Annotated in this window: 45 protein-coding genes and 1 pseudogene (1 of these 46 cut by a window edge); 20 read left to right on the forward strand and 26 right to left on the reverse strand. The window is 61.3% G+C overall.

The genetic code is table 11. From position 1 onward, the window contains the following. The 5 genes from ACP7CZ_RS12285 to ACP7CZ_RS12305 all read right to left on the reverse strand — a co-directional run. Nucleotides 1-129: the 5' end (the start) of a hypothetical protein gene (locus ACP7CZ_RS12285; RefSeq protein ID WP_236455184.1), read on the reverse strand. 156 nt of this gene lie to the left of the window's left edge; only the first 129 of its 285 coding nucleotides appear in the window; its start codon is at nt 127-129; its stop codon lies beyond the left edge, outside the window. Between the two features lie 44 nt (nt 130-173). Continuing rightward, complete coding sequence (locus tag ACP7CZ_RS12290) at nt 174-533, reverse strand: hypothetical protein (RefSeq protein WP_294173471.1); 360 nt, start codon at nt 531-533, stop codon at nt 174-176. A gap of 2 nt (nt 534-535) precedes the next feature. Next, a complete protein-coding gene (locus ACP7CZ_RS12295) occupies nt 536-5,281 on the reverse strand; it encodes an RHS repeat-associated core domain-containing protein (RefSeq protein WP_426174354.1) in 4,746 nt (1,581 codons plus the stop codon). 128 nt (nt 5,282-5,409) lie between these two features. Then, the gene (locus ACP7CZ_RS12300; RefSeq protein ID WP_294173475.1) at nt 5,410-8,484 is read right to left on the reverse strand and encodes an efflux RND transporter permease subunit; all 3,075 of its coding nucleotides are present in this window, start codon (nt 8,482-8,484) and stop codon (nt 5,410-5,412) included. Between the two features lie 2 nt (nt 8,485-8,486). Then, a complete protein-coding gene (locus ACP7CZ_RS12305; protein WP_072447886.1) occupies nt 8,487-9,593 on the reverse strand; it encodes an efflux RND transporter periplasmic adaptor subunit in 1,107 nt (368 codons plus the stop codon). Nucleotides 9,594-9,693: 100 nt separating this feature from the next. On the opposite strand from ACP7CZ_RS12305, the gene ACP7CZ_RS12310 reads away from it, so the two are divergent. From ACP7CZ_RS12310 to ACP7CZ_RS12325, 4 genes are all read left to right on the forward strand, one after another. Further along, the gene (locus ACP7CZ_RS12310) at nt 9,694-10,899 is read left to right on the forward strand and encodes a multidrug effflux MFS transporter (protein ID WP_054918624.1); all 1,206 of its coding nucleotides are present in this window, start codon (nt 9,694-9,696) and stop codon (nt 10,897-10,899) included. Nucleotides 10,900-10,975: 76 nt separating this feature from the next. Then, a complete protein-coding gene (locus tag ACP7CZ_RS12315; protein WP_054896578.1) occupies nt 10,976-11,842 on the forward strand; it encodes a pirin family protein in 867 nt (288 codons plus the stop codon). Between the two features lie 166 nt (nt 11,843-12,008). After that, nucleotides 12,009-13,454 carry a mechanosensitive ion channel family protein gene (locus ACP7CZ_RS12320; RefSeq protein WP_127881274.1) on the forward strand — a complete coding sequence of 482 codons (1,446 nt, stop codon included), beginning with the start codon at nt 12,009-12,011 and terminating at the stop codon, nt 13,452-13,454. A 93-nt stretch (nt 13,455-13,547) separates the two neighbouring features. After that, the gene (locus ACP7CZ_RS12325; RefSeq protein ID WP_034125784.1) at nt 13,548-13,985 is read left to right on the forward strand and encodes a carboxymuconolactone decarboxylase family protein; all 438 of its coding nucleotides are present in this window, start codon (nt 13,548-13,550) and stop codon (nt 13,983-13,985) included. Between the two features lie 128 nt (nt 13,986-14,113). Here ACP7CZ_RS12325 and ACP7CZ_RS12330 read toward each other — a convergent pair whose 3' ends face one another. Beyond that, entirely contained in the window at nt 14,114-16,276 is a 2,163-nt protein-coding gene (locus tag ACP7CZ_RS12330; RefSeq protein ID WP_294173485.1) for a TonB-dependent siderophore receptor, read from the reverse strand. A gap of 192 nt (nt 16,277-16,468) precedes the next feature. On the opposite strand from ACP7CZ_RS12330, the gene ACP7CZ_RS12335 reads away from it, so the two are divergent. Then, nucleotides 16,469-17,248 carry an acetoin reductase gene (locus tag ACP7CZ_RS12335; protein ID WP_003190660.1) on the forward strand — a complete coding sequence of 260 codons (780 nt, stop codon included), beginning with the start codon at nt 16,469-16,471 and terminating at the stop codon, nt 17,246-17,248. Between the two features lie 41 nt (nt 17,249-17,289). On the opposite strand, the gene ACP7CZ_RS12340 is transcribed toward ACP7CZ_RS12335, so the two are convergent. Further along, nucleotides 17,290-19,152 carry a sigma-54-dependent Fis family transcriptional regulator gene (locus ACP7CZ_RS12340; protein WP_294173487.1) on the reverse strand — a complete coding sequence of 621 codons (1,863 nt, stop codon included), beginning with the start codon at nt 19,150-19,152 and terminating at the stop codon, nt 17,290-17,292. 307 nt (nt 19,153-19,459) lie between these two features. Here ACP7CZ_RS12340 and ACP7CZ_RS12345 point away from each other — a divergent pair, with 307 nt between their 5' ends. From ACP7CZ_RS12345 to ACP7CZ_RS12355, 3 genes are read left to right on the forward strand one after another with little or no spacing between them, the layout of a single operon-like run. Beyond that, nucleotides 19,460-20,437: a thiamine pyrophosphate-dependent dehydrogenase E1 component subunit alpha gene (locus ACP7CZ_RS12345; RefSeq protein ID WP_034125780.1), complete on the forward strand. Its 978-nt coding sequence runs from the start codon at nt 19,460-19,462 to the stop codon at nt 20,435-20,437. Between the two features lie 37 nt (nt 20,438-20,474). After that, nucleotides 20,475-21,494 (forward strand): alpha-ketoacid dehydrogenase subunit beta, encoded by a 1,020-nt coding sequence (locus ACP7CZ_RS12350; protein WP_294173490.1) that lies wholly within the window; start codon nt 20,475-20,477, stop codon nt 21,492-21,494. Continuing rightward, nucleotides 21,491-22,594, forward strand: a complete 1,104-nt coding sequence (locus tag ACP7CZ_RS12355; protein ID WP_089042541.1) for an acetoin dehydrogenase dihydrolipoyllysine-residue acetyltransferase subunit — start codon at nt 21,491-21,493, stop codon at nt 22,592-22,594. The genes ACP7CZ_RS12350 and ACP7CZ_RS12355 overlap by 4 nt, the downstream gene beginning before the upstream one ends. 59 nt (nt 22,595-22,653) lie before the next feature. On the opposite strand, the gene ACP7CZ_RS12360 is transcribed toward ACP7CZ_RS12355, so the two are convergent. Next, entirely contained in the window at nt 22,654-23,550 is an 897-nt protein-coding gene (locus tag ACP7CZ_RS12360) for a helix-turn-helix domain-containing protein (protein ID WP_197901117.1), read from the reverse strand. A 137-nt stretch (nt 23,551-23,687) separates the two neighbouring features. Between ACP7CZ_RS12360 and ACP7CZ_RS12365 the strand changes: the two are divergent. The 3 genes and pseudogenes from ACP7CZ_RS12365 (at nt 23,688) to ACP7CZ_RS12375 (ending at nt 27,448) form a co-directional block, all read left to right on the forward strand. Continuing rightward, nucleotides 23,688-25,045 (forward strand): annotated as a pseudogene (locus ACP7CZ_RS12365) (glutamine synthetase family protein). A gap of 25 nt (nt 25,046-25,070) precedes the next feature. Further along, nucleotides 25,071-26,159 carry a polyamine ABC transporter substrate-binding protein gene (locus ACP7CZ_RS12370; RefSeq protein WP_034125776.1) on the forward strand — a complete coding sequence of 363 codons (1,089 nt, stop codon included), beginning with the start codon at nt 25,071-25,073 and terminating at the stop codon, nt 26,157-26,159. Further along, on the forward strand, nt 26,156-27,448 hold the full coding sequence (locus ACP7CZ_RS12375) for an NAD(P)/FAD-dependent oxidoreductase (RefSeq protein WP_197901116.1): 1,293 nt from the start codon (nt 26,156-26,158) through the stop codon (nt 27,446-27,448). Before ACP7CZ_RS12370 ends, ACP7CZ_RS12375 begins: the two co-directional genes overlap by 4 nt. Nucleotides 27,449-27,602: 154 nt before the next feature. Here ACP7CZ_RS12375 and ACP7CZ_RS12380 read toward each other — a convergent pair whose 3' ends face one another. Continuing rightward, nucleotides 27,603-28,499 carry a LysR substrate-binding domain-containing protein gene (locus ACP7CZ_RS12380; RefSeq protein WP_294143504.1) on the reverse strand — a complete coding sequence of 299 codons (897 nt, stop codon included), beginning with the start codon at nt 28,497-28,499 and terminating at the stop codon, nt 27,603-27,605. Nucleotides 28,500-28,611: 112 nt separating this feature from the next. Between ACP7CZ_RS12380 and ACP7CZ_RS12385 the strand changes: the two genes are divergently transcribed. The 3 genes from ACP7CZ_RS12385 to ACP7CZ_RS12395 are packed head-to-tail and all read left to right on the forward strand — an operon-like array spanning nt 28,612 to nt 30,867. Further along, nucleotides 28,612-29,622: an aldo/keto reductase gene (locus tag ACP7CZ_RS12385; protein WP_294143503.1), complete on the forward strand. Its 1,011-nt coding sequence runs from the start codon at nt 28,612-28,614 to the stop codon at nt 29,620-29,622. Between the two features lie 11 nt (nt 29,623-29,633). Continuing rightward, nucleotides 29,634-30,431, forward strand: coding sequence for an SDR family NAD(P)-dependent oxidoreductase (locus ACP7CZ_RS12390; RefSeq protein WP_096143378.1), 798 nt, complete (start codon nt 29,634-29,636; stop codon nt 30,429-30,431). A gap of 25 nt (nt 30,432-30,456) precedes the next feature. Next, nucleotides 30,457-30,867, forward strand: coding sequence for an SRPBCC family protein (locus tag ACP7CZ_RS12395; RefSeq protein ID WP_054918606.1), 411 nt, complete (start codon nt 30,457-30,459; stop codon nt 30,865-30,867). Between the two features lie 107 nt (nt 30,868-30,974). Here ACP7CZ_RS12395 and ACP7CZ_RS12400 read toward each other — a convergent pair whose 3' ends face one another. After that, complete coding sequence (locus ACP7CZ_RS12400) at nt 30,975-31,472, reverse strand: AAA family ATPase (RefSeq protein WP_034125769.1); 498 nt, start codon at nt 31,470-31,472, stop codon at nt 30,975-30,977. 160 nt (nt 31,473-31,632) lie between these two features. Here ACP7CZ_RS12400 and dapF point away from each other — a divergent pair, with 160 nt between their 5' ends. Next, complete coding sequence (gene dapF / locus ACP7CZ_RS12405) at nt 31,633-32,436, forward strand: diaminopimelate epimerase (RefSeq protein WP_198862798.1); 804 nt, start codon at nt 31,633-31,635, stop codon at nt 32,434-32,436. Here the strand turns inward: dapF and ACP7CZ_RS12410 are convergent. Then, the gene (locus ACP7CZ_RS12410) at nt 32,433-33,569 is read right to left on the reverse strand and encodes a PAS domain-containing sensor histidine kinase (protein WP_198791100.1); all 1,137 of its coding nucleotides are present in this window, start codon (nt 33,567-33,569) and stop codon (nt 32,433-32,435) included. The genes dapF and ACP7CZ_RS12410 overlap by 4 nt on opposite strands. Next, a complete protein-coding gene (locus ACP7CZ_RS12415; protein ID WP_054896561.1) occupies nt 33,559-34,374 on the reverse strand; it encodes an alpha/beta fold hydrolase in 816 nt (271 codons plus the stop codon). The genes ACP7CZ_RS12410 and ACP7CZ_RS12415 overlap by 11 nt, the downstream gene beginning before the upstream one ends. Nucleotides 34,375-34,505: 131 nt before the next feature. Between ACP7CZ_RS12415 and ACP7CZ_RS12420 the strand changes: the two genes are divergently transcribed. Further along, on the forward strand, nt 34,506-35,699 hold the full coding sequence (locus ACP7CZ_RS12420; RefSeq protein WP_197901111.1) for a TPM domain-containing protein: 1,194 nt from the start codon (nt 34,506-34,508) through the stop codon (nt 35,697-35,699). Between the two features lie 146 nt (nt 35,700-35,845). On the opposite strand, the gene ACP7CZ_RS12425 is transcribed toward ACP7CZ_RS12420, so the two are convergent. The 3 genes from ACP7CZ_RS12425 to ACP7CZ_RS12435 all read right to left on the reverse strand — a co-directional run bounded on the left by ACP7CZ_RS12425 (nt 35,846) and on the right by ACP7CZ_RS12435 (nt 38,867). Next, a complete protein-coding gene (locus ACP7CZ_RS12425; RefSeq protein WP_294143502.1) occupies nt 35,846-36,412 on the reverse strand; it encodes a hypothetical protein in 567 nt (188 codons plus the stop codon). 305 nt (nt 36,413-36,717) lie between these two features. Next, the gene (locus ACP7CZ_RS12430) at nt 36,718-37,230 is read right to left on the reverse strand and encodes a GNAT family N-acetyltransferase (protein ID WP_054896558.1); all 513 of its coding nucleotides are present in this window, start codon (nt 37,228-37,230) and stop codon (nt 36,718-36,720) included. A 221-nt stretch (nt 37,231-37,451) separates the two neighbouring features. Next, nucleotides 37,452-38,867 (reverse strand): purine-cytosine permease family protein, encoded by a 1,416-nt coding sequence (locus ACP7CZ_RS12435; RefSeq protein WP_054896557.1) that lies wholly within the window; start codon nt 38,865-38,867, stop codon nt 37,452-37,454. 250 nt (nt 38,868-39,117) lie between these two features. Between ACP7CZ_RS12435 and ACP7CZ_RS12440 the strand changes: the two genes are divergently transcribed. Beyond that, nucleotides 39,118-40,029 (forward strand): LysR family transcriptional regulator, encoded by a 912-nt coding sequence (locus ACP7CZ_RS12440; protein ID WP_034125760.1) that lies wholly within the window; start codon nt 39,118-39,120, stop codon nt 40,027-40,029. A 30-nt stretch (nt 40,030-40,059) separates the two neighbouring features. Here the strand turns inward: ACP7CZ_RS12440 and tkt are convergent, their stop codons facing one another. Continuing rightward, entirely contained in the window at nt 40,060-42,114 is a 2,055-nt protein-coding gene (tkt, locus tag ACP7CZ_RS12445) for a transketolase (protein WP_294143501.1), read from the reverse strand. A gap of 175 nt (nt 42,115-42,289) precedes the next feature. On the opposite strand from tkt, the gene ACP7CZ_RS12450 reads away from it, so the two are divergent. After that, nucleotides 42,290-42,514 carry a YdcH family protein gene (locus ACP7CZ_RS12450; protein WP_034125758.1) on the forward strand — a complete coding sequence of 75 codons (225 nt, stop codon included), beginning with the start codon at nt 42,290-42,292 and terminating at the stop codon, nt 42,512-42,514. A 797-nt stretch (nt 42,515-43,311) separates the two neighbouring features. Here the strand turns inward: ACP7CZ_RS12450 and hglS are convergent. Then, nucleotides 43,312-44,688 (reverse strand): 2-oxoadipate dioxygenase/decarboxylase HglS, encoded by a 1,377-nt coding sequence (gene hglS, locus ACP7CZ_RS12455; RefSeq protein WP_181125019.1) that lies wholly within the window; start codon nt 44,686-44,688, stop codon nt 43,312-43,314. A 198-nt stretch (nt 44,689-44,886) separates the two neighbouring features. Between hglS and ACP7CZ_RS12460 the strand changes: the two genes are divergently transcribed. Then, nucleotides 44,887-47,523 (forward strand): MGH1-like glycoside hydrolase domain-containing protein, encoded by a 2,637-nt coding sequence (locus ACP7CZ_RS12460; RefSeq protein ID WP_198833993.1) that lies wholly within the window; start codon nt 44,887-44,889, stop codon nt 47,521-47,523. A gap of 182 nt (nt 47,524-47,705) precedes the next feature. Here the strand turns inward: ACP7CZ_RS12460 and ACP7CZ_RS12465 are convergent, their stop codons facing one another. Both ACP7CZ_RS12465 and ACP7CZ_RS12470 read right to left on the reverse strand, forming a co-directional pair. After that, the gene (locus tag ACP7CZ_RS12465; RefSeq protein ID WP_034125754.1) at nt 47,706-48,020 is read right to left on the reverse strand and encodes an SCP2 sterol-binding domain-containing protein; all 315 of its coding nucleotides are present in this window, start codon (nt 48,018-48,020) and stop codon (nt 47,706-47,708) included. 56 nt (nt 48,021-48,076) lie between these two features. Then, nucleotides 48,077-48,787 (reverse strand): histidine phosphatase family protein, encoded by a 711-nt coding sequence (locus ACP7CZ_RS12470; RefSeq protein ID WP_034135852.1) that lies wholly within the window; start codon nt 48,785-48,787, stop codon nt 48,077-48,079. A gap of 194 nt (nt 48,788-48,981) precedes the next feature. Between ACP7CZ_RS12470 and sohB the strand changes: the two genes are divergently transcribed. Further along, nucleotides 48,982-50,007, forward strand: a complete 1,026-nt coding sequence (gene sohB, locus ACP7CZ_RS12475) for a protease SohB (protein ID WP_057977182.1) — start codon at nt 48,982-48,984, stop codon at nt 50,005-50,007. 148 nt (nt 50,008-50,155) lie between these two features. On the opposite strand, the gene dhaL is transcribed toward sohB, so the two are convergent. The 7 genes from dhaL to ACP7CZ_RS12510 form a co-directional block, all read right to left on the reverse strand. Next, nucleotides 50,156-50,800: a dihydroxyacetone kinase subunit DhaL gene (gene dhaL / locus ACP7CZ_RS12480; protein WP_057977185.1), complete on the reverse strand. Its 645-nt coding sequence runs from the start codon at nt 50,798-50,800 to the stop codon at nt 50,156-50,158. 3 nt (nt 50,801-50,803) lie between these two features. After that, nucleotides 50,804-51,805: a dihydroxyacetone kinase subunit DhaK gene (locus ACP7CZ_RS12485; RefSeq protein ID WP_034125751.1), complete on the reverse strand. Its 1,002-nt coding sequence runs from the start codon at nt 51,803-51,805 to the stop codon at nt 50,804-50,806. 96 nt (nt 51,806-51,901) lie between these two features. Beyond that, on the reverse strand, nt 51,902-53,017 hold the full coding sequence (locus ACP7CZ_RS12490) for an erythritol/L-threitol dehydrogenase (RefSeq protein ID WP_019817618.1): 1,116 nt from the start codon (nt 53,015-53,017) through the stop codon (nt 51,902-51,904). 27 nt (nt 53,018-53,044) lie between these two features. Continuing rightward, nucleotides 53,045-53,800, reverse strand: a complete 756-nt coding sequence (locus ACP7CZ_RS12495) for an SDR family oxidoreductase (RefSeq protein ID WP_054918576.1) — start codon at nt 53,798-53,800, stop codon at nt 53,045-53,047. Nucleotides 53,801-53,921: 121 nt separating this feature from the next. Further along, entirely contained in the window at nt 53,922-54,929 is a 1,008-nt protein-coding gene (locus ACP7CZ_RS12500) for a substrate-binding domain-containing protein (RefSeq protein WP_236453312.1), read from the reverse strand. 34 nt (nt 54,930-54,963) lie between these two features. Continuing rightward, a complete protein-coding gene (locus ACP7CZ_RS12505) occupies nt 54,964-55,941 on the reverse strand; it encodes an ABC transporter permease (protein WP_014718193.1) in 978 nt (325 codons plus the stop codon). Then, the gene (locus ACP7CZ_RS12510) at nt 55,938-57,425 is read right to left on the reverse strand and encodes a sugar ABC transporter ATP-binding protein (RefSeq protein ID WP_426174372.1); all 1,488 of its coding nucleotides are present in this window, start codon (nt 57,423-57,425) and stop codon (nt 55,938-55,940) included. The genes ACP7CZ_RS12505 and ACP7CZ_RS12510 overlap by 4 nt, the downstream gene beginning before the upstream one ends. Between the last annotated feature and the right edge of the window lie 246 nt (nt 57,426-57,671).

Raw genomic sequence — 57,671 nt, forward strand, 5'->3', positions numbered from 1 at the left:
TCGGACAACTGGATTGCCGTAGTAATCTTCCCCGGTAAAAGGCGGTAGATTGCGTTCTGCTCTGGTGGTTACCTCATTTAGTACAGCGAATTGCGCGCGATGAGTTTTAAACTGCGTGCTTAACTGCATAGAGCTTTCCTTTTTTGTGGAGGTTGTTTATCTGCTTAGATTCGTTAGCCCGCTTCGGTCTCTAGCTTGTAGCAATACAAACAGTCTAGTAGCACTCGCATGAACTGTCGTTGGTCAGCTATCTCAGTACTGAAATAAGTTGTCATGGTTTTGAATACATTATCGAAGCTATCGCCAGTTTCTAAGAAGTGTTCGATTGAACTAATAAACCAATCTCGCTCTGGTCTGGTGTATATCAAAAACTCTGGCTTGGTCAGGTCGTTAAAAAGCTCGATGAGCTCTTTTTCGTCATTTGCGTCTACAGACGCGATCCGCTCCTCTCTTTTTAAATCATCAGTGTTCTCAATGTCATAAGTGAATAGCAAGCCGCGAATTATCGGCATGCTAGGCGCTTTCATTTTCATCGTCATAATTCCGTATAAGCTGTTTTGGGTTTGCCGGAGCTATTAAGTATTACTCGTGCCTTGGATTGCTGGCTGTATTGCATTTCGCTTCCAGAGTACCCTTCGCCCACAATTTTCCCCATGTGCATCGGCTTCAAAGACTGGGCAAGCCCGTTTCTTCTGAATATTAGTTGAGCTCGATATATTGCATTCAGTTGATCTCTATGGCTGAGAAAGTGAGTGGCAGCAGGTGGGTATTTCGGTTCCCCTGCATTTAGTCCTGATGTGAAGTATTCGACTATTCCTGTAGTCGGGTTTTTAGCCGTCTGTAATCGTTCCAGTTGAGACGCGAGTGTCGTTTGTTTTCCGTGCTTCTCTAAAAAGTGTGCTCCGGGTGTTGCTTTTTCTAGCTCATCTAAATGCTTATATGCGTTTGCCTCTGCAAGTTCATCAATTCTCGCCCGCCTCTGCGCGCGGGTCAGTTGCGGTAAGGCCGGCTCTCCGTGGTTAACCCTATCCGTAGGGCTTGGAGCACTGGTGCTGGGTTTACATCCGTCAGCACCTGGGCATGCACTCAAGCCCAGCGGATCCACCCACCCCGTCGGATTGGGCGCATACCGGTACCCATTGATCCCACCCGCCAACCTCACCGGGTCCGGTGTCAGGTAACGACCAATATCCGGATTGTAGTAGCGATGGCGGTTGTAGTGCAGGCCGCTTTCCTGATCGAAATACTGGCCTTGAAATCGCAGTGGGTTGTCGACTTTTCTCACGTCGAGCCGGGCGATCTGGCCGTAGGCGCGGTAGTGGGCGGACCAGATGATTTCGCCTTCGGGGCTGGTCAGTTCCTGCGGGGTGCCGAGGTGGTCGAGTTGGTAGTGGTAGGGCGTGGTGGCTTGTGGGCCGAAGCCTTGCAGCAATGCCAGCGGGCGGAAGCTGTCGGGCTCGTACAGGTAGCTGCGATGGCGTTCTGCATGGTGCTCGGCTATCAGCTTGTCGCCTTGCCAGAAAAACTCTGTGGTTTTGTCGTCCACGGTTTTGCTGATGCGGCGTCCAAATGGGTCATAGCGATAGTTGGCGGTTTCGCCGTTCGGTTTTGTGATGCTGATTAACCGATGCTGGCAGTCGTAGCGGTACTCAGTAACGAGTTGCTGGCCCTTGCCGCGTCGTTCGCGGATGAGGTTGCCGAAGGCGTCGTAGTCGTAATGGCGGTCGCCCTGGATCATCAGACGATTCGCCGCGACGATGTCCGGGCCAGGGCGGTCTTGCATCAGCAGGTTGCCGGCGGGGTTGTGGGCGAAGCGTTCCTGTACGTCCTGGGAGTGATCGGCGCGGGTCAGGCGATTAAGCGGGTCGTAGCGGTAAAGGTGTTCGCCTTTGCGAGTGTCGACCAGGCGGGTGAGGTTGCCGCTTTTGTCGTAGTCGTATTGGCGTTGGTAGAGGTAGTTTTGCTGCTGCGTAACGGCGTGGGCGTGCAGACGATTCTGGTCGTCGTAGTGGTAGTGGCTGAGCAGTTGGCCTTGCTGGCGCTGATGCTCGCGGCCGCTCTTGAACAGATGTGAGGTGAGCACTTCACCGTTGAGTTCGACGGTAGCGAGGTGGCCGCCTTTATCGTGGGTGAAGGTGACGCGGTTATTGTCCGGCAGGCACAGGTTTTTCAGCTGGCCGCAAGCGTCGTAGCCGTAGCGCAGGGTGCCCCAGCCCTGGTGTTCGGCGGTGAGGCGGTTTTGGCGGTCGTATTCGTAGGCCAACGCCCAGTGGCCGTCCTCGACGCTGAGGAGGTTGCCCTGGCGGTCGTAGGCATAGTCGACAACGCTGGCATCGGGTAGGGTTTTTCGGACGAGGCGACCGGCGTGGTCGCGCTCGTAGCGGGTGACTAGCTGACTGCCATCGTCGCCGTATTCAGTTTTTTCCTGCAGGTTGCCGTTGAGGTCGTAGACGTAGGCGGTGCGTTGGCCGTCGAAGCCGGTTTCCTGCTGGATCAGGCCGTTGGGGTGGTAGTCGAGTTGGTAGGTTTCGCCGGCTTCGTTTTCGATCTCGGTGAGCAATAGCCGAGCGTTGTCGTAGCGGTACTTGACCTGGGTGCCGTCGGCGTTGAGGCGGCGGCTGATCAGGTGCAGGCCATCGGCGTATTCGTAGCGGGTGACGTGGCCGAGTTCGTCGCGTTCGGCGATGATTTTGCCGTAGGGGTTGTAGCTGAATTCCCTACAACCACCGCCTGGCTGGGTCAGTTTCAGCAAGCGTCCTGCGGCGTCCCACTGATACTGGATTAGTGCGCCATGCTCATCCTCACAGGCAACTTGCCGCCCTAAATCGTCATAGCGATAACGCTTGATCCCACCATTGGGCAATTGCTCCTCAAGCAGTTGCCCGCGTTCGTTCCACACCAGTCGATGGCAACTGTGATCCGGGTACCAAACTCCAGTCAGTTGCCCGTGCTTGTTGTAGCTGTAGTCAGTAACCTCTCCATCGGGATCGGTCCTACGCGTAACATCGCCTTGCTCATTACGCTCATACTTCCAGACCGCCTCCCCACGCCTGACAACTCGTACAAAACCGTTGTCATGCTCGTAGGACGTTGGCTCATCATCCCCCGGAAACAGCGCGACCAAGCGCCCGGCATCGTCGTACTGATAGGCCGTCACCGCGCCCATCGGGTCTTGCTCGACGGTCAGCCGGCCCTGGTCGTCGTAGGATTCAAAGTGCGTGGCGCCGTCCGGATCAATCCTCTGCACCAGCCGCGCCCGCTGGTCATGGACATACACCTCCTGGCTACCATCGGCGTTATGCACCGTGACACGCCCGTCATCGCCCCAGGCATAGCGCGTGTCCATCTGCGAAAAACTCGCCCAATGCCGCACGCAGCGAGCCGCCTTGCCCGCGCCTTCCCACGCCCAGAAGAAACTCGCCCCACCGGCTAACTGCCGCTCGACAATGACGTGCTGATCGTCGTACCGATAACGCTCGCTTTCACCGACGGCATTGGTCGCACACACCAGTCGGCCAGCTTCGTCATAGGCGTAGGAAACGATATTCTGCTCGGTTTCCCAAACGTAGGGCTCACGCCCTTTGGCGCGATGAACCTGGTAGTCCACCGCGACGATGCGGTCCAGCTCATAGCGCAGTAGTAGGGAACGACCAGCACCGTTATCCAGCCGCTCAATCCGTCCTGAGCGATCACGGCAAATGCGCAGACGGTTGTCATACGCATCGCTGATGGAAACCAAGACACCGTTACGAAAGTGATAAAACCGCGACGCCTGGGCCAGCACCAGTTCATCAGGAGCCGAGCCCAAGTAGATCGCTGCTTCCGCCAGGCTATTGGTAATCGCCGGTCGAGCAACTGTGGGCAAGGGCAGGGTGGTCGAGCGGTTCTCATGATCGGTCCACACCACCGAATCGCCCGACACCACCAGCCGATGAGCCAGCCCATGACTCCAACCAAACCCCAACCCACAATCCACATCCACCGCACTGGTGCGGTACAGCCGCGTCCACTCAAACGGCAAGATCCCATCCAGCGCGCCATCGGTGAGGGTCAGCAATTCCTCGCCGGTAACCATCGACACCGGGCAACCGTGAGTGACCGTTTTATCCGCAGGCGTCGCCGCATCCCCCTTCGGGTTCGACGCCACCGCCGGCACATCATCCACACGCTCTTTCTGCGTCAGCACTACGTTCTGCCGCGCTCGCCAGCGCATCTGCACCGTGCCTTGCTTCAGCCCTCCCACCACCCCGCGAACCGCCACCGCTTTGTAGCGGTCCACCGCCCGCATGAACGTTGTGAGGATCGTCAGCACACCGGTCACGAAACCCACGGCTGACTGAAGAATCCCTGCGCCGTACTTGACCAGGCGCATACTCAAATACGCTACGCCCGCTGCCGGCAGCGCGATGGTCAACACCACGCCAATCACCAGGTCAATCAGCAGCGATACCATAAAACCGGCGGCCGCTTGCGCAACTTCACTAGGTGGTAACGCCTCCAGCCAGATCATGGCGGTGCGCAGTAACAGGTACAGCGCCGCCTCATCACTGGCCAGCAACATCGCCTGTTCCATGACCTTGGGCGCATCGGTGGCGATTTGCGCCAACTTCGCCGCCTCGCTACCCAGTTGCTCGACGTACTTGAGCGGGTCTTCAAGAATCGCCTGCACCTGCTTGATGCTGTCCCACACGTCACGGATCGCTGCCCAACTGCCGGCGAGCACGCCGTTGCCTATTGCGCTGGCCGGGGATTGCTGCCAATGCGGCTTGAAGCCTTGCCACTGCTCGCGCAGCCATTGCTCCAGATCCGCAGTCAGCCCGGCATAGGAAGCAAACAAGGCATCGACTTGCTGCGCTGAAACGCCGCCCTGAACCCTTACCTGATAGCGCCCGCCGGCGGCGCATTCGTGGAAACCGTCGCCGTGCTCGTCGAGCAGGATGACCCTGGAGCTGCCGTCATCCAGCCCGATCACTTCAACCGGAATATTGCCGATCGGCACGTCGTACGCTGACTCGAACCTGCTCTGGATCTTCAGCACACCCCCTGCCGGACAGCGGGCCACGGTGGAAAAGTCCGCATCGCCAAGACCGACCGACTGCTGTGCATCCCCAACCCGCAACACCCGATCCATACCCAGCAACGAAGGCATGTCCGCTGCATGACTGACCGTATCCAGCGCACGCGAATACCAGGCACCCATCTGCTGGCGGTACTCCACCAGGCTCTGATGGAAACCATCCAGCTCGTGTTCGATAAAGGTAATGTGGGCTGCTTGGGTCATCCGCAGCGGCTCCCCACGAGGGGCGGCCAGGTAACCAAGGCACTAACAGGAAAAACCATCTGCAATCCCTCGCACTGTTTGATCAGGCGAGGGACTTTGCAGAGGTTTACAGGGGAGGGGAGTAGAGCTTATCCGGCAGTTACGTGGGACGTTTCAGCAACCTTGTCGCGCAGTACCAGGCTGCACAGCGCCGGCAGAAACAACAGCGTCAACACCGTGCCCACCAGCACACCGCCAATCAGCACATAAGCCAGCGACGACCAGAACACAGACAACGTCAACGGAATAAACGCCAACGCCGCCGCCAGTGCCGTAAGGATCACCGGCCGCGCGCGCCGCACCGTGGCTTCGATAATGGCCTCGCGAATCGCCATGCCGTGGTCCTGGTTCTGGCGGATCTGGTCGGTGAAGATCAGCGTATTGCGCATCAGAATGCCGCCGATGCCAATCAGGCCCAGGATCGCGTTGAAGCCGAACGGCTGGTTGAACAGCAACAAGGTCGGCACTGCACCAATCAGGCCCAACGGTGCGGTAGCGAACACCATGAACATCACGCCGAACGAGCGCACCTGGAACATGATCACCGTGAGGGTGAGCAGGATCATGATCGGAAACAGCGCCGCCAGGGCCACGTTGGCCTTGGCGCTTTCCTCAACCGGGCCGCCGATGTCGATTTTGTAACCGCTGGGCAGCTTGGCGATCAGCGGTTGCAGGTCTTTGTACACCGCCATTTCGACATCGGGCGGTTGTACGCCGTCGATGATGTCGGCGCGTACCTCCACGGTGGTGGCGCGGTCGCGGCGCTTGAGGATCGGTTCTTCCATCACCGCCTTGAAATGCCCGACCTGGGCCAGCGGCACCGACGTACCGGCGCTGTTGGTCAGCGTCATGTTGTTGAGGTTGGCCAGGTCTTCGCGTTGGCTGCCTTGGGCGCGGGCCACCACTGAGACGGTGCGGTTGCCTTCGCGAACTTCGGTGATCGGGTTGCCGCTGAGCAGGGCGTTGAGTTGGGACTTGACCTCGTCGGGGGTAAAACCCAGCAAGCGCAAGCGATCCTGGTCCAGCACCAGGCGATAACCGCTGGCACGCTCGCCCCATTCTAGGAAGGTGTCTCTGGTCAGCGTGTTGCCGGCCACGACCTGACGCACGTCTTCAGACAGCCCGCGCAGCACATTCAGGTCGGGCCCCGAGACGCGAAACACCACCGGGAACGGCACCGGCGGGCCGAAGACGAGCTGCGTGACCCGTACCCGCGCCGACGGAAATTCGCCTGCCGCAATGCGCTCGCGCATCCGCAGTTTCAGCGCGTCGCGGGCGTGGGAGTCCGGGGTTTGCACGATCAACTTGGCGAACGCCGGGTCTGGCATTTCAGGGTTCAACGACAGGAAGAACCGCGGTGCACCGCCGCCCACATAGGTGTCGACCATACTGGTCTGCGGCTCTTGCAACAGCGCCTTCTCCACCTGCGCCGCCACGGCTTCGGTGCTTTTGAAGGCACTGCCGGGTGGCATATACACTTCCAGAATCAGCTCCGAGCGGTCGGAGTCCGGGAAGAACTGTTTCTTCACCACCGCCATACCCAGGCCGCACACCACGAACGCGGCCACCACCATGCCGGTCACCAGCCAGCGCCCGCGCACGCAGGCCTCCACCAGGCTGCGCAGTTTCTGGTAGTAGCGCCCGGCATAAATCGCATCATGCCCGCCGGGCACTGGCTTGATCTGCGGCAACAACTTCACGCCCAGGTAAGGCGTAAACACCACGGCCACCAACCAGGATGAAATCAGCGCGAAACCCACGATCCAGAAGATATTCCCGGCGTATTCACCCGCCCCGGAGCGTGCAAAGCCAACCGGCAGGAAACCGATAATGGTCACCAGAGTCCCGGTCAGCATCGGCGCCGCTGTTGAGCTCCAGGCGTAGGTGGCCGCGTGGATGCGGTCAAAGCCTTCTTCGAGTTTGACCACCATCATCTCGATGGCAATGATCGCGTCGTCCACCAACAGGCCCAGGGAGATGATCAATGCGCCGAGGGTCACGCGGTCGAATTCACGGCCGGTGACCAGCATGATCACGAACACGATCGACAGCGTAAGCGGCACGGCCGCCGCCACCACCAGCCCCACGCGAAAGCCCAGGGCCAATAGGCTGATCAGCATCACCACGGCCAGGGCGACGAAGAATTTGAGCATGAACTCGTTGACCGCCAGGCTGATGTTTTTCGCCTGGTCGGAGACTTTGGCGAAGTTCACGCCCAGCGGCAGGTCGGCCTGGATTCTGGCTTCCTGGGCCTGCAGGCTCTTGTCCAGTTCCAGGCCGTTCCAGTGCTTCTCCATGATCACGCCCAGCATCAACGCCGGGTCGCCCTGATGGCGGATGCGATAACTGGGCGGGTCTTCATAACCCCGGCTCACGGTGGCCACATCGGCGATGCGCAATACGCGGCCATTGACTTGCAGGGGCACGTTTTCGATCAGCGCGAGGCTGTCGAACGCGCCGTCGATGCGGATATAAGCGCGGGCGCCCGCCGTTTCGACGAAGCCTGAGGGCGCCACGGCATTTTGTGCGGCGAGGGCGGCGAAGATCTGTTCGGGCTTGATGCCCAGGGTTGCCAGGCGCTCATAGGAGAACTCGACAAACACGCGCTGGGCCTGCTCGCCAAGGATATTGACCTTCTTCACCCCAGGCAGGTTGAGCAAACCCTGGCGTAGCTCCTCGGCCATTTGCACTTGTTGGCGATGGGGCAGGTGTTCGGCTTCCAGGGCGTACAACGCAAAGTACACGTCGGAATATTCATCGTTGAAAAACGGCCCGATCACGCCCTTGGGCAGGCGCGTGGCTTCGTCGCTGAGTTTTTTGCGGGTCTGGTAGAACAGCTCCTGAATCTCGCTCGGGCGCGTGGACTCCAGGAAGGTCATGCGCATCGACACAAAGCCTGGCTGGGCGATGGTCTCGACGCGATCGTAGTAGTCCAGTTCCTGCAGGCGCTTTTCCAGGCGGTCGGCTACTTGCTCCTGCATCTCCTGGGCGGTGGCGCCGGGCCAGGCGGCGGTGATGGTCATGACCTTGACGGTAAACGAAGGGTCTTCTGCGCGCCCCAGCTTGCCGAACGCGAAGACCCCGGCAACGAGGATCGCAATCAGCAAGAACAAGGTGACGGCGCGGTGCTTGACGGCCAGTTCGGAGAGGTTGATCCCGCGCATACTCATTGATCCTGCTTACGGTTGAGGGCCAGGGCCTGGGCGGGCAGCAAGCGCACCGTGTCGCCGCTGTGCAACAGGTGAGCGCCGAGGGCGACGATGGTTTGGCCGGGTGTTACGCCGCTGTCGAGCAAGGCGTCTTCCTGGCCGAGGCTGGCGACCTTCACCGGGGCAAAGCTGATCTTTTGATCATCGCCAATCAGCCATACGCCCGTGCCTTGCCCCGCATCCTGCAAGGCGCCAATCGGCACGCGGGTTTGCAGGGGCTGGCCGTTGCCTTGCAGGCGCACGGTGATGGTGGAGCCGAGGGCGAAACGCTCGACCGAACCCTGCAGCACGTAACGTGCGCGGTAGGTGCGGGTGACCGGGTCGGCGCTGGCGGACAGTTCGCGCAGGGTGGCGGTCACGGCCTGGTCGGCTGCGCCAAAGGGAAACGCCAGGGCTTTTTGCGCAGCCAGGTCACGCCGGTTCTCCGGTAGGTTGACGATGGCTTCGCGGGCGCCGTCATGGGCCAGGCGCGCCACGATTTGCCCTTCGGCCACCACTTGCCCGCGATCGGCCAGCACGTCGGTGATGATGCCGTCGCCATCGGCCTTGAGTACCGAATAAGTGCGACGGTTTTCGATCTGGCTGGCATCCGATTGCGCCGCGGCCAGTTCGGCCTGGGCGACGCGCAGGTTGGTGGCCGACTGGTCGAAGATCTGCCGCGACACCGCGCCGGTGCTGGCCAGGCGCTGGTAACGGTTTTCATCGTCACGACGCTGGCGCAGTTGGGCCTGGGCGGCGTTGACGCGGTTCTTGGCCGAGCGAAGCGCCAGTTCGAAGTCGCCGATGTCCAGCACCAACAGGGTGTCACCACGGGAGACGTGCTGGCCGGGGTCGACCTTGCGCTCGATCACCTTGCCGCTGACCCGAAAGCCCAGGTCACTTTCAGTGCGTGCCGCCACCACGCCGGTATAGGCGCTTTGCTGGGTGCCGGCGGCTTCGACTTTGGCGGCCAGCACCGGGCGCGATGTGGGCGCCTGGGCGGCGCTGTCGGCCTTGCTGTTACAGCCACTGAGGACCACCAGCAGAGCCAGTGGCGTGAGAAGGCGCAGGGGGAGAGGGGGCATGACGAACTCCAGGGTGACCATAGGGCAAAAAATTATGGACATAATTTTTCGCTCATATTATGGTCGAAATATAAATTAATCCAGCCCCCGGATACTCCCCATGGCAAACGCCCCGGCACCCTCACGCAGCTTGCTGTTCTTGCTGGTTGCCCTCACCGCATTGGGTGAAGTCTCGACGCAACTGATCATCCCCGGCCTGGGTGCCATCGAGCACGCGCTGCAGGCGCCGCAAGGCTCGGCACTGATGGCGCTGTCGGCATTCGTTGCTGCGTTTGGCCTGGGGCAGCTACTGTTCGGGCCGCTGTCGGATCGCATCGGCCGGCGGCCAGTCTTGATCGGGGGCCTGACGCTCTACGTAGTGGCGACGCTGGCGATGCTGCTGGTCACCGACATCCAGCAGTTTATCGCCGCCCGGGTGTTGCAAGGCCTGGGCGCGTGCGCCGCGCTGGTACTAGCGCGCACCGTGGTGCGCGATGTGTGGAAAGCCGAGGCAGGCCCGGCCCTGGCGCTGACTATGATCGGCATGTTGTATGCCATCGTCGTTGCGCCGATAGCAGGGGGCTTACTGATCAAATTGCTGGGTTGGCGTGCGCCCATCGCCCTGGCGTTGGTGATCGGCAGCCTGGTGTTATTGCTGGCGCTGCTGTTCTTTCGCGAGAGCAATCATCACCTCGATCCCAGGGCCGCACACTGGCGCACCCTCGGCGGGCAGTATCTGGATCTGCTCAAGGGGCGCCAGTACCGTGCTTACGCGGTGGCCCTGGCGTGTACCTATGGCGCGATGTTTGCGGTGATCGCGGGTTCATCGGCGGTGTTTATCAATCTGCTGGGGTTCAGCAGCCTTGAATACGGGCTCAACTTCGGGCTGATTGTGTCGATGCTGATCGTCGGCTCCACTTATACCCGGCGTAACATTCAGCGCCTGGGGCCGCAGCGCATTGTGGCGATGGGTGTGACGATGGTGGCGGTGGGCGGGGTGGCAGCCCTGGCGATTTACGGAGTGTTCGGGTTGTCGGTAGTAGGGCTGGATATTCCCATCGCCCTGGTCACGCTCGGCGGCGGCCTGGTGCTGCCCGGTTCCGTTACCGGGGCCGTGATGCCCAATGCGCATCGTGCGGGTTTAGCCGCCGGGCTCATGGGATTTGCACAGATGTTCGGCGCCACGTGCAGCGGGTTGTTGCTGAGCCAGTTACGCGATGGCAGTGCCGCGCCGATGATCGTTATCCAGGCCGGGTTTGCACTGTCGGCACTGGTTGCCTTTCAACTGCTGCGCCAACGCCAGGTTAAAACGCTGTCCTATATATAGAACGATCAGGGCCATTTTTACCGGCTAGTGCTCAAGGGTGAGGCGATTTAAGGTGTACTCACTTTGGAGGTACACCATGAAAAAGCTGATTGGTATCTACACCAGCCCCCGCGCCCACTGGGTCGGCGACGGCTTCCCGGTACGCACGCTGTTTTCCTACGACACCATGGGCAAGCACATCAGCCCATTCCTGTTGCTGGATCACGCAGGTCCAGCCGAATTCACCCCGACTGAACAACGTCGCGGCGTCGGCCAGCACCCGCATCGCGGTTTTGAAACCGTGACCATCGTCTACGACGGCGAAGTCGAGCACCGCGATTCTACCGGTGCCGGCGGCAAAATCGGCCCGGGCGATGTGCAATGGATGACCGCAGCCAAAGGGATCCTGCACGAAGAGTTTCACTCCCAAGACTTCGCCCGTAGTGGCGGCGCACTGGAGATGGTGCAACTGTGGGTCAACCTGCCGGCCAAGGACAAAATGGCGGATGCCGGTTACCAGACCATCGTCGATGGCGACATTCCGGTGCTGCCATTGGCAAACGACGCCGGCCACCTGCGGCTGATCGCCGGGAAATTTGCCGGTACTCAAGGCCCGGCCCGCACCTTCACTCCGATAGACGTATGGGACTTGCGCCTCAACGCCGGTAAAGCGGTCACGCTGGACCTGCACGCCGGGCGTAACACCGCCTTGGTGGTGCTCAGCGGCACGTTGTTGATCAATGGCGAGGAGGTCGCACGCCAGGGGCAATTGGCGCTGTTCGAGCGCGACGGTAAGCAACTGACCCTGGAGTCCAACGACGACGCCAAGGTGCTGCTGCTCAGCGGCGAACCCATCGACGAGCCCATCGTCGGCCACGGTCCGTTCGTGATGAACACCGAGCAGGAGATTCACCAGGCATTTGCCGACTTTCAGTCGGGCAAATTCGGGCAGATGCACGCCTGACGGTTCACCGCAACCTCCTGTGGGAGCTGGCTTGCCTGCGATAGCATCACCCTGGTGTAGCTGATACACCGCGGTGTTTGCATCGCAGGCAAGCCAGCTCCTACATTTTGTTTCCAGGTTTCTGATTTCATGCGATCTTCTCGGCATTCGCCCTGGAGTCGCCTGGATGCCCTCATTTATCGCTGATCACCCGATGCTGTGCGCCGTGGCGTTGATCCTGATCGACATCGCCGTGTGGCGCCTTATTTCCCCCAACCTGGCCAACTGGAAACTCGCAGCGCGGCTGGTGATTTTCGCGGTGTTCAGTGCCGTGTTGTTCAACGACGGCATGAACCCCATGCAAGCGGCGCCCTATGCCGATGACACCACCTTGCATCTGGCCGCCACGGCGCTGCAGATCGGCTGGTGGTTGTTCGCCGCGCGCACCCTCACGGTGTTGCTCGGCGCGGTGATGATGCAGCGGGTCGGCCATACCGGGCGTTTGTTGCAGGACCTGATGGGCGCAGTGATTTTCCTCATTGCGATCATCGCCGCCATGGCCTACGTGCTCGACCTGCCGGTCAAGGGCGTGCTGGCCACCTCCGGCGCCGTGGCGATCATCGTCGGCCTGGCCTTGCAAAGCACCCTGAGCGATGTGTTTTCCGGGATCGTCCTCAATACCACCAAGCCTTACCAGATCGATGACTGGATCTCCATCGACGGCACCGAAGGCCGTGTCACCGATATCGACTGGCGCGCCACGCGCCTGCAAACCTCTCAGGGCAGCCTGGCGGTGATCCCCAACTCCCTGGCGGCCAAGGCCAAGATCATCAACTTTTCGCGCCCGGCAGACATGTTCGGCCTGGCGGTCAGCCTGCAAGTCAGCCCCCATGCGCGCCCGCAAACGGTGATCGAAGCGCTGGAACGTGCGATGCAGGGCTGCCGGCCGTTGCTGGCCCAGCCGGCGCCCAGCGTCGCGTTCAAAGCGTCCACCGGCAGTGGCGTGGAATATGAGATCAGCGGCTTTGTGCCGGCCATGGGCCTCAAGCGCGAAACCCGCAACCAGCTTTACGACCTGGCCTACCGGCATTTGCAGGCGGCGGGCGTGGGGCTGTTGTCCGCCACCGAAGGCAGCACGCCGCCTGCGGTGTCTGGCGCCCGCGCCTTGCTGGAGCGCTCGACGATCTTCTCCACCTTGCGCCAGGAAGAAAAAGACACCTTCAGCCAGAACATGACCCTGCACACCTACCGCGCCGGTGAGATGATCCTGGCGGCGGGGGAGGTCAGCGATCACCTGTTCATCATCGAGTCCGGCGTGGTCTCGGTGCTGTTGATCAAGGACGGGCACAAGTTCGAGGCTGGGCGCATGGGCCCTGGGGAGGTGATCGGTGAGTCCGGCATTCTCTCCGACCAGGCGGCGCTGGCGGATTTTTCGGCCAAGACCTACTGCACGCTCTACCGCATCGAAAATGAATACCTCAAGCCGTGCCTGGACGCCCGGCATGATATCGGCGAAGCCATGAAGGCGCTGCTGGACTTCCGCCGCCATGCCGCCCAGGCCCTGACCGAAGACGCGCCCGTGGTACCGGTCAAGAAGGGCTTCATCCAGTGGCTGAGGAACCGCGGCCTGTAGATTGGTCACCTGTTCTTCGCCCGGATTGGCTATTTCTCCAGAACGCTGCGCTGACTACTCTGCGCACCTATCCCAACGTTCTGGAGATTCACCATGCAAACCCGTACCGATTTCTATACCGCCTCCCCGGACGCCATGAAAGCCATGCTCGCCCTGGAAGCGGCGGTGGGCAAACTCTCCATCGAACTGCCACTGCTGGAACTGGTGCGCTTGCGCGTATCGCAGATCAACGGCTGCGCGTTCTGCCTCGACATGCACACCGCCGATGCGCGCAAGGGCGGCGAGACCGAACGGCGCCTGTACACCGTGTCGGCCTGGCGTGAAACGCCATTTTTCACCCCACGTGAACGCGCCGCGCTGGCCTGGGCCGAAAGCCTGACGCTGCTCAGCCACACCCACGCCCCCGACGAAGACTTCAACGCCCTGGCTGCGCAGTTCAGCCCCCAGGAACAAGTGGACCTGAGCGTCGCCATCGCCACCATCAACAGCTGGAACCGCCTGGCGGTGGGCTTTCGCAAGATGCCCAAGTAACGATCAGAGAGTTGCTGCTTTTTGTGGCGAGGGAGCTTGCTCCCGCTCGACAGCGAAGCTGGAGCCGGATTTTGGGGGGCGCTTCGCACCCCAGCGGGAGCAAGCTCCCTCGCCACAGAGTCGGGGGTTCAGAAGTTTACTGAAGCACTCAGGCGCGCCGTCAGCGGTGCGCCCTGGAACAGGTAGTCATCGCCCATGTATTCGCCGGCGTCGCGCCAGTAGCGCTTGTCGAACAGGTTATCGACGCTCAGGCGAAACACGGTCTCGTAGCCATCGACCTTGGTGGTGTAGCGGCTGCCGACGTTGACCACCGCGTAGTCGCCCACTTCCACGTTGCCGGTGCGATTGGCAGACTTCTTGGCGCTGTATTGCACGCCGCCCAATACCGCCAGGCCGTTGACCCAGGGCAGGGCGTAGTCGGCGTACACGCTGGCGCGCAGCTTGGGCACGTTGATCGCCTGGTGGCCTTCGTATTCCGGCGTGCCGCTGCCGCTCACCCGCGCTCGGATCGCGGCCACGCTGGTGGCGATCTGCAGACGGTCGGTGGCCCAGCCGTTGGCGGACAATTCAATGCCGGTGTTTTTTTGCTGGCCCTGCTGCACGTAGTTGAACGTGCCACCTTCGGGCTTGGCGTACTGGTAAGCCTGGCGCGTCTGGAATACAGCGGCGGCGAAGCTGATACGGCGCCAGTCGTATTTCACCCCGGCTTCGATCTGGCGCGAGACGGTGGGGGCGAGTGTTTCATCGGCATTGCTTGCAAACCACGGCGCGGTGCCGCCCAGGGACAGGCCCTTGCTGTAGCTGGTGTACAGCGAAACGTTGTCCACTGGCTTGTAGATCAACGAGGCCTGGGGCAGGAACACGTACTGTTGGGTGTGGCGCGTCTGGTTGCCGGTGACGCTGTCGAAGGCTTTTTCGTCCAGGCGCACTTCACGGCCGCCGAGGAGGGTTTGCCAGTGCTCGTTGAAGCGGATGCGGTCGGTGACGAACAGCCCGTACTGGCGGCTGTCGAGGTTGCGGTGGCTGTCGTTCAACGGCTTGTCGGTCGGGGGAAAGCTCGGCACCTCTTCGTTGGTATTGGCGGTGCCGATGAATTCATTGACCGACTTGCGTTTGTCGATCACTCGGCGAAACGCGCTGCTGCCAAAGGTCAGTTCATGGCCGATGCCGGCGGTGTCGAAGAGGGCGGTCATGGCCGCCTGGATTTCATCGTCGCGGCGAGTGTCATCCGGGCTGCGGTAGTCGTAGACGTCGTAGTTGCCTTCGGGGCTGAAGTAGTTCGGCACGCTTGCGGAACTGCAACTGGCTGAACCATTGCAACCCCAGGCAAACGAGCTGTAGTCATCAATCACCACCTTGCTACGCGCCGCGCTGACACTGCCTTTCCATTGATCGCTGAAACGGTACTCGAACTTGCCGTTGAGGTTCAGCGAATCAATCCCGACCTGCTTGCCGCCCGTCTGGTGCCCCAACAGCTTCTTCGGTGAAGCACCGTGGGGCACTTCGGTGCCCCCCAGCAGTTGATACCCCGGTACCGAACGCTGTTGCTTGTTCTGGTACTCGGCATCCAGTTGCAGCACGGCGTCGGGGCTGATGTTCCAGTCAAAGGCCAGGGACACGAAATCGCGCTGGCCGTTGGCGTGTTCCACATAGGAATTGAGGTCTTCATGGGCGACGTTGGCGCGCAGGCCGAACTGCTGCTCGCTGCCAAACCAGCCGCCGACATCGGTGGCGATGTAACCACTGCCACGATCATCGGTGGACACCGTCACCGAGCGCACATCCTGGGGGCGTTTGGTCACGTAATTGATCACCCCGCTGGGCTCGGAAATACCGCTCTGCAAACCGGCCAGGCCCTTGAGCACTTCCACCTGCTGCTTGTTTTCCAGCGCGACGTTCTGCTCGCCGGTGATGGTGCGCCCATTGATCTTGTAGCTGCTGGCCGCGTTCAGCGAAAAGCCACGCACCACGAAATTCTCGTAATAACCGATGGGCGCGTAACTGTCGCCCACCGAGGCATCGTTGCGCAGCACTTCACTGAGCAAGCGTGCCTGCTGGTCCTTGATCAGCGCGGCGTTGATCACGGTGATCGAGGCGGGGGTGTCCAACAGCGGCGCTTCATCAAAGCCGCCCACCGACGCGGTTTCACTGCGGTAGCCCGACTCATCCTGGCCCTGGACCTTTACCGTCGGCAACTCGATCTCGGCGGCCAGGCTGCTGCCGATGCCGCCACTGAGCAACAGGCCGAGGGCGAAACGTGAAGTGACGACGGGGCGAAAACGCAAAACCATGGGGCAAGGCCTTAAAGCGCTGGGCGGGGGGGCGCCTAAGCTAGGCATAAGCGCGGCCTTTTACAAGCTTTCGCGCAAGGTTCATGCGGCGAGACAACCCGTCTCAGCTCCGATGCCGATCCTGTTACGGCTCGACAGCCAGGCGCCGACTTGCGATAGACAAGGCTCCCCTCATCGTTTCAGGAGATTGTCATGGGTATCGCAGGTAAAGTCGCGCTGGTCACCGGCGCCGGGCAGGGCATAGGCCGGGCTATTGCCATGCGCCTTGCACAGGACGGCGCCGATGTCGCGTTGGTGGACATTGACGGCGCCAAGCTCAACGCCGTGGCCGCCGAAATCGTCGCCACCGGCCGCAAAGCCTCTGTGTTCATCGCTGATGTATCCAGACGCGAACAGGTGACGGCTGCGGTAGAGCATGCCCACCAGACGCTGGGCGGATTCGACATCATCGTCAATAACGCCGGAGTGGCGCAGATCGACTCATTGCTCGATGTCAGCCCGCAGCAGGTCGAGCGCACCCTGGATATCAACGTCAAGGGCGTGCTGTGGGGGATCCAGGCGGCCGCCAACAAATTCAAGGCACTCAAGCACAAGGGCAAGATCATCAATGCTTGTTCAATCGCAGGGCATGAAGGCTTTGCGCTGTTAGGGGTCTACTCGGCGAGCAAATTCGCGGTGCGCGCCTTGACCCAGGCGGCGGCCAAGGAACTGGCGAGCGCGGGGATCACGGTAAACGCCTATTGCCCCGGTGTGGTGGGCACCGATATGTGGGTTGAGATCGACAAGCGCATGGCCGAGATTACCGGGGCGCAGGTGGGGGCAACCTACAAGCAGTACGTGGATGGGATTGCCTTGGGCCGTGCGCAAACGCCGGAGGATGTGGCGGGGTTTGTGGCATTTCTGGCAGGCCCGGACGCAGACTATATGACCGGGCAGGCGCCGTTGATCGACGGTGGCCTGGTCTACCGCTGACAGCGTGGTCGACTCGCCTGCGTGGGAGTCGACCCCTTGTATCAGTGGGTTTTGCCGGGCATATCAATACCCAGTTGGTTCACGCGTCGGTACAGGGTTGCCCTTGAAATCCCCAGGGCCTGTGCCGCAGGTGAGGGTTTCCAGCGATGGCGAATCAACGCATCCAGAACCATTTGACGCTCGGGGCTGGCGCTCTGTTCGGCCAGCCCTTGAGGCTGCTCGCCCCGGATATCAATCGGCAAATCCGCCACTTGCAGCGTAGTCCCTTCGCACACCGCACAGGCGTACGCCAGCACATGCCGCAGTTGCCGCACATTGCCCGGCCACGCATAACCCAGCAGCAATTGCAGTGCGGCCTGGCCGATGCCCAACGACACGCCACTGTTACGCGCCTCTTGCTCCAACAGCCGATTGATCAGGGCCAGCTTATCGGTGCGTTCGCGCAACGGTGGCAGGCAGAAACGCGCACAACCCAGGCGAAAGTACAGGTCTTCACGGAATCGGCCCGCGCTGACCAGCGCCGCCAAATCGCGGTGGCTGGCGCAGATCACCTGAATGTTCACCACGCGGGTTTTCGCTGCGCCCAACGGCGCGACTTCACCCTCGGCCAGCACCCTCAGCAACCGTGTCTGCAACGCCAGCGGCATATCGCCGATTTCGTCGAGGAACAACGTACCGCCGTCGGCTTTCAGTAGCAGCCCGCTCATGCCTTTGCTGGACGCTCCGGTGAAGGCGCCGGGCGAATAGCCGAACAGCTCGCTTTCAATCAGGCTCTCCGGAATCGCCGCGCAGTTCACCGCCACAAACGGCCCGTGCCGGCGCGCGCTGTGCTCGTGTAACTGGCGGGCGAAGACTTCTTTGCCGACGCCGGTTTCACCTTGCACCAGCACGGGCAGGTTGCGGTCCTTGACCCGCGCAGCCAAGCGCAGGTGCTCCTGGATCCGCGGGTCGACTTGAGTCTCTGGCAGCGCCCGAACCGAGGGGCGTCGGGGTGCATTGACCCTCACGTGTACCGCGTCGGGCTTGCCCAGCCAGTGCAACTGCCGGGTTGACTGATCAGTGGCTGCACGCAATGCATCCACATCGAACACTTCGCCGATATGCTCAGGCAGCTGGCCAAAGCGCAAGCGCAGGGCTTGACGCGCCTTGCTGTTCAAGGCGTGCAGACGTCCGTCCTGGTCCCAGGCCAGCAGCAGGTCGGGTTGGCTGTCGACAAAGCCTGGAGTGCTATGGGCTTGTAATACCCAGTGCTGCCGGGCGCTGTGCATGAAAAAAGCGTTTTCGATGGCCTGGGCGCTCTGCGCCACCATCTGCCGTATCAGGTGCTGGCTGCCGCGGTCATCCGGCGACTTGAGCGCCGAGACATCCAGCACACCCAACAGGTGGCCCTGCGGGTCGAAGATGGGCGCAGCCGAACACGTCAGGCCGATAAACGCTGCGCGAAAGTGATCACGCTTGTGCACCGTCACCGCTGTTTTACTGGTCAGCACCGTGGCCACGCCGCAGGTGCCTTCCTCGGCTTCCGACCAGCAGGTGCCCAGGTAAAGACCGGCCTTGCGGCAGTCGGTGCGAATGTTCGCATCGACACGGTGATCAATGGTCTGGCCCTGGGCGTCGGTGAGCATCACGCAGTAGTCGGCATGGCGCACGCGATGGTGCAACTGTGCGACTTCTTCGCCGGCGATGCGCATGAACAGCTCGGCGCGCTCGCGGCACTCCTTGAGCAAGGGTTCGCTGAGGATACGTGGACCTTGCAGGGAGCCGGGGTCCAGGCGGTGTTGCTCCATGGACCGCCGCCACGAATCGAAGATCAGCGACGGTACGGGCGCCTGGGGCAGGCGCTCGGCATTGCGGACCACGCGACTGACACAGTCGACATGCTCCCTGGAGTTCATGGCGAGCATAAAGCCTCCGGTTCTCAAGCTTTGTTGTTATGCGCGTCATTAAGCGCGCATGTGCGCCCACGGACAAGGGCACCCTGACCAACGCCTGCATTGAGACGCTGCGTCTCATGCCGCTGAGACTCAAGGGTCGAACTGCGTGGTTGCGTCTCACATTTAGCCGACCACTTGCCTGGGCATCGCTGTGTGGCGCGGCTCTGGATCAAGGCTTTGCCAGGTTTTTTCGACGGTTGGCACAAGCTGTGCTGAACAGCTTGGCACTGGCTGCAGCCAGTCTTTTGTGCGTCGAGACAACCTGGAGAACAACAAGATGTCCACCCACCTGTGCACCGATCAGTTACTGCATGCCTACACCGTGATGCGCACCATCCGCGATTTCGAAGAACGCCTGCATGTGGAGTTCGCCACCGGCGAGATCCCCGGTTTCGTTCACCTGTATGCCGGTCAGGAAGCCTGCGCCGCTGGTGTCATGGCGCATCTCAATGACGATGATTGCATCGCGTCCAACCACCGCGGCCACGGACACTGCATCGCCAAGGGCGTCGACGTGTTCGGCATGATGGCCGAAATCTATGGCAAGAAAACCGGCGTGTGTGGCGGCAAGGGCGGCTCCATGCACATCGCCGACCAGGAGAAAGGCATGCTCGGCGCCAACGGCATTGTCGGTGCCGGCGCACCGTTGGCCGCGGGGGCGGCGCTGGCTGCCAAACTCAAGGGGAGCCAGGGCGTGGCAGTGGCGTTTTTTGGCGACGGTGGCTCCAACGAAGGTGCCGTGTTCGAAGCGATGAACCTGGCGTCGATCATGCAGCTGCCGTGTCTGTTTGTCGCCGAAAACAACGGTTATGCCGAGGCCACTGGCGCCGGTTGGTCGGTGGCATGCAAAGACATCGCCGAGCGCGCCGCCGGGTTTGGTATGCCGGGGGTGATCGTCGACGGCAATGATTTTTTCGCTGTGCATGAAGCGCTCGGCGTTGCTGTGGAGCGGGCGCGCCAAGGCGACGGGCCGACACTGGTCGAGGTCAAGCTGAGCCGTTTCTACGGGCACTTCGAGGGCGATGCGCAAACCTATCGCGGCGCTGACGAAGTGAAAAACCTGCGCGAAAGCGCCGATTGCCTGGCCTTGTTCCGTCAGCGCTGCAATGCCGAAGGCTGGCTGGACGCAGCGCAGTTCGAGCGCATCGACGGTGAAGTGGCTCAGTTGATCGAAGACGCCGTGCGCCTGGCCAAAACCGATCCCAAGCCCCAGGCCGCCGACCTGCTAAGCGACGTTTACGTGGCCTACCGCTGATACCAACCCTATAAAAACAAGACGTGGAGAGAATCTAATGGCTCGTAAAATCAGCTATCAGCAGGCGATCAATGAGGCCTTGGCTCAAGAGATGGGCCGTGACCAGAGCGTATTCATCATCGGTCAGGATGTGGCCGGTGGCACCGGTTCCCCCGGTGAGCAGGACGCATGGGGCGGCGTGCTCGGCGTGACCAAGGGCTTGCACCCGCAATTTCCCGGGCGCGTGCTGGACGCACCGTTGTCTGAGGTCGGCTACGTGGGCATGGCGGTGGGCGCCGCTACCCGTGGCATGCGCCCAGTATGCGAATTGATGTTCGTCGACTTCATCGGCTGCTGCCTGGACCAGTTGCTCAACCAGGCTGCCAAGTTCCGCTATATGTTCGGTGGCAAAACCACTACACCGCTGGTGATCCGTGCCATGTACGGCGCCGGTTTGCGGGCGGCTGCCCAGCATTCGCAAATGCTCACCTCCATGTGGACGCATATCCCCGGCCTCAAGGTGGTATGCCCGGCCACGCCCTACGACGCCAAGGGCATGTTGACCCAGGCAATCCGCGACAATGACCCGGTGATTTTCCTGGAGCACAAAATGCTCTACGGCATGCAGGGCGACGTACCGCAAGAGCTGTACACGGTCCCGTTTGGCGAAGCCAACTTTGTGCGTGAGGGCAAGGATGTGACGCTGGTGACCTACGGCCGCATGCTGCATATCGCCCTGGAGGCTGCGGCCAACCTGGCGCGTCAAGGCATTGATTGTGAAGTGCTGGACCTGCGCACCACCAGCCCGCTGGATGAAGACAGCATCCTTGAAAGCGTCGAGAAAACCGGGCGCCTGGTGGTGATCGACGAATCCAACCCACGCTGCTCGGTCGCCACCGACATCAGTGCCCTGGTGGCCCAGCGGGGGTTCGCTTTCCTGCGCGCTCCCATCGAGATGGTCACCGCGCCGCACACCCCGGTGCCGTTTTCCGATGCACTGGAAGACCTGTACATCCCCAACGCCGCGAAGATCGAGGCCGCCGTGATGAAGATCGCCGACAAGAGGACCGCCGCATGATTCATACCCTGACCATGCCCAAATGGGGCCTGTCGATGACCGAGGGCCGCATCGATGTCTGGCTCAAACAACCCGGCGACCGAGTGGAAAAGGGCGAGGAAGTGCTGGACGTGGAGACCGACAAGATCTCCAGCAGTGTCGAGGCGCCTTTTAGCGGCGTGCTGCGTCGGGTACTGGCGCTCAGTGATGAAACCCTGCCGGTGGGCGCTCTACTGGGAATTGTGGTGGACGGCGAGGCGACAGAGGCTGAAATCGATAGCGTGATCGAACGCTTCAACGCCGGGTTCGTCTCCAGTGCCGCCGAAGCCGAAGAGGCCGGCCCCAGCGCACAAAAAGTCGAGGTAGGCGGGCGCTTGCTGCGTTATCTGGACATGGGCGAGGGCGGCACGCCGCTGGTGTTGGTGCACGGCTTCGGGGGCGATCTGAACAACTGGCTGTTCAATCAACCAGCCCTGGCCGCCGAACGCCGGGTGATTGCCCTGGACCTGCCGGGGCACGGGGAGTCGGGCAAGTCTCTGCAAACGGGAGACGCTGCCGAACTCAGTCACGCCGTACTGGCATTGCTCGACCACCTGACGCTCGACCGTGTGCATTTGGCCGGCCACTCCATGGGTGGGCTGGTGACCCTCACCGTCGCCAGCCTGGCGCCTGCACGTATCGCCTCCATCACCTTGATCGCCAGCGCCGGTCTGGGTGCCGATATCAACGGCGATTACCTGCGAGGTTTTGTCGAAGCCAACAACCGTAACGCGCTCAAGCCGCCATTGACTCAACTGTTCAGTAACCCTGCGCTGGTGACGCGGCAGATGCTGGAGGACATGCTCAAATTCAAGCGCCTGGAAGGGGTGGATCAAGCGTTGCGCCAGCTCGATCACAGGCTGTTCGATGGCGGGCGGCAGATGCTGGATCTTCGCAGCGAGGTGGGCCGCCAGCCGAGCCTGGTGATCTGGGGCAGTGACGACGCGATCATCCCGGCAAGTCACGCCCAAGGGCTGCAGGCTCAGGTGCATGTATTGCCGGGGCAGGGGCATATGGTGCAGCTGGAGGCGGCGGAGCAGGTCAATCAACTGATCTCCACTTTTTTGAACGCGCAGCCCTGATTGAGGTTTAAGGGAGGGACGGTTTGGCCTGTCCCTCCCACAAGGTCAAGCGTGTTTTTTCAGCTGGAGCGTTTCAGGGTTTCGCTGGGCAGCTCCTGAAAAAGCGCCCGGTAGCTGTTTGAAAACCGCCCCAAATGCCAGAACGACCAATTCATCGCGACCTCGGCCACCGTGGTGTCGGTCGTGCTCAGCAACTCACGCCGCGCCCCGTTCAACCGACGCAACCTTAACCACTGCGCCGGGCTCATCCCTGTGTAGGTCTTGAACCCTTGCTGCAATTGGCGCAACGGCACACCCGCAATCTGCGCCAGTTCCAACAGGTTGGCGGTTTCATCCGGCGCATCCGCCGCCCATTCGCCGATGCGCGCCATCAATTGGCGTTCTTCATTGCGCTTTTGCAAGGAACTGCCGTCCAGGCACACGCAGGCGTTATCGAGGATAAACAGGCAGTCGTCGAGCAGTTGCTGGGTGAGGGCATCGCGGCTGATGGGGTCGGTCAGTGCCGACAGGCGCGTAAGGGTGCCGCTCAGCCAGCGAGTGAACAGCGCATTTTGCCGACAGGTCAGCGGAGCCATGAACAAGCCTTCGAGCTTGGCTATATCCAGGCCCTGGCGCTGGACGAACTGCGGGCCGAACACTACGGCCACTTCGCGGTAGTTTTCCGGGGTGATCCAGGTGTTGCGGCTTTCGCCATTGAGCAGGTACAGCGCGTTGTCACTGGCGTCGAAACAGAACGCCAGGGCGCCGGCAGGTGCGTTGAAATGCTGCTCCACCCGGGTGTTCATGCACTCTTCGTACACCTGCACCCCGTGCAGGTCGAGGTAGCGCACCCGCCCGGCAAAATGCCCGGGGGACATCTGCTGGTACTGCTGCACCCAGCCGGGTGTCGCACTGCATTGGGCGGCCACATCGCCGGTGGCGAAGGCCTGTACGCGCAAAGCGGTTGCCTGTGTCATGGTGATCCGTGCGCACTCTATTGGTGCGTTGTGCCGCGTGCAAAGTGGATAGATGCCGTTTCAAGGCTGGCCCAAGATAGACCTCAATGCGCTGGGAGTACAAGCCGGCGTCGCATCCCACCCAAGACGAGGTCCTTATGAACGCCCCCTTCGATCAGCTGTCCACCTGGCTGAAAGAACACAAGATTACCGAAGTCGAATGCGTGATCAGTGACTTGACTGGCATCGCACGCGGCAAGATCGCACCCACCAACAAGTTCCTGCATGAGCGAGGCATGCGCCTGCCGGAAAGTGTGTTGCTGCAAACGGTAACCGGGGACTTTGTCGACGACGATATCTACTACGACCTGCTGGACCCGGCCGATATCGACATGATCTGCCGCCCGGTCGCCAACGCCACTTACGTGGTGCCGTGGGCCATCGAACCCACCGCCATCGTGATCCACGACACCTTCGACAAACAGGGCAACCCCATCGAACTGTCGCCGCGTAATGTGTTGAAGAAAGTCCTGCAGCTCTATACCGACCAAGGCTGGCAGCCGATTGTCGCGCCGGAAATGGAGTTCTACCTGACCCAGCGCTGCGAAGATCCGGACCTGCCGTTGAAAACTCCCATCGGCCGCTCGGGCCGCGCCGAAACCGGGCGCCAGTCGTTCTCGATCGATGCCGCCAACGAATTCGACCCGCTGTTCGAAGACGTCTACGACTGGTGCGAAGCCCAGGGTCTGGACCTCGATACGCTGATCCACGAAGACGGCCCGGCGCAGATGGAAATCAACTTTCGCCATGGCGACGCCCTGGACCTGGCCGACCAGATCACGGTGTTCAAGCGCACCTTGCGCGAGGCCGCCCTCAAGCACAACGTCGCCGCCACCTTCATGGCCAAGCCGGTGGCCGACGAGCCCGGCAGCGCCATGCACCTGCACCAGAGCGTGGTCGAAATCGCCACCGGCAAACCGGTGTTCGTCGATGCCGACGGCAACATGAGCCCGTTGTTCCTGCATCACATCGGCGGCCTGCAGAAGTACATCCCCAAGCTGCTGCCGATGTTTGCACCCAACGTGAACTCGTTTCGGCGTTTTTGCCGGACACCTCGGCGCCGGTCAACGTCGAATGGGGCGAAGAGAACCGCACCGTCGGCCTGCGCGTACCCACTTCCAGCCCGGAGGCGATGCGCGTGGAAAACCGCCTGCCGGGCGCCGATGCCAATCCTTACCTGGCGATTGCTGCCAGCTTGTTGTGTGGCTACCTGGGCATGATCGAGCACATCGAACCCAGTGCCCCGGTGGAAGGCCGCGCCTATGAACGCCGCAACCTGCGCCTGCCGTTCACCCTCGAAGATGCGCTGGCGCGCATGGAGGATTGCGACACGGTCAAGCAGTACCTGGGCGAAAAATTCGTGCGCGGCTACGTCGCGGTCAAGCGCGCCGAACATGAGAATTTCAAGCGGGTGATCAGTTCCTGGGAGCGTGAGTTCCTGCTGTTGAGCGTCTGAAAACAAGCATAAGAGGGGTGACGATATGCGTCTTGTGAACAAGCTTCTTCCACTGGCCCTGGTCGCGGCGTTCAGCGGTGCCGGTCAGGCGGCGCCGACGGTGAGTGTCTACAACTGGACCGATTACATTGGCGAGACCACCTTGGCGGATTTCCAGGCCAAGACCGGCATCAAGGTGATCTACGATGTGTTCGACTCCAACGAAACCCTGGAGGGCAAGTTGCTGGCCGGGCGTACCGGGTATGACGTGGTGGTGCCGTCCAACCACTTCCTGGCGCGCCAGGTGAAGGCCGGCGCGTTCCTCAAGCTTGACCGCGCGCAGTTGCCCAACTTCAAGAACCTGGACCCCAAGCTGCTGAAGTTACTGGAACAGAACGACCCCGGTAATGCGCACTCGGTGCCGTACCTGTGGGGCACCAATGGCATTGGCTACAACGTCGACAAGGTCAAGCAAGTGCTGGGCATCGACCGCATCGACTCGTGGGCCGTGCTGTTTGAACCGGAAAATATCAAGAAGCTGCATGAGTGCGGCGTGGCCTTCCTCGATTCAGCGGATGAGCTGTTCCCGGCGATCCTCAACTACATGGGCAAGGACCCACGCAGCGAGAATGCCGAGGACTACAAGCAGGCCGAAGCCAAGCTGCTGACGCTGCGGCCGTACATCACCTATTTCCACTCTTCCAAGTACATCTCGGACCTGGCCAACGGCAATATCTGCGTGGCCTTCGGTTATTCCGGCGATGTGTTCCAGGCCGCCAACCGCGCCAAGGAAGCCAAGAACGGGGTGAACATTGCGTACTCGATCCCCAAGGAAGGCTCTAACCTGTGGTTCGACCTGTTGGCGATTCCGGCCGATGCGAGCAACCCTAAAGAAGCCCATGCGTTCATCAACGACCTGCTTGAGCCTGAGGTGATTGCCAAGGTCAGCACCTCGGTGGGCTATGCCAACGCCAACCCGGCCGCCAAGCCGTTCATGCCTGCGGAGCTGGTGAACAATCCTGAGGTGTACCCGCCCCAGGACGTACTCGACAAACTCTATATCTCCACCACGCCTACGCCGGCGACCATGCGCGTGATGACCCGCGCCTGGAGCAAAGTGAAGTCCAACCGATGATGCAGTCCAATGAACATGCCCCGTCCTATTACCGCGCTTCGGCGAATGCCATGGTGCAGCGGCCCGCACTTGAGGCAGACCTGAGCGCCGATGTGTGTGTGATCGGCGGCGGTTTCACCGGGGTCAACACCGCCATTGAACTGGCCCAGCGCGGGCTTTCGGTGGTGCTGCTGGAAGCGCGCTGCATCGGTTGGGGCGCCAGCGGGCGCAACGGTGGGCAATTGATCCGTGGCATTGGCCATGATGTCTCCGGGTTTGCCAAATACGTGGGCGAGGAGGGCGTGCGCTATATGGAGCGGGCCGGTATCGACTCGGTCGCCCTGGTGGGCCAGCGCATTGCCGAGCACGGCATCGACTGTGACCTGCGCTGGGGCTTTTGCGAACTCGCCAATACTCCGGCGCAGTTCGCGGCGTTCAAGGGCGAACAGGCGCACCTGGCGGCCGTGGGGTATGCCCATGAAACGCGGCTGGTCGGCCCACAAGACATGGCACAGGTGGTGGGCTCTGCTATGTATGCCGGCGGCCTGGTCGACATGGGTTCCGGGCATCTGCACCCGCTCAACCTGATATTGGGTGAAGCGCAGGCGGCCGAGGCCCTCGGGGTGCGTATCTTTGAGTACAGCCCGGTGCTGGAGCTGATCCATGGCGAGACGGTGCGGGTGCGCTGCACAGGCGGCAGCGTGCGCGCAGCCAACCTGGTGCTGGCATGCAATGCCCATCTTGAGGAGCTGGAGCCGCGCTTGAGCGGCAAGGTACTGCCGGCGGGCAGCTACATCATCGCCACCGAGCCTCTGCCTGAGCCCGTGGCCCAGCAGTTGATCCCACAGAACCTGGCGCTGTGCGACCAGAAAGTCGGCCTGGATTACTACCGGCTGACCGCCGACCGGCGCCTGTTGTTCGGTGGTGCCTGCCACTACTCGGGGCGCGACCCCCAGGACATCGCCGCGTACATGCGCCCGAAAATGCTCAAGGTGTTCCCGCAGTTGGCCAACACGGCTATCGAGTTCCAGTGGGGCGGCAAGATCGGCATTACTGCCAACCGTTTTCCCCAGGTCGGGCGCCTCAAGCAGTACCCCAACGTGTTCTATGCGCAAGGCTATTCCGGTCACGGCTTGAACGTGACGCACTGGTGCGCACGGTTGCTGGCCGAAGGGATACACGCGGGTGCAAGCCAGGGCCTGGATATTTTCAGCCAGGTGCCGCACATGACCTTTCCCGGTGGCAAGGCGCTGCGCTCGCCACTGCTGGCGTTGGGGATGTTGTGGTATCGGTTGCGCGAAGCACTCTGAGATCCAATGTGGGAGCGGGCTTGCTCGCGAAGGCGGTGTGTCAGTCACTGAATCTTCAACTGAACCACCGCTATCGCAGGCAAGCCAGCTCCCACACTGGTTCTGCGTTGCCCACAAAATCATCACCCGGCATAGACACCCTGTGGGACGTCAGTCAGATAGCCTCAGGTTCGGTCAGCACTTTGCGAAAGGTTTCCACCAACGGCCTCAAGTTGACGCGGTGCCATGCCGCCCACAGCGGTGTGGTGTAGGCCAGCCACGGCAGTTCGCGCAATACCACGCCCGGTGGAGCGTTGCGGCTCAGGCCCTTTTGCACCATCGCCACCCCTAGCCCCGACGCGACCAGGCCCAATGCAGTAAAGGGCTCGCTGGCCTCCATGGGGATCTGCGGGGTGAAACCGGCGCGGATGCAGGCGGCGACGAAATCATCGGCCGGGTTGGCGCCAGGTTTGCGCTGCACGCCGATCCATTGTTGGTCGGCCAGGTGTTCGGGCAACAGTTCAGGGTGTTGAACCAGCGGATGCTGTTCAGGCAGGGCCAGCAGCATCGGGTCATCGAGGACTTGCCAGGCGGTCAGGTCCGGGTCGTCGGCGGCAGGTGGTTCGCCCACCAGGGCGATGTCCAGGCTGCGTTGGCGCAAACCTTCGAGTTGTTCCAGGGAGGGCAGGTTATACAGCTTGATATGCACGGCGGGCCTATCGTCGCGCAGTATGCGCAAGGCATTGGGCAGGACACCGGCGTGCATGGCGTTTTCGATATAACCGATGCACAAACCGCCTTCTTCGCCGCGGCCCAGGCGCTTGCCCAGGGACTCCAGGCGGTTGGCGTGGGTCAGCAGGGCCTTGGTTTCGGCCAGGAACGTCTGGCCGTCGCGGGTCAGGCGGATGCGCTGCTGGCTGCGCTCGAACAGGGTCAGGCCCAGGCGTTCCTCGAGCTGGGCGATCTGCCGACTCAGGGGCGATTGGGAAATGTGCAAGCGCTCGGCGGCGCGGCCGACGTGTTCTTCTTCGGCCACCACTTCGAAGTAGCGCAACTGGCGTAGATCAATCATGTAAGACCTGCAAGGACTCAAGTTGGTCGCAGTATGTCTTGGACGGTCTGATCTGCGCAATCTAGCATCTGCTCAACGGTCACAGCGACCTCGCACCGATTGAGGAACCACCATGAGCTTGAAAGACACACTGCCCGGCGTACTGGGCTTTGGCACCGCCCCCTTGGGCAATATGTTTCGCGCTATCCCCGAAGAAGAAGCCCAGGCCACCGTCGAGGCCGCCTGGAGCCACGGCGTGCGTTACTTCGATACCGCGCCGTTCTACGGCTCGGGCCTGTCGGAAATCCGCTTGGGCCAGGCCCTGTCCAACTATCACCGCGATGACTACGTGCTCAGCACCAAGGTTGGCCGGGTAATTCTCGATGAAGTCGAAGAAACCGCCCGTGACCTTGGGGAAAAAAGCGGCGTATTCGAACACGGCCGGCCCAATAAAATAATCAATGACTACAGCGCCGACGCCACCCTGCGCTCCATTGAAGACAGCCTGACACGCCTGCAAACCGATCGCCTGGACATCGTGTGGGTTCACGACATCGCCCAGGATTTTTACGGCGACCAATGGCTGGAATACTTCAACCAGGCCCGCACTGGTGCCTTCAAAGTACTCACCCGTTTGCGCGAGCAAGGAGTGATTAAGGCCTGGGGGCTGGGCGTCAATCGTGTCGAGCCTTGCGAGTTGACCCTGGACCTGGCCGAAGCCCAGCCCGACGGCTTTCTGCTGGCGGGTCGCTATACGCTGCTGGACCACGACCGCGCCTTGCAGCGCCTGATGGACGCAGCCCACGCCCAGCAGGTCGAGATCGTCGTCGGTGGCCCGTACAGCTCCGGCATCCTCGCTGGCGGTGCGCACTTTGAATACCAGCAAGCCGGTCCGGCGATCATTGCCAAGGTCGAGCAGATCAAGGCAATTGCCCAGACGTTTGGCGTCAGTATCAAGGCCGCTGCGCTACAGTTCTCACTGGCGCATCCGGCGGTGGCGGCGGTGATTCCCGGTGCCAGTCGTCCGGGGCGGATTGCCGAAGACGTCGCGGCGTTGTCTGAGCAGATTCCAGCAGCCTTCTGGCAAGCGTTGCGCGAGGCCCGCTTGATCTCGGACCGTGCACCTTTGCCTCTCTCACGTTAAGGAGCTTGAGCATGAAGATTGATGTAAGCGGCAAAGTGGCTATTGTCAGCGGCAGCACCGCCGGTATCGGCCTGGGCATCAGCCAGGCCCTGGCGCAATCCGGCGCCACGGTGGTGGTGATCGGGCGTGATGCAGGCAAGGTGGACGACGCCTTGGCGAGCATTCGCCAGGCGATTCCCGCTGCTCAACTGCGTGGTTTAGTGGCCGACCTCGGGACCGTTGAAGGCGCACAGAAACTCTTCGCCGCCGAACCCCGCGCCGACATTCTGGTCAACAACCTGGGCATCTTCGACGCGGTGGATTTCTTCGACGCGCCGGACAGTGAGTGGGCGCGCTTCTATGAGGTCAATGTGATCTCCGGCGTGCGCCTGGCGCGGCATTATGTGCCGGGTATGGTCGAGCAGGGCTGGGGTCGGGTGATCTTCGTGTCGTCGGAATCTGGCGTGGCGACGCCGGCTGACATGATCAACTACGGAGTGACCAAAAGCGCCAACCTGGCGGTGTCCCACGGACTGGCCAAGCGCCTGGCGGGTACTGGGGTGACGGTGAATGCTATCTTGCCGGGGCCGACCTTTACCGATGGCCTGGAACACATGCTCAAGGACGCCACGGCCGAATCCGGGCGCAGTGCCCGAGACGAAGCAGATGTGTTTGTGCGCCATGCGCGGCCCACCTCGATCATCCAGCGTGCGGCCAATGTGGATGAAGTGGCGAACCTGGTGGCGTACATTGCTTCACCGCTGTCTTCGGCGACGACCGGTGCCGCGCTGCGGGTTGACGGTGGCGTTGTCGACAGCATGGCAATCTGATTTTTTCCTGACTGGAGTATTGATTGTGGCAACAGCTTCTTCTGTGATTGAAATTGCGGTATCGGCCGACCAGGTCTGGCAACTGATTGGCGGCTTCAACAGCCTGCCCGACTGGCTGCCTTTGATTGCCAAGAGCGAGCCGAGCGAGGGTGGCCGTGTGCGTCACCTGACCGCCGCTGACGGCGGCACGATTGTCGAGCGCTTACAGACTTTCGACAACGTTGCGCGCACCTACAGCTACACCATTGAAGCGTCGCCGTTTCCGGTGAGTGCTTACCTGTCGACCTTGCAGGTGGAAGCGTTGACGGACACCTCGGCGAAAGTGACCTGGTCCGGCGTGTTCACGCCGGCAGCGGGCACCACCGATGCGCAAGTCGAGGAATTGTTTGCCGGTATTTACGAAGGCGGGCTTGAGGCGCTGCGCGGTAACTTCTAAAGATTGTGGCGAGGGAGCTTGCTCCCGCTGGACTGCGTAGCAGTCCCACAAAGAGCGGGGCCGCTTCGCGCCCCAGCGGGAGCAAGCTCCCTCGCCACAGGTGGGGTTTAGCCTATATGGAGCAAGGCTGCCGCGACAGCCTCTGCCGGCGTCATCTGCGCCGTATCCAGCCTGAACGGTGGTACCTCCCAGCGTTCATACTCATGCACCTGTACCGATTCCCAGGTCGGTGGCACCAGCCCCGGAATATCGCCCACACGCCCTTCGACTCGGCGCCGATGCGCCTGCTGATCGGTACACACTACCTCGATATTGATCAGTGCCACGCCGGCCGCTGTCGCCACCGCTTGCCAGGCATCGCGGCTTTCCTTCACCGGGTTCACACAATCGGCGATTACCCGCTGTCCCAGGCGCAGGTTACTCAGCGCCAGCGCATTCGCCACACCGTAGCCACTGGCCCCCACATCGCCCGCCAACACCGCAGCCTCCCGCAGCGCCTGCTCAATCACATCAATACGCAGGTAAACCGCGCCCAACTGTCGCGCCAGCTCCCTGGCAATCGTGGTCTTGCCACTGCCAGGCAAGCCGCTGAATACAATAAGCATGACCCATCAACCCCATATGTAGGAGCGAGCTTGCTCGCGAAAAACGCCAACAAAACGCGTACTGCCTGAATAAACGCGGTGCCTGTGAGTTTTTCGCGAGCAAGCTCGCTCCTACAGTGGTATTAGAACCGCGTGATTCATTTCACCCACAGGAGCGCCCATGACCCTGCCGTTCGTGAAGATGCACGCCCACGGCGATGACTTCATTATCATCGACCGCCGTGGCGAGGATAACCCCATTAATGCGCAGATTGCCCGCCATCTGGGTAACCGCCGCACCGGCATCGGTTTCAATCAACTGGCGGTGGTGCTCGACTGTGAGCAGGCCGCCGCGCGCGTTCAGTTCTGGAACCCCGACGGAACACGCCTGCAAACCTGCGGCAGCGCGACTCGTGGCGTGGCCGATCGCCTGATGCATGAGGCAGGCGCCGAGACCATCGTGCTGCTTAGCGACCGCGGTTTACTGACATGCACACGTGCTGATGGGCAGCGGGTGTCGGTGGACATGGGCGCACCCTCGCTGGGCTGGGCGTCGGTACCCTTGGCCAAGGCGATGGACACCTGCGTGTTGCCTATCGACGGCCAGCCGGCAGCGTGCAGCATGGGCAACCCGCATTGCACGTTTTTTGTAGAGGATGTGACTGCGCTCGATATTGAGGCCATAGGCTCGACCCTGGAAGTTCACCCGCTGTTTCCGGCCAGGACCAATGTGCATTTCGTGCAAGTGCTGGACCGCGGCCATATCCGCCTGCGTATCTGGGAGCGTGGCGGCGGTGTGCCGCTGGGGTCCGGTTCATGCTGTTGCGGGGCGGTCGTCAACGGCATCCGGCGAGGGCTGCTCGATGAGCGTGTGGAAGTCCAGTGCGACGGTGGCGCGGTCACGGTGCAATGGGACGGGCAGGGCGGCGTGATATTGACCGGCCGTGTCGAGCCGATCATGCAGGGCACCGCGTACCTGGACTAGAACTTCACGGTAAACGTGGTGCCGGCACTCGCACAGGAACTCACCGCCACGTCGCCGCCATGTACTTTGGCCAGTTCGCGCACGATATACAGGCCCAGGCCTACGCTACGCACGTCGCTGCCTTGGTCGGTGCCGCGGGTCATGGGTTCGAACAACCCGGCCAGCAGGGTTTGCGGAATCGCCGGGCCGTGGTTGTGCACCGCAACCGCGCAGGTGTTGTCGCCCAGGCGTGAGGTGATGGTAATCGGCTGCAGCAAGTCGCCATAGGCCACGCTGTTGGCCACCAGGTTACCGATCATCTGTTGCACACGGTCGGCGTCCAGGCAGGCGTCGCCCTGGCCCTCGGCGTGATGCACCAGCGTGGCCTTGGGGAAGGCCACCCGCAGTTCGTCGACGCTGCGATGAATAACGCCATGCAGGTCCAGCGGTTGCGGCTTGATGGTAATGCCCTGGCCGACCCGGGCCTGGGTGAAGTCCAGCAGGTCGGCGATCATGCGATGGGCGCGTTCGGAAGACTGGCCGATGTGCCCCAGTAGCTGGCGCTCCTTGGCCGTGCGCTCGCCGCGCTGGAGAAAGTCGGCGGCCATGCGGATCGCCGTCAGAGGGTTTTTCAGGTCGTGGCTGACAATCGCCACCATCTGTTCGGCAAACAACGCCCGGCGCTGGGCAATGGCGTAGGCCTCGCTCAGCTCGGCCTGGGCCTGGTGCAGGGCCAGTTCCGTGGCGGTTTTTTCCTGCAGCAGGGCTTCGGCCTGCTTGCGCGCATTGAGCAGTTCGCGCTCGTACTTGTCACGGTCGGTGGTGCCGAACAGCGCCAGGTCATACACCACGCCGGCCGGCTGCTGGCGCTGGTTGGCATTGAGCAAGACCGTGACTTTGTGCCCGTTGCAATGGCGGATGTCGAGCTTCACCTCGGTGACGCTGCCGTGCATGCGCAGCATTGGCGCCAGGTGCGTCTGGTAGAAAATCCGCCCGCCCATGGCCAGCAGGTCCTGGAAACGCCGGCCCAGCAGTTGGGCCGCCGTGAAGCCCAGCCAATCGCACAAGCGTGGGTTGACGTGCAGGATCGTGCCATCTTCCTGGGTCACCGCCAGGGCACAGGCCGCGCTGTCAAACAGCGGGTCAACGGGCATCGGCAGCCGCCCAAGGGGCCAGGAACCGGTCCATCGCCGCGGCACACGCCTGGGGGGCGCTCATATGCGGGCAATGGCCGACATTCTCGACCAGGCAATAAGTGCTGTTAGGTAATACGGTGTGCAGGTATTCACCCACGGCCACGGGGGCGATCAGGTCGTCGGTCGATTGCAGGATCAGCACCGGGGTGGTCAGGCCGAACACATCCTGGCGGTTATCCGACAGGAAGGTCACGCGGGCGAACTGCTTGGCGATGTCCGGCTCGGTGCGACAGAAGCTGTCGGTGAGCACCTCGCTCAGGTGCGGCTGCGTCGGGGCGCCCATGATCACCGGGGCCATGGCGCTGGACCAGCCAAGGTAGTTGCTGTCGAGGGTGTCGAGCAGGTCGTCGATGTCATCGTGCTTGAAACCGCCGACATACTCCTCAGTATCGATATAGCGCGGCGATGGGCCAATCATCACATGCGCGGCAATGCGTTCCGGGATGAAACGATCAGCGAGAGTGCCGATCATCGAGCTCACCGAGTGGCCCACTAGAATCACCGGGCCTTGGGCGTAGGCGTCGATAATCTCGTTCAGGTCATGGGCATAGCCATCCAGGCGGCTGTATTTGGCTTTGTCGAACGCACTCAAGTCCGACAGGCCGGCGCCAACCAGGTCATACAGCACCACGCGAAAGCGGTCGAGAAAGTGCGGCGCCAGGGCATCCCACATGGCCTGGTTGCAACCAAAACCGTGGGAAAACACCAGGGTCGAGGGACCGTTGCCCATCACATGTACATTGTTGCGGTGACTTAGGTCCATGGGCGTCCCGTAGATGGCTTATTGCTATGCAGCTGATCGGCAGTTTAGATAGTCGCAGGCCCTGGGTCACGCGTTTGCACGCAGATAAGGTAAAGTCGGCGCCTTCAGGGAGAGACTTCAGGTAACCATACATGATCGTGCTTGTGCGGCAATCGGTGTTCAGCCTACTGGCCCTGGTATTTTCCAGCCTGTTGATCACCGCTCATGCGGACACCTCGCCGATTGGGGTAGCCCTTGATCAGCGGGTCATTGACCTGACAAACACCCTCGACTCGGGCACCGCCCAGCGCCTCAAGCAACAGCTGGCTGACCTTGAACAACGCAAAGGCGCGCAAGTGGCGGTATTGCTGGTGCCAACCACCGGCAGCGCCGATATCGAAGGCTACGCCAACCAGCTGTTTCGTGCCTGGAAACTGGGGCGCAAGGACGTCAACGACGGCATCCTGCTGGTGGTGGCCAAGGACGACCGCAAGGTACGTATCGAGGTGGGCTACGGCCTGGAAGGCATCGTCACCGACCTGCTGGCCCATCGTATTATTGAAGAACAGATCACCCCGGCGTTTCGCCAGGGCGATTTTGCCGGCGGTGTGCAACAGGGGGTGGACGCCCTGACCGTGCTGGTGGACGGCGGTGACCTGCCGCAACTGGCGGGAGCCGGGATCAACCCCCAATTCATGGCATTGTTGGCGGCGCTTATCCTGGGCGGCTTGGGCGGCGTGGCGATTGCAGCCGGCAAGCTGCATTGGCGCAAGGCGTTGATCGCCGCCGTGGCGGCCACGCTGTTGTTGACGCTGCTGGCGGGCGGTTTGGAGTGGCCGATGTTCCTGTTTGTCATGCCGCTGACGCTGTTGATAGGCGGCGCGATATTCGGCGCGCTGTGGCAGGTGCGTACGCTGTTTTACTGTGTGATCGGGCTGCTGGCTTACAGCCTCGGGTTGGTTATGGCAAACCATTACGTGGATGTCAGTTTCATCCATTGGCTGCTGTGGCCATTGGGCGTCTTGGTGGTGCTGGGGTTGTACCTGGTACTGCTGCTGATCATGAGAGAGGCATGGCGCACCAGCCGCGCCGGTTTTATTGTGCGGTTGCTGGCGGCGGTAGTGGTGTACGTGGTGGCAGGATGGGTGATTGACGACGGCCGCGACGGCTGGCTGCTGGCGTTTCCTATCGCATCGTTTGTCGCGCTGATTATCTTTGGCAAGGTTGGCGAGGGGGCTGGATCTGGCTCGGGCGGTGGCTCCGGTTCAAGTTCCAGCAGTTCTAGCAGCAGCTCGTCCGGTGGTGGTGGTTCCAGTGGCGGTGGTGGGGCTTCCGGCAGTTGGTGACTCGCTGGCGGATGCCCACGCTTTCGCACCCCACCCATGGCAAGCGCGTGTTTGGCAATACCATGGAGAGGCGCAACGGCTTGGATAGCAAACAGTCGTTTGCACTGTTACGCCTTGACCCAACCGCCCTTGCCGTCGGATTTGATTTAGGAATCTATGGGGGCGCGATTGGCGACGCTCGGAGCGTCGTCGATGACCTTTTGGTCCGCAGGCAGGTAACCGTTATCAAACCGATGGGGAAGAGGGGGGATCTGCGCGTCGTCGATGACCTTTTTGTCCGACGGCAGGCAGAGGTGATCAAACCGACGGGGAAGAGGGTGGATCTGCGCGTCGTCGATGACCTTTTTGTCCGAAGGCAGGAAGATCTGATCAAACCGATGGGGAAGAGGGTGGAACTGCGCGTCGTCGATGACCTTTTTGTCCGAAGGCACGAAGTGGTGATCAAACCGATGGGGAAGAGGATGGACCTGAGCGACGTGGATGGCTTTTTTGTCCGAAGGCAGGAAGAGGCGATCAAACCGATTGCGATTGGCGTAGGCCCGATATTCGTCGCCGACGCTCTTCCAGCCGCACTTGCCGTCGGACACTTCTGCATCATCGCCAACCCTGTTTTCTTCCAAGGGGTTGTACCTGGGTTTATCGTTATCGATCTTGCTTGCGTAAACAGGTTGAGAGGTCGGGATGGATGGGGTGAAGCCACTGATTGAAGACACGATTGCACCTCTGTGATAGCCAGGAAGATGCCCCGCCGGGGCAGGGTCCTGGCGGGGTGTTTCGCAGGCTACAGCGTCCGGAACCTTCACTCAATGTGGCCTGTTTCGCGTGAATGTAAGCGTGTGAAACCCCTGTGTGGTTAGCTCATGCAGCGGGAGAAGTTGCTGTAGGCACAATCTGAGATAACGCTTTGCAGCGTCAGGCTTGACGTCAGACAGCACAGACAAATCCAGGATTTTTACCTGTTGAAAAGCATTCGTTCCCTGCACGGCTTTTCGGCAGTTTCATGCCTTGCAACACACAATCACAACTGCGACGGTGTGGCTTTCAACGCCATCACCATTTCATGCCACGCCATCCCACCGTGATCCGACGGCGAAGGGCGCACGTAGGTATAGCCCATGCGGGTGTACAACGGCACATGCTGTTGCTTGCACATTAGATGAATCGTCTGCTTGCCCAGTGTTCCCATGCGCTGCACGAACGCGGTCATCAGTTTTTTTGCATAGCCTTTGCCTTGATGGGCCGGGTCGACCACTACCGACATGATCACCACATTCGGCGCCTCGACGTCATGGCCCACCAACTCCTTGAAAGCCTCGTCCGACATTACCACCTCATGGGCACAGCCCGAGTTGATGAACCCCACCACTGCGCCATCTTCCTCCAGTATCAGAAATCCCTCGGGATACTGCGCGATGCGCGTGGCGATTTTTTCAAGCGTTGCGGCTTCGTCGCCTTCGTAAGCGGTGGTTTCAATGTGAAAGCAGCGTGCGGCGTCGGTGGGCAGGGCGTTGCGCAGGGTGAGAGTGGGCATGGGCGGTTCCAGGGATGTTCAGTGAAAGGCCACATCATAGAGAAACATCGGGCCTATGGCACCGCACAGCCATTCATCACCCCTTGTAGGAGCGAGCTTGCTCGCGAAAAACGTCAACGATAACGCGCGCCTCCTGGATGAACGCGGCGCCTGCGAGTTTTCGCGAGCAAGCGCGCTCCTACACGTTGTAAGGGTAGGGCAGGCGCGACCGAGAGTCTGTATCAAACCCCTCCCACCAACTTGCCACTGTCCATCCGGCGCTTATACGCACTGTCCCGACTCGCCAACCAGAAGTACAACGGCGAGGTCACCGCCAGCCCCACCACCCACGACAAGTCCGCGCCGTTGATGTGCTGCGAAATCGGCCCGACGTACAGCGGCGTGTTCATGAACGGAATCTGCACCGCGATCCCCACCGCATAGGCCAGCAGCGCTTGCGGGTTGTACTTGCCGTAGATGCCGCCATCTACACGGAAGATCGAGGCGATGTCGTATTGGCCTTTATGAATGGCGTAGAAGTCGATCAGGTTGATCGCCGTCCAGGGCACCAGCACCACGAGCAGCACCAGCACCATGTCGACGAAGTGGCCGATGAAGTCTTGGGAGGCAAACACCGCCGCAATCGAACAGGCGGCCAGCACGATGATGGAGATCACCGCACGGCTTTTCGCGGTCGGGATCCAGCGGTAGGCGAAGGTCTGTACCAGGGTGATGATCGACAGCACCGCGCCGTACAGGTTGAGGGCGTTGTGGCTGATCACGCTGAGCAGGAACAGCACCAGCATCAACGGGCCGATGGCGCCGGTGGCGAGTTTGACGGCGTCCATGGTGTCCATGCCTACCGGCGTGGCGAGCACTGCCACGGCGCCGAAGATGAACGCCAGGCTCGACCCTAGCGCCGAGCCCAAGTAGGTGGTCCAGAAGGTGGCGGCTACCGGCACGTCGGCTGGCAGGTAGCGGGAATAGTCCGACACGTAGGGCGCAAAAGCGATCTGCCACAGCGCGGCCAGGGAAACGGTGGCCAGCCAGCCGGATATATTGAAGCTGCCACGGGTGAGGAAATCCGTGGTCTGTACATGGGTGAAGATGTAGCCAAAGCCCAGCACGATGCCGGCGCCCAGCACCCAGGTGCCGATGCGATTGAGTACGTGGATGAAGCGATAGCCGATGATGCCGATGATCCCGGAACCAATGGCGCCGATAACGATGCCCACTGGTACAGGTACGACGTCCACCACGCCGTGCAGGGATTTACCGGCCAGCACAATGTTGGAGGCGAAGAAGCCGATGTACATCACCCCGGCAATCACCACCACCAGCAACGCGCCGAGGGAGCCGAACTGAGCACGGCTCTGGATCATCTGCGGGATGCCCATCTGCGGGCCCTGGGCTGAGTGCAATGCCATCAACACACCGCCGACCAAATGGCCGACAAGAATGGCGACAATGCCCCACACCAGGTTGAGGTGGAACAGTTGCACACCCAGTGCGCCAGTGACGATAGGCAACGGCGCGATGTTGCCGCCGAACCACAGGGTGAACAGGTCTCTTACCTTTCCATGGCGATCTTCCGGAGGCACGTATCCAATCGTGTGTTTTTCGATGAGCGGGGCGGAGGATGTTGCAGTGGTAACCATGACGAGCTCCAAGGCAAGGTGAGTACGTGGACGTACTTCGCTATGCGCTGCACGGGCGGCGCTTTGTTGTTGGAGTGATCATCTGTAATGGGCGCAGGCAGGTAAATTAGTAAGTTTGTTGCTATAGACCTTAAAAAAAATATCTCACGTGGTTTTATGCTCCGGTATGTTGCATGGGCTTCAATGGCTTGAAAAACCGGTGTATCTGCGCACCTGTTTGGGGCGAAAACCCACGTTTATGGAGGTGCCGATGGCTGCCTACAACCTGCGCCAGCTCAGATATTTTGTGACCACGGCCGAATGCGGCAGCGTCGCCGAGGCGTCGCGCAAGCTGTATATCGCCCAGCCGTCGGTGTCCACGGCGATCAAACAGCTGGAAGACAGCTTTGGCGTGCAGCTGTTTATCCGCCACCACGCCCAGGGCGTTTCCCTTACGCCCAGTGGCGCGCGCTTTTATCGCAAGGCGTTGGAGCTGTTGCGGGTGGCCCATGAGTTCGAGCAGAACGCCCTGGCGGATAATGACGTGGTGGCCGGGCAGATCGACATCGGCTGCTTTGAAACCGTGGCGCCGTTGTACCTGCCACGCTTGATCGCCGGCTTCAAGGCACGCTGGCCAGGGGTGGAGATCCGCATCCGCGATGGCGAGCAGCAGGAATTGGTGCAGGCGCTGACCGCAGGCAGTATCGACGTGGCGATGTTGTTTGAGCACGACCTGGGTGGCACCATCGAGACCACGCCGCTGATGCCGCCCCAACAGCCCTATGCGTTGCTGCCGGCCGATCACCGCTTCGCCCAGCAGGCCAGGGTGTCCTTGGCCGACCTGGTGCTGGAGCCAATGATTTTGCTGGACGTGTTGCCCAGCCGTACCTACTTCGTGAGCATCTTCGAAGAGCGCGGGCTGACCCCGAATATCGTATTCAGCTCGCCCTCCATCGAGATGGTGCGGGGCATGGTGGGGCGCGGGTTCGGGTTCTCGATCCTGGTGACCAAACCCTTCAGCGAGTACACCTATGATGGGCAGAAGGTGGTGTGCATTCCCTTGGCGGAAACGGTCACGGGGTCCGGGTTGTCGGCGGTGTGGTTGCGCCGTGCACCGCTGACCAAGCCGGTGCAGTTGTTTGTCGACTACTGCCGTGAAGAACTTGCGCGGTTACTGGCGTGACTGCGAACCAGCCCCGCGCGCTTATGCGGGTCAGTGCTCGGCCAACTGGACCTGTTGCTTGGCCAGCTTCACCACATTGTCCAGGGTAAACCCGAATTTCTCCTGCAACTTTGCCAGCGGTGCCGAGGCGCCAAAGCTGTTCATCACCACCTTGGCGCCGGTCTGCCCGACATAGCGGTCCCAGCCCAAGGGGCCGGCCTGTTCCACCACTACGCGAGCTTTCACTGCGGGCGGCAGCACACTGTCGCGATAGGCTTGATCCTGCTCTTCAAACAGCTCCCAACTGGGCATCGATACCACGCTGGCGGCAATGCCTTCACCTTTGAGCTGCTCATACGCGGCGACCGCCAGGCTGACTTCGCTGCCTGTTCCTATCAGGATGACCTCAGGCTCTTGCGCACTGGCCAGCACGTAGGCACCTTTGGCCGCGCCGCAGGCCGCCGCGTACTGGGTGCGATCCAGAGTGGGCAGCGGCTGGCGTGACAGCACGACACAGCTGGGCCGATGAGTCTGGGCCAAGGCGACTTTCCACAATTCCAGCGTTTCATTGGCATCGCCCGGGCGCAAGGTCAACAGCCCCGGCGTGGCCCGCAGTTGGGTGAGGTGTTCGATAGGCTGATGTGTCGGTCCATCCTCGCCGACGCCGATGGAGTCATGGGTAAACACGAAGATCACGGGTAATTCCATGATCGCCGCCAGGCGGATCGGCGGTTTCATGTAATCGCTGAATACCAGGAAGGTCGAGGTATACGGGCGCAGGTAGGACAGCGCCATGCCGTTGGCGATTGCGCCCATGGCGTGTTCGCGGATACCGAAGTGCAGGTTGCGCCCGCTGTAATCATCCGCGCTGAAACGCCCGGCGTCGTCGAAGGTGAGGTTGGTCTTGGTCGAGGGCGACAAATCCGCCGAGCCGCCCAGCAGCCAGGGGATCTGTTGGGCGAAGGCATTCAACACTTCGCCGCCTGAGGCACGGCTGGCGACGCCTTTGGCATCGGCGGCAAAGTCTGGCAGGTGCGCTTGCCATTGCTCGGGCATTTCCCCGGCGCGCATGCGTTGCAGTTCATCGGCCCGTTGCGGCTCGAGGGAGGCCAGGGTCTGGTTCCATTCGGCGTACAACGGCTCGGCACGTTCGTAAAGGGCATCGCGCAACACTGTGCGAGCCTCTTGCGGCACCAGGAAGCTCGAATCCTGCGGCCAGCCATAGGCGGCCTTGGTCAGGCGAATTTCATCGTCCCCCAACGGCTCCCCATGGGCAGCAGCGGTATTGTGTTTGTGCGGTGAGCCGTAGCCGATCACGCTGTCCACCACGATCAAGGTGGGCGCGCCGGTGTTGGCCTTGAAGGTTTCCAGCGCCACGCTCAAGGCCTGCAAGTCATTGGCGTCGGTGACATGCACGGTGTGCCAGCCATACGCCTGGAAGCGTTGGATCACGTCTTCACTGAACGCCAGCTCAGTGTGGCCCTCGATGCTGATGGTGTTGTTGTCATAGATCCAGCACAGGTTATCGAGCTTCAAGTGCCCGGCCAGGGACGCGGCTTCGCTGCTGATGCCTTCCATCATGTCGCCGTCACCGCACAGGGTGTAGACGTCGTAGTCAAACAGCACCTGGCCGTCGCGGTTGAAGCGCTGAGCCAGCCAACGCTCAGCCATGGCCATGCCCACGCTGTTGGCGCAGCCCTGGCCCAACGGGCCCGTGGTGGTTTCTACGCCTGTGGTCATGCGGTACTCGGGGTGGCCAGGGGTCTTGGAGCCCATCTGCCGGAACTGCTTGATATCCTCGAGGCTGACGGCCGGTTGGCCGGAACGCTGGCCGTGGGCGTCGATCTCTACCACGCCGGCCAGGTGCAATAGCGAATACAGCAACATCGAGGCATGCCCCACCGACAACACAAAACGGTCACGGTTGGGCCAGTCGGGGTGTTCGGGGTGATAACGCAGGAAGCGACTCCACAGTGTGTACCCCACGGGCGCCAGGCCCATGGGCGTGCCAGGGTGACCCGAATTGGCCTTCTGCACGGCATCCATGGCCAAGGTGCGTAGGGTATTGATGCATTGGGTGTCGGCAGCAGTGGCAACGTGATTCATAAAACCGTTCTCCCTGGGGTGGCGATCTATAGTGGAGGGCAGGGCGGGGCAAAGGTTTGATCCCATCGCGTGCGCCGCGACGAACGGGTCGTTCTTGACTTCAAACATGACAAGGCTTGTTGGAATGGGCTAGCTTCAAGGGCGTAGACCATCGATCAATCTGTGGAGGTACGCCATGCCAGTGAAACACGACCTGTATCAGGACTTGGGATTGAGCAAGGAAGACGTTCACAAGCGCAGGGCGCAAGACAACCGGTTGGACTCACTGCTCACTCAATACGACGACGCCGACGCCAAGGTGCTAAAAGCGGAAAAAGCCAGTGCCAGCGATGAAGAGGTGGAGAACCTGAAGAAGAAGCGGCTGTCGATCAAAGACGAAATTGCGCAGCGGCTGGGTTAAGCAAACCCGTAACCTGTGGCGAGGGAGCTTGCTCCCGTTCGGCTGCGCAGCCGCCGCCGATGGGGGCGCTTCGCACCCCAGCGGGAGCAAGCTCCCTCGCCACACACACACACGGAATGTGCACATTTGTTCAGAATTGTCTGGAGGACAAGTGCCGCTTCTCTCCTTATGATGCGCCCCGTCCACTCGGCTCTGGGGCTTGTTGCGGCGCAAGGATTGCGTTGTTTGAGCCGGGTGGGCATCCTCAGAATTCATGCAACACAGGGCCGAATCGGTCGGCTGCAAATGCTGTCTGTGGGAGCTGGCTTGCCTGCGATGGCGGCCTCCCAGCCGACGCCTATCTACCTGACACACCGCGATCCAACTGTGGGAGCGGGCTTGCTCGCGAAGGCGGCCTGACAGGCGACGCAGGTATACCGGGTGTATATCCATTCCTGCGGTAACGGCCACTTAGGGTTCCGCTTTTACAGCGGCTCACTTTTGAAAAGCCGGAATGCCGGCCCAGACAAAAGTAAGCAAAACGCTCTTGCCCCACCACTCGGCACCTCGCTTAGGCTCGGTGTGCCCGTAATCCGCCAGTGATTTGGGGGGCCGCCGCCACGCGCCATCCATGGCGCGGGGCGGCTAAACCGGCATCCCTGCCGGTTTACCCCCCAAATCCCTGTCGAATTCCGGCCAGCGTGGTTTGACGGGGCGCTTAAGATCAAGATCAAAAGCAGATCAAGATCAAGAGCGGCTCGCTTCGCATCGTGGTTACCATCAACGCCGTGACGCTTGGCGTTCGGTCTTGCATCCAGTCATTTCAACAGCGTTTCAACGCATATATCCATGGAACGCTGCTGCGTCTGCTCATACAACTGCAACTCATCAATCGTGCTGCGCCCCAGCGCCTGTTCGAAGGCATCTCGGTTGGAGTTGCCCGCGTAGTGACTCTGCGCCCCATCCCCCAGGTTTGACTGGAAGATCCCCGCCGCACTGACCGGCAAAAAGTCCTCATACACCAACGGCTCCACCGCCACATGACCGGCACCGACCAGCGCCTCCAATGTGCGCGGCTGATCGGCCTGGGCGCGTGCCGTCAGGCCTTTATCGGTGACGAAGTAGCGAAAATACGCCAAGCCCTGCTCGCGCATCTGCGGGTAGTTATCGGGGAAGGCGTGGAAGTGCTGTTCCATCAATTGCACATAGCGCTCGGCGTTGGCTTCATTGGGGAATGTGCCGAGTTCGTCGCGGGCGGCGTTCAGCAGTTGGTCGTACAGGGCGCGGCCTTTAGGGGTAAGTGCGACGCCGCGCTGTTCGATTTCGCCGAAGCGTGCGCTGTGGCTGCCGTGGGCATCGGTGAAGGCGATGGGTTCGTCCAGGGCCTTGAAGCTGGTCTGGCGCAGCAGGATCGGGCATTGGCGCCGAGGTGGGCCTTCGATCACGGCTTTGGGAGTGATGCCTTTGCCGGGCATCGCCGCCTGCACCTGGTCGATGTCCAGGGTGCGTGGCGTCAGGTGGTTGATGTGCGGGCCTTTGAACGCGACGACGTCGGCGATCAGTCGGTGCTGGTCGCTCAGTTGCTGATATTGGGCGCCGGTGACCGTGGCAGTGTGGTGCCAGCGGAACGTCTCCAGGGCCTGGCGGATAAAGGCCTCGGCATCGCTGGCATTCAAGCCGCCTTGGGTCTCTGCCTGGTCGATCAATGCCAAGGCCTCGCCGGTGAAGATCGAGCGCTTGGCCAGGGCGCTTTCGGCGAAGGCGCGCAGGTCGGGGTTTTCGATCAGTTCCAGGCGCAGCAACGAAGTGAACACGCGAAACGGGCTGGTTTGCAGCGCGTGTTCATGCACGGCGCGAAAGGCGGTGGAGTGAACAGGTACGCCAGCGGGGGTGAGGTCGTAGTACCCCACCGGTTGCATGCCCATCACCGCAAACAAACGGCTGATAGTCGCCAGTTCCGCAGCGGTGCCCAGGCGGATGGCGCCGTGGCGTTCCATGCCCAGGCGCTGGATTTCGCCGGTACGTTGCAGCTGGTGCGCCAGGCCCGGTTCGCTGTCGAGCACATGTGCATTGGTCTCGGCCACCAACTCCAGCAACGCCCCATATAACGGAACTTCATCTCGATACATGTCGGACATGGCCTTGGAAAAGCCCTTGCGGATCTCGTCAGGGCTGACATGTGCAGTGGCGTGCATAGAAAAATTCCTGATGGCTGGAGCGATGAAAGTGGCCTTTGCCTGATTTTGTTGAGCCGCCGGCTGCCTTGCAAACGAAGATTCTTCTGGACTTCATTCTGCAAATGAATGAGTTGACCCTGCGTCCAAGTCTTCATGTGCAAGCGGGCGTCATTGGGCTCTACACTGCGCTCCACCGTGTAGGTGAAGGAGGACCCAATGACGGCCAAACCCGCAACCAACCTGCTGGACACCCTCGAAGGCCAGCGCCTGGCAACGCCAGGCGCCGAGCAGTGGCGCGACTGGGGCCCGTACCTGAGTGAACGCCAATGGGGCACGGTGCGCGAAGACTACAGCGCCGACGGTGACGCCTGGGCCTACTTCCCTCATGAGCATGCACGCAGCCGCGCCTATCGATGGGGCGAGGACGGGTTGGCCGGTTTCAGTGACAAGGCTCAACGCTGGTGCCTGGGCCTGGCGCTGTGGAACGAGCGTGACGCAATCCTCAAGGAACGTCTGTTCGGCCTCGACAACGCCGAAGGCAACCACGGTGAAGACGTCAAGGAACTGTACTTTTTCGTCGATGGCGTGCCGAGCCATGCCTACATGCGCATGCTCTACAAATATCCCCATGCGGCCTTTCCCTACGCTGACCTGATCGCCGAAAACGCCCGTCGTGGGCTGGCGGATGCCGAGTATGAAATCCTTGATACCGGTGTGTTCGCAGACAACCACTACTGCGACGTCAGTGTCGAATACGCCAAGCATCAGCCCGACGATATTTTCATGCGCGTCACCGTGCATAACCGTTCGGACCAACCCACACGCCTGCAGGTGCTGCCCCAGCTCTGGGCGCGCAATGACTGGAGCTGGACCTTCGATGCACCCAAGCCCAGCTTGAGGTTGGACGGCGAGCGGGTTCTGGCGCGTCATCATGAACTCGATGATCGCCACCTCAGTGCCTGGGGCCAGGACGGGTTGCAGTGGCTGTTCTGCGAAAACCAAACCAATCGGCCCAAACTGGACGGGCAACCGGCGCCGGGGCCATTCAAGGATGGCATTAATGATTACGTGGTGGGCGGGGTTGAGTCGGCCGTTCGCCGGGACGCCGGCACCAAGGTGGCCGCGCATTTCACCCTTGAACTGGCGGGCCAGGAAAGCAAAACCCTTTACCTGCGTTTGGCGCCTTTGGACGCGCCCGATGTCAATGCGCGCAAGCTATTCGAACAGCGCCGCCAGGAGGCCGATGACTTCTACGCGGTCTTGCAACAGGGCCTTGCCGATGACGATGCGCGCAATGTGCAACGCCAGGCCCTGGCCGGCCTGCTGTGGTCCAAGCAGCTGTACTATTTCGACGTGAACCAGTGGCTTGACGGCGACCCGGCCCAGCCCGCGCCACCGCCCGAGCGTCTGCTTATCCGCAATACCCATTGGCGGCACCTGAGCAACTTCGACATCTTGTCCATGCCCGACACTTGGGAATACCCCTGGTATGCCTCCTGGGATCAAGGCTTCCAGGCGGTGGCCATCGCGCTGATCGACCCCGGTTACGCCAAGCAACAGCTGTTGCTGCTGGTAAAGGACCGCTTCATGCACCCCAACGGCCAATTGCCGGCCTACGAATGGCGCTTTGACGACGCCAACCCGCCCGTGCACGCCTGGGCCAGCTGGCGCGTATATCAGCAGGACAAGGCGTTGACCGGCGTGGGCGACATGGATTTCCTGGAGCGGATCTTTCACAAACTGCTGCTGAATTTCTCCTGGTGGGTCAACCGCAAGGACGCCGAGGGCCGCAACCTGTTCCAGGGCGGTTTTCTGGGCCTGGACAATATCGCCTTGTTCGACCGCTCGGCCCCGTTGCCGCCGGGTTACCAGTTGGACCAGGCCGATGGCACCGCCTGGGTGGCGGCCTATGCCCTGGACCTGATGCGCATCGGCCTGGAGTTGGCCAAGCGCAATGTGGTGTACGTGGACATTGCCGTGAAGTTTTTCGAGCATTTCCTCTACATCGCCGGCGCTATCAACCGCGTCGATGACAGCGCCGAAGGCTTGTGGGATGAGCAGGACCAGTTTTTCTACGACGTACTGCACCGTCCTGATGGCCAGAGCGAACCGGTGCGCCTGCGCTCCATCGTCGGGTTAATGCCGCTGTTCGCGGTGCTGGTGCTGGAACAGCGCGAGCACGAGGGCCTGGAAGGCTTGCGCGAGCGCCTGCTGGGCTTTATGCATCATCGGCCGGACCTGGCCAGGTTGGTTTCGCGCTGGACCGAACCGGGGCAGGGCAACCGCCTGTTGCTGGCGCTGCTGCGCGGTGAACGCACCAAGGATTTGCTGCGACGCATGCTGGATGACCAGGAGTTCTTGTCGGCCTTTGGCGTGCGCGCCCTGTCCAAGGCGTTCGCCGAGCAGCCCCTGGCGTTGAAGATGAATGGCGACACCTTGTGCGCCAGTTACCAACCCGGTGAATCCGACTCACGCTTGTACGGCGGCAACTCCAATTGGCGCGGGCCGCTGTGGATGCCGGTCAATTACATGCTGATTGAATCGTTGCGCGAATTTCATCGCTATTACGCGGAGCATTTTTCCGTGGAGTACCCGACGGGCAGTGGGTATCTGGCGTCACTCGAGGAAGTGGCTGACAGCCTCAGCGAGCGGCTGACGCGGCTGTTTCTCAAAGATGAAAACGGTGTGCGGCCGTCGATGGCGGGGTATGCGCAGTTGCAGGAAGACCCGGCCAGTCGTGACCTGGTGTTGTTCCATGAGTATTTTCATGGTGAGACAGGGCGAGGGTTGGGGGCTTCACACCAGACCGGGTGGAGCGCGTTGGTGGCGTTGTTGCTACAGCCAAAAACCTGAGCAGTCCTACGGATTTGCTTTTCTGTGGGAGCTGGCTTGCCTGCGATACAGGCACCGCGGTGATGGAGTAGATGCCATCGCAGGCAAGCCAGCTCCCACAGGGGATCTTCATTCACCGCGAGAATGCAGGCAAAAAAATCCCGCCTGGGGAGGCGGGATCAGGATTCAGGGTTACCCGTGAATCAGGAAGGGAACAGCTCGCTCAGCTTCATCGCCAGCATCATGTCGCCTTCGGTGCGCAGCTTGCCGCCCATGAACGCTTGCATTCCGTCGGTGGAGCCGTCGACGATGCCTTCCAGGGTCTCGCTGTCCATCACCAGGGTGACCTGCGCGTCAGGGTTTTCGCCTTCTTTGAGCTCGCAGGTCTTGTCCTTGACCACCAGCGAGAAATTCTTGCTGTCGTCGATACGGAAACCGAACACCAGGTCCAAGCCTTCGGCAGCGCTTGGGTTGAATTTGGCTTTCATTGCTTCTACTGCTTTAGCTACGTCAGTCATGGTTTCGATCCTTAAGGGTAGAGTCCAGTGACCTTGGGGTCACGGTTGGCCGCAGTTCATCGGAAAGTGATGAGCTGCGGCGCCTTCAACAGTTGCAAGTGGGCGTGACTGTTGAAGGAAGCCAGTGCCACCTCGCGACCACGGAACTTCAATTGGTTGAGCGAGGTGTTAACAATTTGCCAGTTCATTTCGAAGGCCTGGGCGGCAGGCATTCGGGTAATCAGGTGGAGCAGGGCGGTGATGGTGCCGCCGGAGGTGAATACGGCGATTTTGTCGGTGTGGTTGGCGGCTTCAAGGATCCGCTGCAAACCACCCTGGACCCGCTCGACAAACCCCAGCCAGCTTTCCAGCCCGGGCGGATCATAGGTGCCGGCCAGCCAGCGTTCGATGATCAGGGCGAAAATGCGTTGGAACTCGCTGCGGTTCTGCGGGCCATTGCGCAGGATGTGCACGGCATCCGGCTCACTGCTGAGCAGGTCGGGTAACAGGCCGCGAATGATTGCCTCGCCGTCGAACTCGTTGAACGCGCTGTCTGTTTCCAATGCCGGAACCGGCAAGCCCAGGGCGCTGTACTGGTCGAACGTGGCGCTGGCAGTGTGCTGCTGGCGACGCAGGTCGCCGGCGATGCAGCGGTCAAACGCAATGCCCAGGTCTGCCAGGTGGCGACCGAGCACTTGCGCTTGTTCCACGCCAATGGGCGAGAGGACGTCATAGTCGTCTGCACCGAAGGAAGCCTGGCCATGTCGAATCAGATAAATGCTGCCCACGTCCGTTTTCCCGGTACGTTGAAAGTCTGGCGAGGTTATGAGGATGCCTGCGAGCTGTCAATGAAAAAACATACGCTTGTTTTAAAAGCGCGTTGGAGCCCGCCTGCTGGCGGTTTGATCACTGGCTCCTTCGCAGTGGCGTCGGTATGCTGGGGCCATCCGCGCCTGGCGCAGTGCATTTTTTAAGGAGACATATGGATTTTTTGGCCGAATACGCGAGCTTTCTGGCGAAGACCGTCACCCTGGTGGTCGCTATTCTGGTGGTACTGATCAGCTTTGCAGCACTGCGCAGCAAAGGTCGTCGTAAATCCGCCGGCCAATTGCAGGTCAGCAAGCTGAATGATTTCTACAAGGGCTTGCGTGAGCGCCTGGAGTCCAGCCTGCTCGACAAGGACCAGCTCAAGGCCCTGCGCAAGTCCGAAAGCAAAGCTGAAAAGAAGAAAGACAAGAAGAAGCCCGAGCCCAAGCCACGGGTATTCGTGCTGGATTTCGACGGTGACATCAAGGCCTCGGCCACCGAAAGCCTGCGCCATGAAATCACCGCACTGCTGAGCCTGGCCACGCCCAAGGATGAAGTGGTGCTACGCCTGGAAAGCGGCGGCGGCATGGTGCACAGCTATGGCCTGGCCTCCTCGCAACTGGCGCGTATCCGCCAGGCCGGCGTGCCGTTGACCGTGTGCATCGACAAAGTCGCGGCCAGCGGTGGCTACATGATGGCGTGCATCGGCGAGAAGATCATCAGCGCTCCCTTCGCCATTCTCGGTTCCATTGGCGTGGTGGCGCAGTTGCCCAACGTCAATCGCCTGCTTAAAAAGCACGACATCGACTTTGAAGTGCTGACCGCCGGTGAATACAAGCGCACGCTCACAGTGTTCGGCGAAAACACCGAGAAGGGCCGGGAGAAGTTCCAGGAAGACCTGGACATCACGCATCAGCTGTTCAAGAACTTCGTCGCGCGTTACCGCCCGCAGTTGGCGATTGACGAGGTGGCCACTGGCGAAGTGTGGTTGGGGGTTGCCGCTCTCGACAAACAACTGGTTGATGAGCTGCAAACCAGCGATGAATACCTGGCTACCAAGGCCAAGACCGCCGAAGTGTTCCACCTGCACTATGCCGAGCGTAAGAGCCTGCAGGAGCGCGTGGGCCTGGCGGCCAGCGGCTCGGTGGACCGAGTGCTGTTGACCTGGTGGAGTCGCTTGACCCAGCAGCGGTTCTGGTAACCCAGTACTGAAAACCAGGTAATCCCTTGTCGATCGTTCCCACGCTCCGCGTGGGAATGCCACCAGTGACGCTCTGCGTCACCCTGGCGTAGGTGGGACGCGGAGCGTCCAAGGCTGCATTCCCACGCGGAGCGTGGGAACGATCATGTCAGGTCAAACGGGGTTTAATCGAGTCCGCCAACTGCGTAAGGATCAGGCAGCACGATACGGCCCCGGCATCCAGAACGCCGAGGGAACGCTCACCCAAACGACTCGCTCGGCCAATCTTGGCCACCAGGTCCTTGGTCGAATCCCGCCCCTGAGAAGCAGCGCTTTTCATCGCGTCGAGTGCATCGCTGAAAGAACGCGCCGCTGCATGCGCCCGTTCAAAGGCTTCCACCGCCGGGATCAACGTGTCCATCAAGCACTTGTCGCCCACGCCCGCTTCGGTGATGTCCTGCAACGAGGTCAAGCCGCCGCGCAGCAGGTGGGCGAAGGTGGCGGCGTCGATGTCTTCACTGCCGCGCACTTCGTCGGCCATGCCGATAAACAGGCTGCCATACAAGGGTCCCATGGAGCCGCCGATGCCTTCCATCAGGCTCAGGGTCAGTTCATCCAGGGCTTCGGCCAGGGTCAGTTGGCGGCCTTCGATCGTGCGGCCGCAATGGGCAAAGCCCTTGGCCATGTTGATGCCATGGTCGCCATCGCCTATAGCGCCGTCGACTTCGCTGAGGTACTCCCGGTTTGCCACGATCACGCTGACCAGGTCGGCGACAATGGCGCTACCGTCATGGGTGGAAAAATGCTGGCTCATGGTTCACTCCGCCTGGGTCATGCCGATGGAGCGGCAGGGTTGGTCGATCAGGGTTTTCAGCTCGGCGTCGAGGCCGAGCAGGGTCAAGGTCACGCCCATCATCTCCAGGGACGTGAAGTAGTTGCCCACGTAGCAACGGTGAATCTTCAAACCTTTGGCCTTGAGCTGTTTTTCCACCTCTGCGTAGAAAATATACAACTCCATCACCGGGGTGGCGCCCAGGCCTGAGACCAGCACCACCACGCTGTCGTCCTGGCTGAAATCGCGGTCGGCGAGGATCGGCGCCAGCATGCGCTCGGCCATGGCGGCGGCCGGTTCAATCGGGATGACTTCGATGCCCGGTTCGCCATGATGGCCGATACCCAGCTCCATCTGGCCGTCGGGAATCTGGAAGTTCGGCTTGCCCACGGCAGCGATCGTGCAGGGCGTAAGGCCGATACCAATCGAGCGGCAGTGGTCGACGGTTTTCTGCGCCACCCGAATCACGCCGTCCAGGTCGTAATGCTGGGCAGCGGCGGCACCGCCGATCTTCCACATGAAGATCTCCCCGGCCACGCCGCGACGCTTGGCAATATCGGCCTTGGGCGCGGAGGCCACGTCGTCGTTGGCGACCACGGTGCGGATGCGCATGTCTTTGCTGGCGGCCATTTTCATTGCCAGCTTCACGTTCATGTTGTCGCCCGCGTAGTTGCCATACAGGCAGGCTACGCCTGCGCCATGGTCGGCGGCGCGGAAGGCGTCGAAAAAGCTTTTGGCGGTGGGCGAGGAAAAAATCTCGCCGACGGCCACCGCATCCACCAGGCCCGGGCCAACATAGCCGAGGAACGCCGGTTCATGCCCGGAGCCGCCGCCGGTGACAATGCCGACGCGGCCCTGGGCGGACGGTCTGGCCCTGACAATGACCCGTGGGTTGCTTTCGTACTGGCGCAGTTCGGGGTGCGCGACCAGGATGCCGCGCAGCATGTCTTCGACCACTTGGTCGGGATCGTTGATGACTCGATTCATAACGCGGGTTCCTGTGTTCTTGTTCTAAGGGGCGACACCCTTCCATTGTGGGAGCAGGCAAGCCAGCTCCCACAGGGTTTTGTGTTGTTACTGAGATCAGGGTTCGAGCACAACCTTCAGCGATTTATCGCCGCGTTCCATCACTGCAAAGGCTTCCTTGAAGTCCGCCAGCGCAAACTTGTGGGTCACCACGTCGCGCATATCGATCTTGCGGTTGCCGATAAAGTCGATGGCCCTGGGGTACATATACGGCCCCAGGTGCGAGCCGAGAATATCCAGCTCCTTGCGGTCACCGATGATCGACCAATCCACCGTGGCCTCGTCATTGAACACGCTGAATTCCACAAAGCGTCCCAGCTTGCGCAGCATCGCCAGGCCTTGGTTCACCGCCTTGTGATGCCCGGTCGCCTCGATATAAATGTCGCAGCCGTAGCCATCGGTGATTTCGCGGATCTTCGCCAACACATCCACCTCGGCCGGGTTCCACACTTCATCGGCGCCCAGGCGCAGCGCGAGGGCGGCGCGTTCGGGTTTCATGTCCAGCACGATGAGTTTTTTCGGGTTGCGCAACCGCACCGCGCCGATGATGCCCAGGCCCAGGGTGCCGGCGCCGGCGACCACCACGATATCGTCATGGTCGACGTTGGCGCGTTCCGCCGCGTGTAGCGAGCAGGCCAGGGGTTCGATCAGGATCGCTTCATCGGGGGCGATGGATTCCGGCACTTTGTGGATGATGCCTTCCTTGGTGAAGATCATGTATTGCGCCATGGCGCCCTGCACATTGTTCTGGAAGCCATACAGGTCGTGCTTCTGGCACATCCAGTACTGGCCGTGGTTGCAGAAGCGGCAGCCCCAGCATGGCACGATCTGCTCGGAGATCACGCGGTCGCCCACGGCCACGCCGCGTTTCTCGGCGCCTGGGCCAAGGGCGACTACGCGGCACACGAACTCATGCCCGGGGATCATCGGCGGCTTCACGTAGCGCGGTTGCTCGGCATCGCCCCAGAACGACGGAGCGCCGCGATAGGTCTTGATATCGCCCATGCAAATGCCGCACAGCTCGACTTTGGTCAGGATCTCGTCGGGGCCGGGCGTGGGCACGTCGACGGTTTCCAGGCGGTAATCTTCCGGGCCGTGGCAGACCACAGCCTGCATGGTTTTCGGGATGCTCGGGGCGAGTTGTTCAGGTGTGCGTTCGGTGACGGTGGACATGACAAAACCTCACGACATAACGATGAATTACTGAATGCTGTAGCCGCCGTCGATCACCATGTTGGCACCGGTGATCATCTGTGCGGCGTCGCTGAGCAGGTACAGCGCCAGCCCGGCGATTTCTTCCGGCTGGGCAAAGCGACCTGCTGGAATCTGCAATTTGGCCCGCTCACCCACCTCGCCCGCCCAGGCTTTTTTGCCCAGGGCGGTTTCGACGATGGTCGGAGAGATGGCGTTGACGTTGATCTGCGGCGCCCACTCCATGGCCAATACCTTGGTCATGCCGACGATGGCGGCCTTGCTGGCGCAGTAGGCGACGTGACGGTCCAGGCCAATCACGGCGGCCTGGGACGCCAGGTTGACGATGCGCCCGCCGCCCTGGGCGATCATGTGCCTGGCGCAGGCCTGAGCCATGAAAAAACTGGCCTTGAGGTTGATGTCCAGGGTGGTGTCCCAGGCGCTTTCGCTGACCTCGATGGCCTTGTCCAGCAGCACCACGCCTGCACTGTTGATCAGGTAATCCAGGCGCTGGAAATGCGCGAACACCTTGTCGACGGTCGGTTGTATCTGGTCGATCCTCCCGAGGTCGACGGCAATGCCAAGGTGCCCGGCACCCAGGCTGGCGGCCGCCTCGACCACGGCCGGGTCGCGGTCCAGCAGCGCCACCCTTGCGCCGCGTTCCGCCAGCAAGGTGGCGCAGGCCAGGCCGATGCCGGCGGCGCCACCGGTGATCACCGCGCAACGGCCGCTGAGGTCGAAGGCTTGGTTCCAGAAACCAGACATGAATGACTCCTCGTTCTCACGCTCTGCGTGGGAATGCCGCGTGGAACGCTCTGCGTTCCGATGTTAAGTGACGCGGAGCGTCACGGGATGCGTTCCCACGCGGAGCGTGGGAACGATCAAACTACTTACCGCCGCTGACTTGCTTGTACAGCGCGTCCGCATTGGCATTGGTCACCGGCACCCAGGGCAGGATGTAGTTCTTGGCCGTGCCGTCACCCCATTTCACGTCTTTGGCATAGCGCTCCCAGATCACCGATTGTGGCTTGTAGTCCTTGCCGGCCAGGGCGCGCAACGCTACGTCCAGCGCGCCTTGGGACTGGGCCTGGGCATCCTGGAGGAAGGTGGTGACTTCGTCCTTTTTCGCCGCCTGGATCGCATCCGGCATGCCGTCGATAGAGGTCACGGGCACATTCTTGGAGGTGAGGCCATGGGACTTCAACGCCTGCACGGCGCCCAGGGCCATGTCGTCATTCTGGGCGATCACGCCATTGATGCCCTTGGGGTGGGCGTTGAGCCAGTCTTCGGTGAGCGTCATGGCCTGGGCGCGGTCCCAGTTGGCGGTTTTCTTTTCGATGATCTTGATGTCCGGGTGTTTGCCCAGCACTTCCAGCTCGCCTTTTTCCCGGTCGATCTGCGCCGACTGGCCAATCGGGCCCTGGATGATCACCACGTTGCCTTTGCCATTGAGCTTGTCGACCATGGCCTGGGCCTGCAGGCGGCCGCCTTCCACGTCGTCGTTACCCACATACGGCACGCTGGCATCGGCTACTTTCGTATTGGAGGCGATGACCACCACGTCGTTGCTCATGGCGGCCTTGACGGTACCGACGCCGGCCTTGGTATCAATCGGTACGAACAGAATCGCGTCGTAGCGTTGGGTCACCATGTTTTCGATCTGGTTGTTCTGGGTCAGGGCGTCGTAGTTGCCGTCGAACACGGTCAACTGCACGGTGCCATCCTTGACGGCCGGATGTTCCTTGAGCTCGCGGACCCAGTTCTGCATGAACTGACCCTTGAGGCCATAGACGGCTGCGCCGATCTTGTAGGTCTTGCCGTCGGCGGCCAGGGCGATACTGCTGGCGAGCAGGGAGAGGGCCGCCGCAGCGGCCAGGGTGGTACCCAGTTTCATAAGTAGAACTCCAGTTATTGTTATGGGTCGTTCTTCAGCGTTTCTTCTTGCGCCACACGTCGATCAGTACTGCAAACACGATGATCAGGCCCTTGGCGACCTGCTGGTAATAGGAGGACACGCCGAGCAGGTTCAGGCCGTTGTTGATCACGCCGATCAACAGTGCCCCGAACAAGGTGCCGACAATGCTGCCGGTACCGCCGGACAAACTGGTGCCACCGATCACCACTGCGGCAATCGCGTCCAGCTCGTAGGAAACCCCGGCCTGGGGCAGGGCAGAGGTGGTGCGTGCCGACAGCACCACGCCGGCCAACCCGGCGAGCAGGCCCGAGACCACGTAGACCGAGAACATCACCTTGCGCACGCCAATGCCCGATGTGCGCGCGCTTTTTTCATTGCCGCCCACCGCGTACACATAACGGCCGTAGGTGGTGTAGCGCAGCACCATCCAGAAAATAAGCGCGACCACGGCGAAGATGATGATCGGCACGCCCACCGGGCCGACCTTGCCGATGCCCAGGGCCAGGTAGGCGTCGGGCAGGTCGGTGATCGGGCTGCCGTCGTTGAGAATAAAGGTCATGCCCCGGGCGATGCTGAGCATGCCGAGGGTGGCCACGAACGGCGGGATCGACAGGTTGGCGATCATGAAACCATTGACCACCCCGAGCATCGCGCCGGCAAACATCCCCGCGCTGACCGCCGCCAACAGGCCATAACCCTGGGTGGCGACCATGGCGCTGCACAACCCGGCGAACGCCAGGATCGACCCCACCGACAGGTCGATGCCCTTGGTCAGGATCACATAGGTCATGCCCACGGCGAGAATGCCGTTGATGGAGGTCTGGCGCAGGATGTCCATCCAGTTGCGCCAGGTCATGAAGTATTCGCTGGAAAACGCCATCACCACGCACAGCAGGATAAACACCAGCGGCAGGCCGAAGCGGTCGAGGGACAGGCGCAGGCGGTTGCGCGGCGCGGCAGTAACGGGAGCAACGATGGTTTTGGCATTCATGAGGCAAGACTCAACAAGGCTTCCTGGGAAAGGGCGGTGTCGGTGCTGATAGTGACCAGCCGGCCGCCTTTGAAGACGGCGATGCGGTCGCTCAAGTGCAGCAGTTCCGGTGCTTCCGACGACACCACAATGGCTGCGCCACCGGCGCGCACGAACTGGTCGAGCAGGTGGTAGATCTCCTGTTTGGCGCCTTCGTCGATGCCGCGGGTGGGTTCATCGCAGAGCAGGCATACCGGCTCGGTGGACAGGCATTTGGCGAGCACCACCTTTTGCTGGTTGCCGCCGCTCATTGATGCCACCGGCAGCTCCAGGGAGCTGGTCTTGATCTGCAAGCGCTTGACCATCTCCTCGGCCAGTTGCGCTTCTTTACGTGCGTTGATCAGCGACCAACTCGACAAGCGCTTATAGGCCGACAGTGCAATGTTCGACAGGATGCTGCCGGTCAGCACCAGGCCGCTGTCCTTGCGGTCTTCGGTAACCAGCGACATGCCGGCGTCGATGGTCGCCTTGGGCTGCCCGATGGGCATGGGCTTGCCTCGCAAGGTAACGCTGCCGGAATCCGCCACGGTCAGGCCGTAGATGCAATTGAGGAATTCACTGCGCCCGGAGCCCATCAACCCATAAATGCCGAGGATCTCGCCACGGCGCAGTTGCAGGCTGATGTCGTGGAACTCACCGTTGCGGCTCAGGTTGTCGACTTGCAGGCAGGTGCTGGCCGCACATTCGCGGCCCGCCTTGTGGTCGATGCGCGTCAGTTCCTGGCCGACAATGCCGCGCACCAGGTGGTCGCGGTCGATATCGGCCATGCGCCCGCTTTCGACAAAGGCGCCATCACGGAAGATGCTGTAGTCATCGGCGATCTGCGCCAGTTCGCTCAGTCGATGGGACACGTACACGATGCCGGCACCGCGCGCGGTAAGGCGGCGAATCGCCTTGAACAGGGTTTCGGCCTCGCGCTCGCCGATGGCCGAGGTGGGCTCGTCCATGATCATCACCTGGCAGTCATGGCTGAACGCCTTGGCGATTTCCACCAATTGCATCTGCGCCACGCTCAAGCGGTGCATGGGGCTGGTGGCGTCGACGTCGAACTCCAGGCTTTCGAGCAGTTCGCGGGTGCGGCGGTTGAGGGCCTTGCTGTCGACGATGCAACCGGCGCGGCGCGGTTCGCGGCCCAGCCAGATGTTTTCGGCGACGGTCATGTAGGGGATGGGTTCGAGCTCCTGGGTGATCATTGCGATCCCCGCGGCCAGGGCTTCACTCGGGCGATTGAACTGCACCGGTGCGCCGTTGAGCACAATGCTGCCGGCGTCACGCTGGGTGATGCCCATCAGGATGCTCAGGAAGGTTGACTTGCCGGCACCGTTGCCGCCGCACAGGGCGTGGACGCTGCCGGCGCGCAGAGAAAGGCGCCCGTCGCGCAGGGCTGGTACCCCGGCGTAAGCCTTGGCGACGTGTTCAGCCTGGAGCAGTAATGGCGTGGTCATCGGCGTGTCCTCGTGCTGTGAATTCTTATTAGGTCGCACAGTCATGTTTCGCTGTGATCATATGTGTATCAAATGAAATTCTGATCAGTCAATCTCTTTCACTTAAAAGGTGTGATTCTCATCTTTGACGCGTTTATTGCCTTGCTATAGGGCTTTGACTGGCAGGTCAGTTAAATCTCGCTTGACAGTAAGGGGTGAATGCTTGCGAAATGGGTGAGAGATATTTCACTAAGTGATCATTTGATC

The organism is Pseudomonas sp. DWP2-2, from assembly GCF_049897065.1.
GTDB classification, from domain to species: Bacteria; Pseudomonadota; Gammaproteobacteria; order Pseudomonadales; family Pseudomonadaceae; genus Aquipseudomonas; species Aquipseudomonas paracarnis.

Coding starts and splice junctions, on each gene's coding strand:
- ACP7CZ_RS12490 (WP_019817618.1), bottom strand. CDS start 53,017: ATGTCCACCGTCACCGAACGCACACCTGAACAACTCGCCCCGAGCATC.
- ACP7CZ_RS12420 (WP_197901111.1), top strand. CDS start 34,506: ATGATCGTGCTTGTGCGGCAATCGGTGTTCAGCCTACTGGCCCTGGTA.
- tkt (WP_294143501.1), bottom strand. CDS start 42,114: ATGAATCACGTTGCCACTGCTGCCGACACCCAATGCATCAATACCCTA.
- ACP7CZ_RS12460 (WP_198833993.1), top strand. CDS start 44,887: ATGACGGCCAAACCCGCAACCAACCTGCTGGACACCCTCGAAGGCCAG.
- ACP7CZ_RS12305 (WP_072447886.1), bottom strand. CDS start 9,593: ATGCCCCCTCTCCCCCTGCGCCTTCTCACGCCACTGGCTCTGCTGGTG.
- ACP7CZ_RS12465 (WP_034125754.1), bottom strand. CDS start 48,020: ATGACTGACGTAGCTAAAGCAGTAGAAGCAATGAAAGCCAAATTCAAC.
- dapF (WP_198862798.1), top strand. CDS start 31,633: ATGACCCTGCCGTTCGTGAAGATGCACGCCCACGGCGATGACTTCATT.
- ACP7CZ_RS12440 (WP_034125760.1), top strand. CDS start 39,118: ATGGCTGCCTACAACCTGCGCCAGCTCAGATATTTTGTGACCACGGCC.
- ACP7CZ_RS12310 (WP_054918624.1), top strand. CDS start 9,694: ATGGCAAACGCCCCGGCACCCTCACGCAGCTTGCTGTTCTTGCTGGTT.
- ACP7CZ_RS12400 (WP_034125769.1), bottom strand. CDS start 31,472: ATGCTTATTGTATTCAGCGGCTTGCCTGGCAGTGGCAAGACCACGATT.
- ACP7CZ_RS12500 (WP_236453312.1), bottom strand. CDS start 54,929: ATGAAACTGGGTACCACCCTGGCCGCTGCGGCGGCCCTCTCCCTGCTC.
- ACP7CZ_RS12360 (WP_197901117.1), bottom strand. CDS start 23,550: ATGACACAGGCAACCGCTTTGCGCGTACAGGCCTTCGCCACCGGCGAT.
- ACP7CZ_RS12335 (WP_003190660.1), top strand. CDS start 16,469: ATGGGTATCGCAGGTAAAGTCGCGCTGGTCACCGGCGCCGGGCAGGGC.
- ACP7CZ_RS12350 (WP_294173490.1), top strand. CDS start 20,475: ATGGCTCGTAAAATCAGCTATCAGCAGGCGATCAATGAGGCCTTGGCT.
- dhaL (WP_057977185.1), bottom strand. CDS start 50,800: ATGAGCCAGCATTTTTCCACCCATGACGGTAGCGCCATTGTCGCCGAC.
- ACP7CZ_RS12375 (WP_197901116.1), top strand. CDS start 26,156: ATGATGCAGTCCAATGAACATGCCCCGTCCTATTACCGCGCTTCGGCG.
- ACP7CZ_RS12340 (WP_294173487.1), bottom strand. CDS start 19,152: ATGCTCGCCATGAACTCCAGGGAGCATGTCGACTGTGTCAGTCGCGTG.
- hglS (WP_181125019.1), bottom strand. CDS start 44,688: ATGCACGCCACTGCACATGTCAGCCCTGACGAGATCCGCAAGGGCTTT.
- ACP7CZ_RS12385 (WP_294143503.1), top strand. CDS start 28,612: ATGAGCTTGAAAGACACACTGCCCGGCGTACTGGGCTTTGGCACCGCC.
- ACP7CZ_RS12435 (WP_054896557.1), bottom strand. CDS start 38,867: ATGGTTACCACTGCAACATCCTCCGCCCCGCTCATCGAAAAACACACG.
- ACP7CZ_RS12410 (WP_198791100.1), bottom strand. CDS start 33,569: ATGCCCGTTGACCCGCTGTTTGACAGCGCGGCCTGTGCCCTGGCGGTG.
- ACP7CZ_RS12370 (WP_034125776.1), top strand. CDS start 25,071: ATGCGTCTTGTGAACAAGCTTCTTCCACTGGCCCTGGTCGCGGCGTTC.
- ACP7CZ_RS12295 (WP_426174354.1), bottom strand. CDS start 5,281: ATGACCCAAGCAGCCCACATTACCTTTATCGAACACGAGCTGGATGGT.
- ACP7CZ_RS12315 (WP_054896578.1), top strand. CDS start 10,976: ATGAAAAAGCTGATTGGTATCTACACCAGCCCCCGCGCCCACTGGGTC.
- ACP7CZ_RS12390 (WP_096143378.1), top strand. CDS start 29,634: ATGAAGATTGATGTAAGCGGCAAAGTGGCTATTGTCAGCGGCAGCACC.
- ACP7CZ_RS12325 (WP_034125784.1), top strand. CDS start 13,548: ATGCAAACCCGTACCGATTTCTATACCGCCTCCCCGGACGCCATGAAA.
- ACP7CZ_RS12485 (WP_034125751.1), bottom strand. CDS start 51,805: ATGAATCGAGTCATCAACGATCCCGACCAAGTGGTCGAAGACATGCTG.
- ACP7CZ_RS12430 (WP_054896558.1), bottom strand. CDS start 37,230: ATGCCCACTCTCACCCTGCGCAACGCCCTGCCCACCGACGCCGCACGC.
- ACP7CZ_RS12415 (WP_054896561.1), bottom strand. CDS start 34,374: ATGGACCTAAGTCACCGCAACAATGTACATGTGATGGGCAACGGTCCC.
- ACP7CZ_RS12320 (WP_127881274.1), top strand. CDS start 12,009: ATGCCCTCATTTATCGCTGATCACCCGATGCTGTGCGCCGTGGCGTTG.
- ACP7CZ_RS12380 (WP_294143504.1), bottom strand. CDS start 28,499: ATGATTGATCTACGCCAGTTGCGCTACTTCGAAGTGGTGGCCGAAGAA.
- ACP7CZ_RS12450 (WP_034125758.1), top strand. CDS start 42,290: ATGCCAGTGAAACACGACCTGTATCAGGACTTGGGATTGAGCAAGGAA.
- ACP7CZ_RS12345 (WP_034125780.1), top strand. CDS start 19,460: ATGTCCACCCACCTGTGCACCGATCAGTTACTGCATGCCTACACCGTG.
- ACP7CZ_RS12355 (WP_089042541.1), top strand. CDS start 21,491: ATGATTCATACCCTGACCATGCCCAAATGGGGCCTGTCGATGACCGAG.
- ACP7CZ_RS12505 (WP_014718193.1), bottom strand. CDS start 55,941: ATGAATGCCAAAACCATCGTTGCTCCCGTTACTGCCGCGCCGCGCAAC.
- sohB (WP_057977182.1), top strand. CDS start 48,982: ATGGATTTTTTGGCCGAATACGCGAGCTTTCTGGCGAAGACCGTCACC.
- ACP7CZ_RS12290 (WP_294173471.1), bottom strand. CDS start 533: ATGAAAATGAAAGCGCCTAGCATGCCGATAATTCGCGGCTTGCTATTC.
- ACP7CZ_RS12510 (WP_426174372.1), bottom strand. CDS start 57,425: ATGACCACGCCATTACTGCTCCAGGCTGAACACGTCGCCAAGGCTTAC.
- ACP7CZ_RS12300 (WP_294173475.1), bottom strand. CDS start 8,484: ATGCGCGGGATCAACCTCTCCGAACTGGCCGTCAAGCACCGCGCCGTC.
- ACP7CZ_RS12495 (WP_054918576.1), bottom strand. CDS start 53,800: ATGTCTGGTTTCTGGAACCAAGCCTTCGACCTCAGCGGCCGTTGCGCG.
- ACP7CZ_RS12330 (WP_294173485.1), bottom strand. CDS start 16,276: ATGGTTTTGCGTTTTCGCCCCGTCGTCACTTCACGTTTCGCCCTCGGC.